We start from the raw sequence: 42,508 nt of genomic DNA on the forward strand, positions 1-42,508 counted from the left end.
AGTATTCCAATGTATATAAGTCTAGAAAACTCGACTACCAAACCAGAGTTTGACCCACTCAACGCTGATGTACCGTTTGAACTAGCGCTAAGTAAATTCAATACAGATGCTGAAAGAGAATTATATCAATCACAGGTATTAGACCAAGTCAGACGAAGAAATATCGGCTTTACGAATGTTAGAAAAAATAAAAATCCAGAAAGAGAAACTTCTAGAATATATGACTTAAGCAATTTTTCATTCTCTTATGCCTACGGTTCTGTTAGACAAAGTAATATCAACACAGAGTCATATGATTTTCAAACTTATGTTGGAAATATAGCATATAACTATCAACCAAAACCCGTTGTACTTGAACCATTCAAAAACTCAACCTTATTTAGCGGGTCATATGGTAAATTAATGAAAGATTTCAACATTAATTTTGTCCCTAGCTCAGTATCAGCAAGGATTGATATGGACAGAAGGTTTATGCGCACGCAATATCGAAATGATGATTTGACAACTGATGGAGTAGATCCATTTTTCCAAAAAAGTTTCTTTATCAATAGATTTTACAATGTCAACTGGGACTTGACAAAAAACCTAAGAGTTGATTTTATGAGTAGAGTATTAGCAATAGTAGACGAACCGGAAGGGGAGATTGATACGGACGCTAAGCTAGACTCTATTCGAAATAATATCAGAAGACTAGGTAGAACAACCAATTACAATCACCGTTTGGATGTGAATTATAAGATTCCATTGAACAAAATCCCTTTATTGGATTGGATTAGTACTGATGTAAGGTATGCTGCTGACTATACTTGGATGACAGGAGCCATAGGCCAGAAAGATACCCTGGGAAATGTAATTCAGAACACAAGAGACAGGACTGTCACAGGTAAACTTGACTTTGTGAAACTCTACAACAAAAGCGCCAAATACAAAGCCCTCACCGCACCAAAAAGACCTTCAATACCTGGTAGAACTGTGGTAAATGCTGAAGACACTATTGGGACTCCATTTACCAATAAGCTTATCAAGTTTGCTACAATGATTAAGGATATCAACTTCAGGTATTCCATTGTTGAGGGTACATTTTTGCCTGGCTATATGGAAAATACAGGACTGCTTGGTTTGGATAGAAGCTTTCTAAATCCAGGCTTTGGCTTTATCCTAGGTAGCCAAGACCCAAGCATGAGATTTGGACTAGCCAATAATGGCCTTATCGCACCAAGCGCCGAGCTGACGCAACAGTTTAGACAAAATCAAGCTATAAATCTTCAAGTATCAGGTATTGCAGAACCATTCAGAGATTTCAGGGTTAATTTTGAAGCAAGAAAAAGAGAATCAGGTGAATACAGTGAGATATTTAGAAATTCGGAGACTAATCCAGGGCAATTTAGACCTATAAGCCCAAATAGAATGGGAGGTTACAGCATAACATATTCAATGATCAAAACAACATTCTCCAGAGATGATCGGAACAACAACTCCCCTCTTTTCAATAATTTTGGCAGATATAGAGAAATCATCCAATCTAGATTGAATTCATCCAACCCTGGTGGAGAATATGCATTAAATGGGCAGGATGTCCTCGGGTTAGCATTCATTGCGGCCTATAGTGGTAAAGACCCAGAAAGTATGAATCTAAATCCTTTTCCAAAAATCCCACTTCCAAATTGGAGGTTGGACTACAAAGGACTTACTCAAATTCCAGCTTTAAGGGAGTACTTCTCAAGTATCAATATTACGCATGGGTATTCTTCCACTTATGAGGTGAGTAATTTCTCGAATTCCCTTCTATATCAAAATGGTCTAGAATTATTCAATTCAATACAAAATATCCCTGGCGCCAGCCTAACAGATGATTTTGGACTTTATATCCCTATTTTTATACTAAACCAGGTGATTTTGACGGAACGTTTCTCCCCGTTGATAGGAGTAAACTTTCTGACAAAGGACAGACTAAATATATCAATTGAATATAATTCTGAAAGAAATCTAGGATTAAATTTCTCTAATGCCCAAGTGACAGAACAAAGAAGTAGAGACTTCGGATTTGATCTAGGTTATACCAAATCAGGTGTGAAAATACCTTTCAAAATACAAGGTAGACAAGAAGTACTGAGTAATGATTTACAATTACGAATCAATACCAGAGTAGTAGACACAAGGCAAGTTCAAAGGAAAATCGAAGAAGGAAGCACGGTAACAAACGGGAACCTCAACCTTCAAATAAGGCCGACTGTAGGATATGTTATCAACCAAAATCTAAATATCACTTTATATTTTGATCGAACGATCAATGATCCTAGAGTCACTACTGCATTTAGAAGGAGTTCTACTGCATTTGGCGGACAATTAAGATTTAATTTAAGCCAATAGGTTTTATCATTTGAGTAAAGCTTGTATTTTTGAACATCCTAAAAAAAATAATATGAATTTCCCTAAAGAACTCAAGTACACGAATGACCATGAATGGGTTAAAATTGATGGTGATGTAGCAACTATCGGCATTACAGAATTTGCTCAAAGAGAACTAGGTGATATTGTCTATGTAGAAGTAGAAACAGTTGGAGAAACAATCGCCACAGGTGAAATTTTCGGAACTGTAGAAGCTGTAAAAACAGTATCAGACCTTTTTATGCCATTAGAAGGTGAAATAGTTGAATTTAACGAGGAGTTGGAAGCATCTCCTGAAGTAGTCAATGAAGACCCATATGGAGCAGGCTGGATGATCAAAGTGAAAATATCAGGAGAGTTACCATCTGATTTACTTTCTTCTGAAGAATATTCTGAATTGGTTGGTGCTTGATAAAATCACAAAATACAGATTACTTCCGGCGTTAATTTGGTCAATAATATTGTTTATTGCCATGCTAAGCCCAGGAAATAATTTTCCTAATACCCCAAATATTCCTTACAAAGATAAGATCGTTCATTTCTTGTTGTTCTTTATATTGAACATAACGTGGATGAGAGTATGGATAATTGATAGTAACAAGAAAAAAAGAGATCGAAAATTATTTACTAGTTATTTAGTTTTTGGAATAGTAATTGCTATATTAGTAGAGTATTTGCAAATGTATGTTCCTAATCGATCATTTGACTATTATGACATTGCCGCAAATATGCTTGGAGGTGCCGCTGGGATAATTTGTTTTTATATTTTATATAAGATAGATTCCAAACTTGTATAAGTAAAAATAAATAACTAGAATTGTTATCTCCAAACTGGAAGAAGTTAATAACCTTAATAAAGTAAACAACCATGGAAGCTAAGAAGACACCAGAAGCTGACTTGACCAAAAGATCAGGAATGTTCTTGAATCTAGGTCTACTTGTTAGTGTTGGTCTAGTTCTATTTGCTTTTGAATACAAGTCTTTTGACGACAGAGATTTAAAAGATTTAGGACAGGTATCCGATGATTTTGAAGAATTATTGGACATTCCCATCACAGAACAACCACCACCGCCACCGCCACCGGTAGAGCAGCCTGTAATTCAGGAAATCCCTGATGAAATTGAAATCGAAGAAAAAATTGAGGTCAATTTTGATGTGGATGTGAAAGAAGAAACAGTAATCAAAGAAGTTGTTATTTCTGACGCTCCTGTTGAAGAAAAAGCAGACGCTATTTTTGATGTTGTGGAAAATGCTCCAAACCCTCCAGGAGGTATGGAAGGTTGGAATCAGTATTTGAGCAAAAACCTCAAATATCCAACCCAAGCTCGAAGAATGGGTATCGAAGGTACAGTATATGTTGTGTTTGTTGTAAATACTGATGGAACAATACAAGATGTCGATGTCTTAAGAGGAATTGGCGGAGGTTGCGATGAAGAAGCTATGAGAGTAGTAAAAGCAGCCCCTAAATGGGAGCCAGGAAAACAAAGAGGTAGACCTGTAAGAGTTAGAATGAGATTACCAATCAGATTCAAACTTGGTTAATTAGATAAAAAATAAAAAAGGACTTCGGTCCTTTTTTTTATGCTTACATTTTTACAACTTTTTACCATTCTCTTACATGCACGTAGGCAATTATTATATTATTGCATAGCCGATTCAAGCTCAGATGTCCATGAAACCAGTGGCAAAGAAAATTAGGTCTATTCCTAGGAGCTATATTGATGTGACTTATATTATCAATAGCCACTTGATATAATTCGATTACTTCTAGTGGCTATGTCAACAAAAGTCACCAACTGTTTTTGACCGCATTACATTTGAACACAAAAAGTACATTTGGTATATGACTATCCGCAAAGACACCTAAAAGTGAATTTTCACATGAAATCATTCAGATAATCATCGGCAGACGAACCGTATGCAACAGCGGAATTAAAAGTATGTCCCAAATTATATGTGCATATTGGCCTAAAGTCAGACATGCATAATCTGGTATATGATTATCCGCAATCATGCCACTAATCAATTAAACGATTGTTTTTTGGCAAACTGATACTCATTGATATTGGATATTTATTGATATTGGTTCGAAGTTACAGGTTAATTCAATTATTTAGATTCTACTGGTATGAAAACGGATATACATAATCTGGTATTTTTGAAATGACTTTTTCAAACAGTATCAAAGTGAATCAAAATGATTAATTTATCATTGATACTAATTAAAACTATACTGATTTTCACTAATTCGACATAGTATAATCACCACCAAAAGACATCAATTGAATAAGTTAAAATAGTCCTGTCAAAAAAGTTGAATTTTTTATTATTAATAAATTAGTTAATACAATTTTTTATAACTAACTTTTATTTATTAAAACTTAAACTCTCATTAAAGATAGACAAATCACGTTAGAAGGCACTGTCAATACCAATAGCGGACTTCTAACTTAACATTCAACTAAAAGAAAAAATCATGGAAATCAAGAAAACACCAAATGCAGACCTATCCACCAAAACAGGGATGTTTTTCAATTTAGGCCTAGTTGTCAGCATTTCTCTAGCTCTATTTGCCTTCAATTACAAAGTCTATGATGCTAATGGTACAATTACCCAAATACAACAAAGCAACATTGATGATGAATTACTAGACATACCTATAACAGTTCAAGAGACGCCTCCTCCTCCGCCCATCGAACAGCCCATACTAAAAGAAGTACCCAATGAAATAGAAATAGAAAAGATTGAGTTCGTAATTGATGTAGATACAAAAGATGAGTTAGTAATTCAGGATATCGAAATTACAGATACTCCAATCATAGAAGATGCTGATGAGATTTTTGAATTTGTGGAATCAGCACCCACACCAGTAGGCGGTATGAGTGCCTGGAATAAGTATCTACAAAAAAACCTCAAATATCCGACCCCAGCTAGACGAATGGGGATAGAGGGTACAGTCACAGTTGTCTTTGTGGTAAACACTGACGGCTCCTTGCAAGACATCGAAATTCTAAGAGGTCTCGATGGAGGATGCAATGAAGAGGCCATTAGGGTTATTAAAAACGCTCCAAGTTGGCAGCCTGGAAAACAAAGAGGAAGGCCAGTCAGAGTTCGAATGAGAATGCCAATAAAATTCAAATTAGGATAAATAAAACAAAAAAGAACCCGAGTAAAGTTAAAAAAATACTTTATTCGGGTTCTTCATTGGAATCAAATCAAAAAGCCCTAAAAAGACAATTTACAATTCAACTTGCAAAAAACAATTATGGCTCTTTGTTGCGAAATTTAAAGATGTGGTGATATACCACTTGGCCAAAAGCCATTTAAATTATGTATTAAATATAATTAATGAATCCGTTGACTATTCCGCTACATACAGGTCTCTCCTGTGGACTGTTGACAGTTTCAAGAAATTTAATTTGTAGAATTGAATTACAGTTATCATTACGGAAAATCATATTATAATATATTCAGTGCTTGCTCCTTGATTTTTTCAAGTTCATCCTTCATTACAATGACATGCTTTTGAATGCTTGCATCATTTGCTTTGGAACCAATTGTATTGATTTCCCTACCTATTTCTTGACTAATAAAACCTAACTTTTTCCCTTGATTGGTATCTTCATCTAAGTTTTTTTGAAAGTAATCTAAGTGAGTACCGAGTCTAACTATTTCTTCAGTGATATCTACTTTCTCGAAGTAATATATCAACTCCTGCTCAAACCTGTTTTTATCAAAATCATTCTCTTCTAGCCAATCTTTAAAGTTATTTCTAATCCTCTGCCTAATTCGATCTTTCCTAATAGGATCTTCTTTTTCAACGTTCCTGAGGCCTTCTTTGATAATGCTCAAATTTTCATTGAATTTTTTCTCCAAAACATTTCCTTCATCTGTCCTGAAAGCATCGCACTTTACCAAAGCTTGCTGAATTACATCTTTGACCACATTCCATTCTTCACCAACAGCAACTTTTTCAGTAGATTGAGTCATCACATTTGGTGATTGGACTGCTAGCTTAAACACATCACTAGTGTTGGCCCCGACTAAGTTTGCCATAGCCAAATATCGATGGTAATAACCAGCAAAAAGAGTCTCATCAAACCCAACTGGAAGTTCTTCTCCTGACTTTCTGCTGAAGTCAATGGAAATATTTACTTTTCCTCTTTCAAGAATAGCACTGACTATATTTCGGATTTCTAGCTCTTTGTCAGAAAACTGTTTTGGACTTCTAATTGAAAGATCCAGAAATTTTGAATTTAACGTTTTCACTTCTACACTGACAACGAAAGTATCATCTTCAAAACTGGCTAAACCGTAGCCTGTCATTGATTTAATCATAAATTAGCAAATAAATAAATTAGAAATTATACCCTAAGGTAACATAAAATTTTAGATCTTGATTTTGATAATTTCTGATCGGCCTTGCTAAATCAAATTTAACGTAATAATTCAACAGGACTGTTCTAAGTCCAGCACCATAACTTTGAAGCCATGGATTATTAAAATTATTTAGAGTTATCAAAAACGGAGAACCCTCTGAATCAATAACTTCTGTATTCTGATCATTGATACGTTCCCAAGGTGGTGAATCATTCCAAGAAGTTCCAACATCATAGAACGCTACCAACTGAAAGTTCTTAATAAAATTCGAAGTGATATTTCCTCTTGACAAATATGAAAACAAAGGTATTCTCAACTCCGAAGAAAATGTCACTACATTCTTGCCCCTAATTTCATCGTAATCATACCCTCTCAAGTCAACAAATTCAGCAAATAAAATATTGGAGTTTTCAACCCCTCCTGAATTCCTAACTGGCGAAGCTTCTGGCCTATTCGTAGGTGGCCTATAAAACTGATTGAAAAGCCAGTTATCCATACCTCCGACTAAATATGATTGAGGGTTTTTTCCAAAAAATGATCCAGCGAATAACCTCGTTGCAAAAGTGATATTCTTATGGATTTTTTGATAATTCCTTAAATCCAAGTAAGCGTTTGTAAATGACCTTTCTCCAGCATTCAAACCTTGGTAGTGAACAGCACCTATTTTACCTTTCAATCCCTGCTGCATATACAAGCCAAGCTGCTGGGTTTTATCTACCACAAATTCTACTTTGGCGCCAGCATAGTTTACATCAAATCTGTTTTGCTCTGGTACAGTCCCCCGCAATATTGAATCAGAATTCAAATTAAAATATTGACTTTTTGCAAAGAATGGTGCTGCCATGACTCTACTATGGACAGAAAAGGGATATGAAAAACCTAACTCAGCTTTTGTCAAAACGTATTTCTGAAATGTAAGGTCACCTTCTGTTACTTGAATCGATCGCCTGTCAAACCTAGCCCTAAGGTCAACTCTTTGTTTGAGGTATTGATAATCGAAGAAAATATCACTGCCTGATCTAAAGTCCAAGGTAGCCATTATACCACCTTCAAATAAATGATTCTCAAGTAAATCAGACATTTTACCATTCAAACTTATACCAAAACCTCTGAGAGGATCAACCACAAACGTAGTCTTCAGGCTGTTTGTGATGAATTGGGGAGTCATTTTTTGTGGCCCAGTGACTGTCTTTCTCAAACTCTGTCTCCTAAAATTATCAAGTAGGCTACTTCTTGCTTGTAGTTGTGACAAACCTGTAACCGGCTGACTTATCACAGGAATAGTATCAAATGTGTAATTTTCGGTGTCAATACCTCCACGTCTTTCAAACCTTAGCTTCTCTGTATTGATACTTCCTGTAGTATTCCCTACAATTGGAGGGATACTATCTAGAATTGGTTCTGATACGGTTGTTTGAGGTGCTCTTGTGACCCCTGTGTTAGTTTGGGGAGTCCTACCTCCTATCATCAGATCTTCCAATCTAATATTCAAAGTTGAATCTCTTTTAACTTCTTCAATCACAATTGGTGCCCTCTGATCCTCTGACTGATCATTCCTACCCACTTCTTGTTGTTCTATTCTTCTGGAGCTCAACCTTTCATTTAGCACTTTTGCCTGCTGAATCTGAACCCTCGGAGTGCTTGGCGTAAATTGATCTGTATTTGTATAAGGTTCCATTACCAATACACTTTGATTACCGTCTCTATAAGAATAGGCAATCCTATTTAGACGAGCAGAGTAGTCAAATGCCTCAAGACTTTTATTGAATGCGGATACCTGGCTAGCTATAGAGCCATTGACACTCATTCTCATTAAGTTCATGATACCGCTTTGATCGCTCAAATGTAGTATAAAGTTACCGTTGAGTACGGATGCTTTAATATTCTTATTATTACTATTAGTCAATTTGCTAGTAACTTCTGTAGAATCTGTTATATCGATTCTAAATAGATTAAAATAATTAGGAAGCTGCCTTACATCAGGGTATCTGGTCAATACAGAATCTGGTAACTCAGTGAAATTAGAGGAAAAAATAATTGTAGAATCATTTAAAAAAACTGGATCAATATTGTCGAAAACATCATTTGTCAATCGCTTACCTACGCCCCTAACGTTTAGCGAGAATATATCTGTTTTTCCATTATTAGATATTGCTGAAACAACCATATTCCTTCCTGAAGAATTATAATCGATACTCAAGATCTGGGTAATATTTCTAAGAAATATTTTATCTTGACTTGATCCATCAATTGCCCTCAAAATCAGAGATGTTGTCCCCCTTTTATAGGAAGCTATTGCCAAATTCAAGGTGTCTTTCCAAGCTATTACAGGACTAGTCAAGTTGGCAGGCTGATCCGAGGATCTACTTCCACCCGAAAAAATGGTTCTCTCTCTATTATTACTTAGTTCGCGAACTTGTATTTTAAACTTTCCTCCGTTGTTTATAACATAAGCTAAATGTTTACCATCTGGGCTGAATTTTATATCATTGATAATTCCTAGCTGCGATGACTTCGTTTGGTTGATGACGTTATTTTGATTGTAATCTTTAAACGTCGTCAGTACTGGCGCATTGGTTTGAATATAAAACTGTTTCCACTGTTCTCTAAATGCATTATAATTTAACCCTATTGTATTAGCAATGCTATTTTCTTCATTTCGATTGATCCTACTTAGGTTGAGAATACTTGAAATATATCTTCTCCCATACTTTTCTGAAATGAAATTCCATATAGATTGACCTACTAATGCAGCTTCTTTTTCCTGTAATCTATGAAATTTGTTTTTCTTTTCATTTTTGAAATAGTGTCTGATATAGTCATCCATTTCCATACTCCATCCATGTGCAATATACATTGCAGCACCTTCTATATACCATTCAGGAAAGCTATTTATCAAATTAGACTGAAAAGCATCCGCTATGGTCGATCCATATAGCATTTCTTCAATGATGACTTTAGAAGTGCCATAAACCAACTCCTTTTTGAAACTCTCCCAGTCACCAGTGAAGGCCACTTCACCTAGCAGTTTGCTGAAAAATGTTTGACCATCAACAGTAAAATCATCTTTATTGAGGTTTAGATTACTTTGCAATAACTCTTCAGGGGAGTTATATATAAAAATCTTTGGTTTGGTATAAGCTACGTAACCTATTACCTGAGTCAATCTATCAAATTCATTTTCCAAATAATCAATCGCCATACGGGCATTGGTTACACCTCCATCATAGTAGTAGACCTCAAAATTATTGGAACTGAATAGATACCACTCTATATTTTTATGTTGAATTCTGTTTTTACCAAACCTTTCTTGATCAAATTGAGCAATAGACTTTATGGCAGGCAAAGTAAGCCCTATAAGGAGTGTTAAGTAGAAAATTCTTTTTTTCATTAGTTAAAGATAACTTACGTTTTAAATATACTTAAAAAAACGACTTATATTAACATCAATATGGGGTTGATTTTGATTTACTAATAAATCAAACATCATTTTACTATAGTATGGTATCAAGGAAACACCTTTAGCTCCAAAACCATTGAAGATGTAAACGCAATCATGGTCAGGATGTTTACCTAACATCGGTCTCCTATCTTTTGTTGCGGGCCTTACGCCAGATTTATGTACGACGAGTTTTTTGTTTTGGATTTTCATCAGATTATCCAATCTATCATACAGTTCATTTTTTGCTCTTTCAGTGGGCCCTTCATCCAAATCATGCCATGAATAAGTGGATCCTACCCTTACCAGACCATTTTCTAAAGCAATCCTGAAAACACCCCTATTTATAATTTCCTTGGGATGAAATTCTTGTTCTAAATCCAATATTTCACCTTTGACCGGAGAGAATGGAAGATATTTGAAAAAGGCACTTTTCATAGCGCCCAAACCATTACAGTACACTATGCCTCTAGCTTCAATATCTCTGTAGGTAATTTTTCCATCACCAAAACCCAATTCATTTTCTTCAAATGATTCTTCTAGCAGAAAATCCTTCTCTAAAAGGAATTTAGAATAAACATCTAGCAGAGTATTTATATCCAAATAGCCCGACTGTGCCAGCATTACTCCACCATGTTCATTTACAACTTCCTCAAAAAGACTTTTAGTATGAATTTTTTCTAAATAAGTTTGGAATTTTGAATCACTACTATTGCCCATCCATTCATTTTGTTCCTCTACAGATAAAAAAGGTCTATATATCGGCTTTTTAAAAAGAAAATTCGTCCCAAACTCTTGCTCCATTGTCTCATACAGCGGCTCTATTTCTGGAAACAACAAATCTGCGTTCCAAGTCTTTACCATCTTGCGTCCCGTAAGAGGATTATACAATCCAGCAGCTACCCTACTACTATTATTTGACTCGGGCTGATCTATTACCAAAACAGAATAGCCCGATTTGATCAACCTATATGACAATACTGTGCCTGCCAATCCTTGTCCAATGAGTAAAAAATCTACTTCCATGCCCAAAAATAAATTCTTTATTCGTTATTTTGATACTTTCAAGAAAATGTTTCCCAATATGCTAAAATTAAAATATTTTACTTTCAATCCTTTTATGGAAAACACCTATGTCTTATTTGACGAGACCAAAGAAGCTATAATCTTTGACCCTGGATGTTACGAAAAAAACGAAAGGGAAAAGCTACATGATTTCATCTTGAAAGAGGGTCTTATTGTAAAATATTTAATCAATACACATTGCCACATAGATCATGTATTGGGAAATGCATTTGTCAAAAGACAGTATAATGTACCATTACTTATCCATCAAAATGAAGTCATGGTTCTCAAATCTGTTTCTGCCTATGCTTCCAATTATGGATTCCCTGGTTATGAAGAGACTGAAGCGGATCAGTTTATTGATGAAAGTGACGAAATCAAATTTGGTAATACAACTTTGAAAATCAAATTTGTCCCTGGTCATGCACCTGGCCATTTGGTTTTTTATCATGAAGGCAGTAAGTTATGTATTGCAGGAGATACTTTGTTTCAGGGAAGTATTGGAAGGACTGACCTTCCTGGTGGAGATCATCAGACTTTGTTGTCTGCGATTAAGTCTGAAATGTTTACATTGCCGAATGACATGGTAATATATCCAGGCCATGGCCCTGAGACAACGGTCGAATATGAAAAAGAAAATAATCCATTTGTCGGAAAAAGAGCGAAATTTTGATGATCAAAAAACACATTCCCAATAGCATCACCAGCCTAAACCTGTTATCTGGAATGATAGGGATCTATTTTGTCCTTTCGGGAAAAATCGAATATGGGGCATATTTTATTATTTTGGCGGCGATTTTTGATTTTCTGGACGGTTTTGTAGCCAGAATTCTAAAAGTACACAGTGAGATTGGAAAGCAACTGGATTCATTAGCTGATTTGGTGACCTTTGGGGTTTTACCATCCTTTATCCTTTTTCAATGGACAAAAGAACTCACAGATTCCGAGTACTTACCCTTTATTGCTTTGATAATGGGAGTTTTTTCTGCCATAAGGCTTGCCAAATTCAATGTTGACACCAGACAAACAGATCGCTTTATTGGAATTCCGACACCTGCCAATGCATTACTTGTAAGCACACTACCTTTTTTTGTTTCAAAATTCCCCCAAATCGCAAGCTACATTGAGCAACCTTTGGTTCTCTTGACAATTGCCGTGGTAATGTCTGTTCTCTTGATTGCAGAAATCCCACTTATAGCATTGAAATTCAAGAACTACCTCCCTAAAGACAATGTCTTTCGATACTTAGTTTTGGCAATTGGGCTGCTGTGTCTTATAACTTTGGGCTTTGCAGGGATTCCAATTATAATTATTTCTTATATTGTACTTTCTGTATTGGAAGGGGTGATCAATAAAAATGAGAGTAGCTTATAAGATATTTCTAAATGCAATTTTGCTTTGTTACTTTTTTGTATCATTCATTTGTGTCTCTTCAAATGCACAGTCTCAATTTTTCAAATTTCCAATCACAGAGTCCGGTGTTTACAAAATTTCCCAAAATCAGTTGAATCAAGTTGGAATTACTGGGTTAGAAAACATATCGATTTTTGGAAATCCTGGCCTTCTGCCCCAACGACTTGATAGTCTTGATTTGACACTTAAAGAAATCCCTACAAAAATAATCGGATCAGAATTATTTGTTTATTTGGAAGGTCCAAATATTATCAATGCTCAAACTAATGACTGGGAATACCAGCATCACTATTACACTGACACTGTATTTTATCTTATATCAAATCAAGTACCTACCATCAGAATCCAAGAATCAGAAAGATCCCAAAACAACTTCAATGGTAGCTTGCATCTGATTGCTGTAAAAAAAGAAGAAAGCCACAACCTCCTAACCTCGGGGAGAAATTGGTACGGAACAGCATTCTACGGAAATCAATCTTACAACCACTCTTTCAACATACCAAATGAAAATGCTGGTTTGGGAATTGTAAAAGTAAAAGTCATGGCACAATCTTTACAGGAGAGTCGACTAAATTTACAAGTGAACGGGCAAGCAATAGAGGATTTTAGTATTCCTGCGATTCCTAATACTACATTTGGAATCAAAGGAAGGGAAGAAACTGTATTATCAAATTTCCCAATTGCATCAAATGCTACAGCAGCAGTAAGGCTGACGCAACAAAGTGCTGACATCAACGGCGATGCGTTCATCGACTATGTTTCTATAGCAATCCCATTTTCCAATAACAATTTACCAAACGGACTTTTTTATAATCTCTCTGCAGTCCCATTAAGCATCTCTCCGATAGCAGGTAAAGAATTGTTTAGCATATCCAACGCCTATGAAATAAAACATGTCCTCAGCCAAACTGAAATCAAACCAAGAGAAAAAATTATTGTCTTTGGGAGAAATGAAACCAGGAATATTCCGACTCCCATTTCAGTAAACCTCCACTTAAGAAATAATCCAATCACAGAATCCCTCATAATCGTCAGCCCTGAATCACTTTTATCTCAAGCAAAAAGACTTGCAAATCATAAAAATTCTATAGGGATTAGAAGTAAAGTGGTAACATTGAATGAAGTTTTTGATGCCTTTGGATATGGCACTTATGATATTACTGCCATTCGAAATTTCCTATCCTACCACTATTTAAATAATGGACAAATAAAGAATGTGCTGTTTTTCGGAAAAGGCACAATTGACTACAAAAGAAAAATTGAAGGAGGAAGACCAAATCTCGTCCCATCCTATAGTTCAAAAAGCAGTCTTAACCCCCTATCAACTTATTCGTCTGATGATTATTATGGTTTTTTGGAAATAGGACAGGGTGAGTGGGATGAGAACAATTCCGGAGATGAAATCCTCAAGGTTGGTATTGGGAGAATTCCAGCTATCAGTATTCAAGAAGCAAGGGAAGCTGTAGATAAAATTATCGCATATGAAACAAGAACTGAAAACCAAGGAGATTGGAAACGAAGAGTAGCATTTTTTGCGGATGATGGAGATAATAATATCCATTTATCCAATGCAGAAAGCCATGCAAAGTTTTTGACTGAAAACCATCCCGAATATATCGTAGAAAAACTATACCTAGATCGGTATGAGCAAGTCAGAAATGATGGGAGACAGTCTTCTCCGCAAGCCAAAGATGCATTGAAAACCACAATCGAAGAGGGAGTTTTGATATTAAACTATGTGGGCCATGGAAACGAAACTACTCTAACTGCTGAGCGAGTCTTCCAATCTTCTGACCTGAGAGATTGGGTTGACACCCCACTCCTTCCATTAGTAGTGACAGCAACTTGTGAATTTGGACGACATGACAGCCCATACATACGCTCTGGAGCAGAAGAAATGCTATTTGCTAAAAACAAAGGAGCCATTAGTCTACTGACAACAGGACGCCCTGTATTCAGCAGCAGTAATTTCACATTGAATAAAGCTTTTATTGAAGCAGTTTTTGAAAAAGAAAATGGAGAAAACTTAGATTTGGGAGAAATTTTCAAGAGAACCAAAAACAACAGCTTAAATGGGGCGCTGAACAGAAATTTTTCACTACTTGGAGACCCTTCTCTAAAATTGGCAATACCTGAACTTCTTTCAAAAGTGAAAAAAGTAATGGATATTGACCTAGAAGTAGAAATCGACACCCTCAGTGCAATGCAAAAAATCTTTGTAAGAGGAAAAATAGTAGATCCTCTTACAGAATCTTCCATCTCGAATTCTAAAGGGACTTACAAATTGGTTTTATTTGACAGAAAAGAAATGAAACAGACCTTAGGAGATGAAAGCAGTCCAGTAAATTTTGAAGTGGAAGGAAATATTCTGTTTCAAGGGATTGGGAATATTTTTGATGGGGCATTTGAGACAGAAATTTTTATTCCTAAAAACATCAGTACCGACTTTGGTGAAGGCATCATTCGAGTATTTGCAACACTCGAAAATAATCAGGAAGCAATGTCGGCAAAGAAAACAATCATTGGAGGAGTCAATCAAATGATCACTGAGGACACAGAAGGCCCATTGATAGAAATGCTATTTGGAAATAAATATGGAGAAGATCTGACAGTATTCTCAGCATACAATATCCGCTTGATGGCTAATCTTAGTGATGAAAGTGGGATCAATATTTCCACCACGAATACAGATCAAAATATTACTTTGAGAATCAACGATAGTCATCCAGTCTTCTTGAATAGCTTTTATAATTCGATAGACAACGGCTATAAAAAAGGCAGGATTTTAGTTCCAATAGAAGGGCTAAACGAAGGGATCAATACAATTTCTTTGGAAGTGTGGGACAATGTCGGGAATAGGTCGTATATGGAGAGAGAGATTCTGGTAGAAGGAAGCTCATCTATAAGGATCCTTAAAAGTACTACTTATCCAAATCCAAGCATAGAGTTCAGTAAATTTAAAGTAGAGCATAATCGAACTGGTGAAAACTTAATGCTGCACTTGCGAGTTTTCTCCATATTAGGACATGAAATATATCGAGCTAGCAAGCGTTATGTGAAGGCTAATTATATTTTGGACGACTTAGAGTGGATTTTTTTCCATTCTAAAACCAAATATCCAACAAAAGGAACTTATATTTACGAATTAGAGCTCGTATCAGAAATAGACAATACTTCGGATAGAAAGAGCGGCAAAATAATCATTAAATGAAAATATCGGTAAGCCATTCATTCAAGACACTTTTTCTTTCCTTGGTATGTCTTTCTGCGTATGAAGTATCTGCGCAAAACTCGACAATCATTTCTGGACAGGATCCTAATAGACGTGTTATCACCACTGCTGTACCTTTTTTGAATTTTGCTCCTGACAGTAGGCATTCAGCAATGGGAGATGTAGGTGTAGCCACGTCTCCGGACGCCAACTCAGCGCATTGGAATGCAGGCAAACTCGCTTTCATCAAAGATGACATGGGTCTTTCACTTTCGTATTCTCCATGGCTAGGTCGAATAGTAAACGATATGTCAGTGAGTTATTTGACGGGATTCAAAAAAATAGATGAAAACTCAGCCTTTGGATTTGATCTACGCTACTTCAATATGGGAGACATACAATTGACAGATCAAAGAGGAAATGAGTTGGGAGAATTTACACCAAGAGATATTGCAATCGGTGGTACTTACTCCCGAAGGTTGTCGCAGAACTTAGGTTTGGGAATCTCTGCTCGATTTATCCACTCCAATCTATCAGGGAATATCTCATCTGCTGGCGGATCTGAAAGCAGACCTGGAGTGTCTGTAGGGACAGACATAGGATTGTACTACACAAAAGATGTACTTCTAGGCAACAAAGAGGGTGTATGGTCTTGGGGGACATCTATTACCAACATAGGACCAAAACTGACTTACAACAGCTCTGAAGATTTGGATTATATCCCTACTAATTTCAGAATCGGAACGGCATACCAAATCAAAATAGATCAATTGAATTCAATAACTTTTGCTTTAGATTTCAACAAACTAATGGTACCTACACCTCCTATTTATAGCAGAGATGAAAATGGGAATTTAATAACAGACTCCAACGACAATTTAGTGATAGCACCTGGTAACGGGAAAGACCCAAATAGACCATTGATATCAGGAATGTTCGGTTCGTTTACAGATGCTCCAGGTGGATTCAGTGAAGAAATGCAAGAGGTGATGATTTCGTTTGGAGTCGAGTATGTATACAATGAAACACTCGCTTTGAGAACTGGTTATTTTCATGAAAACATCAATAAAGGAGGAAGAAGGTATTTTACTATGGGTGTAGGTTTTAACTATAAAGCCCTAGGATTTGACTTCTCTTACCTTGTACCACAAGTACAAAACCATCCATTAGCTGAGACTTTAAGACTTTCTCTCGCATACAATCTTTCAAAATAATGATTTTAGATAGAAGCAAAGCACCGGAATTCCTAATTCCAGAAAACATCACATTACAAAACCCTATCAAGCGGACTCTTCACAATGGAGTCCACTTGTATTTTATACCCACACCTGAAATTGACGCCATCCGACTCGAAATCAACACTGATACCCAAAGATCTTTGAATATAGTCGATAAAAAACTCACTTCATTTTTTACACTGAATATGATAATGGAGGGGACCAAGCAAATGTCCGCTCTTGAATTGGATGATTTCTTTGATCAGTATGCAAGTGAAGTAGAAGTAAGTTCGGGCTTTGAAAACAATAGTATCTCCTTACTTACTACAAAAAAACATTTTGCAAATGTATTCCCTGTATTTAGATCATTGCTGACAGAAGCTGTTTTTCCAGAAAAGGAACTCGCTAAAAGAAAATCCCAAAAAGCACTAAGTATTAGTCTTCAAAGAGAACAAAATGGAGCTCGAGCAAGTCAACTATTCAGAAAACAACTCTTTGGGGAAAGCCATCCCTACGGATTGATTTCAGACGAAAATGATGTGGAAATCATTACTAGAGAAGACTTACAAGATTATTATGAGAATTCACTTTGGTTCAACCCTGAGATTTTTCTTACTGGAAATGTAGAAGAAAAAGAGCTGGATATGATTACCGAGCTTTTGGGATCTATTGAAGTAAGTTTTACAGAAAGAGAATATCCTTTGTTTTCAAATATTACAAAAGAAAGATTGTATGAAGTCAAAGAAAAGTCCCTTCAATCTACTATTCGGATAGGCTGTCATTTAATCCCAAAAAGCCATCCTGATTATCATGCCCTCTCTGTTTTCAACACGATTTTGGGTGGGTATTTTGGATCAAGGCTTATCAAAAACATCAGAGAAGAAAAAGGTCACACTTACGGCATCTACAGCAGCATAGGAAGTTTGAAGAACGCAGATTATTGGGTTGTAATGGCGGATGTCCAAAAACAATACCTCAATGAAGTCATAACTGAAATATATAAGGAAATAGACTTGTTGAAAACTGAACTGGTTGGACCTGATGAATTGGAAACTGTCAGAAACTATATGATTGGAAATTTCTTATCAAATTTCAGTTCTGCATTTGACTTAATTGGAAGGTTTAAAAGTATTCATCAGGCAGGAATGGATCAGAATTTCTACTATGAAAAACTAGATTTCATTAGAAAATTCACAGCCCAGGATATTCTAAATGTAGGTCAAAAGTACCTTAACCGAAATAACATGGTGGAAGTCATCGTTGGGTAATAAAAGAAAAGTTTCCCAACTGCTAGCAAGGGCTTCTCAATTCTTAATTTCAAAATGACATCAATCCTTTTTGAGATTTTTCGATGTATGTAGAGTAGTTAGTGGAGACACAAACCAAGGAAATAAGTTTGGCAAAAATACTTACATTGAGAGAAAATGGTAGAAGTAATGGTTAGTTAAAACAATAAATGCTAGTAGTTTTCTATACTTTAGACATTTAAAAAGGTCCTATCAAAAGAATGTAAATTCCTTTCTACTTTTTCAACCATAAGTAAAGATAAGACAGATCAACCCTAACCTTTGACCATTTTCTAAATAAGTGATACTCGACACCACTTGCGCTCAGTGATTTGGCTAGCTCTAAGAAACCTACAGCTACATCAAAATTTGCTGACCAAAGCGCATGTTTGGCTTCAAACATCACTCTTTTTAGTAACGCTAGATCTTCCGCCCTATTTTCATTCAAAGATTTGATTTTCTGGCAAATCTTCAAGGTGGAAGGGAGCATAATTGACGTTTTTGGAAGGTATTGATTTTTGGAAAAGGATTTTGGGTGAATCCTTTTGTTGATTCCCACATGATCTGAAAAGACTGCCATGTATTCTCTGGATAGTCTGACCATAATATCAAAATCCTCATAAGACAATCCCTCGTCATAGCCTCCTATGGCTTTTAGTTTTGCCGCATCAAAAACCAATGTAGCTGACAAAATAGGATTTTCGGCAACTATCTGTTTGTACAGGTTCCCTTCATTCACAGAATCGAGAAGCGTCCCTTTTTGATTTCTTTGATAAAAGGTTTTTGATTTTTTGCCTACTTCAAAAAGGTTTGCATCACAAAAGCAAAATGCAGCGGTTGAGTTTTTTTGTAGCTTTGTAGTGCTTCTTTTTATATGACTGGGGCGAATCAGATCATCTCCTGAAAGATCTATAACATACTTCCCTTTACTAATTCCCAATCCTTTATTGAAATTTTCGCAATAGGAAATAGCACTGCTATTGAAGATTGTATGAATATTCAATTTGCTATTTTGGGCAACCCATGATTTTACTAGATAAGGAGATTGATCCTTACTTCCATTCTCAAGAATTATCAATTCAAAATTCTCATAATCTTGATTTGCTACACTTTCGAGGCATTCAAGAATATAATCTTCCTGATTGAAAACAGTACAAATGATGGAAACCAAATCAGATTTGTCCATTTCAAAAGATTTTTCCCCAAGTACACTTATTGACCCAAGAGTCAGCATATTTTTCCTTAAAAAACATCAACTTATGATTGGGGGATCCCTCTATATCAGAAGAACCCAAGTCCAGAAACGACACTTTCTGTTCCATCGCCAGCTTTAATAAATACACCATCAACAACTCCCCCGTATATTTAGATTGGTTTTTAGGATCGATCGCAGAATAAAAGTAGTAAAGACTATTTGAGGTTAATTTTACAGCAACTGCATGAGCTACAGCTTTAGATTCCTGCAAAATCGAAATCACAAAATATCTTTCTGGATAACTAGAAACTTGATGAATCAGTCTTTTTTCGTCAATACTTGACGAATGCCCTTTTTGAATTTTCCATAGTGACATTTGCTCTAAAAAATTAAAACTTTGAATATTTCCCACTACGGCATTGAAATTAAGCTTTTTAGTTTTTTCGATCAGCTTTGGGAAAAGTTGCTGAAAAGCATTCTTGATTTTCTTTTTTCCAGAAAGAATTTGATGATTCAACAGTTTTTCCAATTTGAATCCTTGACAAAAAAGCAGATAGCCTATCAAGTCAGATTTTGATCCATAAACATTAGGAGCTTGCGTTATTTTTAAAGAGACTACATTCATTTCAATCATGCATTCAGACAAAAATCCTATCATTTGTCCGATGACCTCTGAGGAAACCGAATCATGAATCCAAAAACCTCCAAATGGACTCTTAGGGATTGACATTGCCTGCCGTTCTTGATTTATAAAAACAAAAATTTCTCCCTTCTCCAGTTCTTTTTTCTTCAGAATCAAATGAAAATAACCCCCATTTTCTTCTGGTCTGAATGCTTGTAAAAAATAATCTGAGGACAATTCAGCAACTGGTTTGAATTCCAAATTGTAGCTTTCATTAATACTCTTTTTAATATTCATCGAATTGACTTTTATCCCTAATATAATCGCTTTCCAAAAACTCCTGGTCAGACAAAACCAATAAGACCGTATCCTTTTCAAATGTAACTTCCGACCAAAACATTGCAGGCAAAATTAAAGCTTTGTTCGGATGGTCGAGAATAAATTCATATTTACTACTTGACTTACCTTCCAGACTCACCTTAACTGAACCCTTCAGTGCTATCAATACTTGAGTTTCTTTTTTGTGGGCATGCACTCCTCGCTTTCCACCCTGTGGTACTTCAGTAATCCAAAAAGACCTTTTGATCGAAAAAGGCAAAGCTTCAGAATATTCGAAGAAGTGAAGACTACCTGTTTCATTGACTATACCTTCCAGTAATATTAATTTGGGATTTGAGAAGTTGTTCATATTAATTCAAAATTAAAATAATATTTAGGAATAGTACCAGTCTAAAATTTCTATTTTGTTAATTTTGAAAGATTACAAGATGAATCAAATACCACAATCTGAAGAAATTTGAGTTTAGACTAATGAACGACACTTACCTTACTATATCAAATGTATCAGAAGGACTCTATAAGGAAAAAGGTAGTAAATTTTTGGCTTTTGCCTATCCTGTGTCGGATGAAAATGAAGTCAAAGAAATTCTAGACAGCCTTAGAAAGCAGTATTATGATGCAAGGCATCATTGCTATGCCTACATCTTGGGCAAAAATCAAGATCAATACAGAGCAAATGATGATGGAGAACCAAACCATTCTGCTGGAGATCCAATATTGGGTCAAATCCGGTCAAAAAACCTTACCAATACACTAATTGTAGTCATTCGTTATTTTGGTGGAACAAAACTGGGTGTTGGCGGTCTTATTACAGCTTACAAAACCGCTGCTTTTGAAGCCTTGGAAAACAATGAAATTATGGAGGCTATAGTCAAGAAAAAGGCAACCTTGAAATTTGACTACATAGCAATGAATGATGTAATGCGTTTGGTAAAAGATTTAGATTTGGAAATCCTCTCACAGGATTTTGACAACACCTGTAAAATGACTGTCAGTGTCAGGGAGGGCGTAATCGATAATTTTGAATCTAAAATCAATGATTTAGAAATGGTTAAGATTCTTACCGATTAAATAGATCATCCAAATAACCCTGCGCTTGGAGCTTTTTGTAGATTTCCAAACAAACCCAAGCATCAGTCGCTGCATAGAGCATTTGCTTTTCAGTGAGCGTCGCTGCTTCCCAATTGGACACTTGCTCTGACTTAGAAATCCTGATTTCCATAACCATTGCAGCCAAATTTCGAACACCAATATTGAGAAATCCTGCTTTTTTCAATTCTTCATTCAAGTCAAAAAAACTGGCAGGAACAAAATCCTGAGCATACTTTCTAAGCCCTCTTAAATCATCTAAAACAGCCGCACCAATTTTCAAAATACTTCGGTCTTCCATAATTTCCCGAAAGCCAGCTGGCAAACCCAATTCATTTAACCTAATCAAAAAAGCTACATCCGGAGTGGAAAGTTGCAAGAGAGAAACATAATTGTAAACTCCTTTTTTGAAGGCCGGCTTAGTCTCTGTATCAAAACCAATCAAAGAGTGTGAGGACAATTCCTCTACAGCCTCTTGAACTTGATCCATGGAGTTGATTAGAATGATCTCTCCTTCAAATTGCCCCAATGGAAGCTCATTTACCTGCTCTTTTGTAATACTTTTTGGAATCATACTGAAAATTCCTTTCTGATTTCAATCATTTCCTCTTCTGAATAATAATTAATTCCCAGTTTAAAATAACCATACATTATCGTCATAAATGGACTTATTATATTGAAAAAACAATACGGAGCATAAGTCAAGGTAGCAACTCCCAATACAGAAGCTTGGGTAGCGCCACAAGTATTCCAAGGGATCAGAACTGACGTGACAGTTGCACTATCTTCCAAAGTTCTACTTAAATTCTCGGGTCTCAAACCTCTTTTTCTATATATATCGGCGTACATTCTACCCGGCACAAGGATAGCCAGGTATTGGTCAGACGTGGTCACATTGAAAAACACACAAGTAGCAGCAGTAGATGCCACCAAAGAGCCAACGGAATGTACTTTTTTGATTACTGCTTCTGCCAATACTGCCAGCATTTTACTTTCTTCCATGATCCCTCCAAATATCATCGCACAAATAATCAACCAAATGGTATTGAGCATTCCTGACATTCCTCCTGTTACAAGCAATTCATTTACGATATCATTGGAAGTGGTGACACTCACCTCTCCATAGAGAGACATCATTACTGCTTTGAAAGCATTGTATGCATATCCTTGGCCTGCTTCGTTGGCTATGGAATAGATGATTTGGGGCTGGAAAATAATCGCAAAAACACCTCCCAACAATGCTCCTGCAAGCAATGCCGGAACTGCAGGGACTTTTTTGACAATCAGCCCAATCACAATCAAAGGGACTATGAAAAGCCATCCACTGATATTGAATTTCTCTAGAATCACACTTGATATCCCTTTGACTTGCTCTACTGAACCCTCTGCTCCACTAGTAAAACCAATTATCCCGAAAATCACCAAAGTAATCAATATCGATGGGACGGTAGTTTTGGTCATATGCCTGATGTGCGTAAACAAATCCGTACCCGCCATCGCTGGAGCGAGGTTTGTAGTATCAGAAAGTGGTGACATTTTATCACCAAAATACGCTCCAGAGAGAATTGCTCCTGCTATAATTCCCTCACTAAATCCTAAAGCCTTTCCTATCCCCAACAAAGCAACTCCAACAGTAGCTACTGTAGTCCAACTAGAACCTGTCGAGATTGAAACTACTGCACTCACAATACAAGCCGCTATCAAAAATATTGTAGGATTTAGTACTTGCAAACCATAATAAATCATCGCTGGCACAATTCCACTAATCATCCAAGTCCCGGCTAATGAACCTATCAGAAGCAAAATCAAAATACTTGACATAGCCGAACTGATACTTTTTACTATACCATCTTGGAGTGTCTCCCACCTAATATTCAATCTAAACACTGCAATCAACGCCGCTATAGCAGATGAAATAACCAAGACCATCTGATTGGACCCACTGAGACCATCTGTCCCAAAAATCCATATGTTGATCACAAGTAGAACTATTAAAAATAATATTGGAAACATTGCTTCCAATAATGATGGGTCTTTACGAATCTTAACCATTTAGCATATTTTGGATTTTTCTAAAGCATGAAATTAATAAAATTTTGGAACTTTCCACTTCTTAATAATTGCTTACTAACTCTTCTGCTGTCTGCCAACCGATTGCAACACCCATTCCACCCAACCTCACTGCAAGACCAACATCATCATTCAGCATAGTAATTATAGGTTTTTTGGTTGTTCCAAAAGCCATTATCCCAGACCATTCCATTTCAATTTCCACTTGCTGCTTCGGCATGATCACTTTTCTAATGAGATCGACTAGGTACGCTTTAATATTTTGATTGATTTCAAATTGATCTGTCTGTTCTGCGTCAAAATCCAAATTTCTTCCTCCGCCCATCATTAACCTATTTCCTTCCAAAGCTCTGAAATATACATACCCCTCATCATAATGAAATGCTCCTTGCCAATCGATCTTATCCTTCAAAGGTTTCGTCACTAAAATCAATCCGCGACCTGGTTTGATATCAAGATCAGGTATTAATTTATCCGTAAATGCATTAGTACAAATAGCGATTTGTTTTGCTTGGAAAGGAATTACTTGTGATTCCAAACCATTTTTTACATAAACCTTCTTATGAGTTACATCTAAGGAATCTACTTTTGCACCAGTCAAAATTTTCACATCCAAAGACTGGCATTTTGACCATAGTCTTTGAAGATATAAACCGGTATCCAATTCGCCTTCAAATTTGTTTTTGATGATGTACTTAACATTTGGTCCGAAACGGAACGGCTGAACATCATCCAAAACCTCAAAAACATCGTCTTCGAAGATGGGGAAAAGCATTCCATTGATTCGGGAAATTTCCGACAAAACATTTTCTTGGCTTTGTATGATCAGTTCCATGCCTCCATTGGATTTGTAACCAATAGCTTCATCTCCAAAAAACTTCCTGATCGCCAAAAGACCTCTGTATCTTTTTTCCACCAATTCAAAAACCTCTTTATCCGACATGGATTTCAAGTCATCCAAAATCTCTGTCAGGCTTCCAAAACATGCGAAACCAGCATTTTTGGTACTTGCTCCGCTGGGAAACACCCCTCTTTCTAGGACAAGAACCGACTTTTTCGGAAATCTGATTTTATATTGGATAGCAGTAGAGAGCCCTACGATTCCTGCTCCAATGATGATCATGTCATGATTCAGAAAATGTTTTTTCTCCCAAAAACTGAGCATTATTTTATGTGATTTAGTGAAAATTCAAGACTATTTATTAAATTAATCAGGATATTCCAAAAACATCCATCTAAAGCTGTTTCTACATGCGTAAAATTGACGAGTTATTGTACGAATATGGGTTGAGTCACCAAAATGAAACCAACAAAACCATCCATTGGATTTGTGTGCCCGCGATTTTTTTCAGCATTGTAGGATTGATCTTCAGCATTCCTTCAGAGACTTTGGAAATATACTTACCATTTCTTCAGAATTTTGCCAACTGGGCTACCATTGTATTGGCAATTGTGTTGGTTTATTACCTGACTATCTCACCGCCATTGACTTTGGGAATGTTCTTTTTTTCTGCGTTATGTTTGGCAGTTGCCAATCTTATTGATTTGATATCACCCGTACCATTGTGGGCAATATCCATTGGGATATTTACCATTTCGTGGATCTTTCAGTTTTATGGACATAAGATCGAAGGCAAAAAACCGTCATTTTTGAAAGACATACAGTTTCTTCTCATTGGCCCAGCCTGGTTGATGCATTTTATTTATAAAAGAATGGGATTTGCCTATTGATGATTTGCTGATTGCTTTGTGAGGACAGAGGCCAAGCGGAAAAGGCTAAGGTGATAGATAAAATATTAAACATAGATTGACATTTGATTTCCAACAATATTGGACCAATGTGCAAAAGACATTTTATAAATTTCTTTATGCAATTGTTCCAAACCTTGAACTTTTGGGTTAGAGATTGTTATTTTATTTTTAACTTCGAGTTGAATTATAATTTAACTCTTTTTTATGAACCAACTTATACTTGCGAGTGCTGAAATGCCCATGCTGTCCGACATTGTAGTTATTTTTGGCTTAGCTACTTTGGTAATTTTACTTTTCATGAGGTTGAAAATCCCAACCATCATTGGATTTCTATTCACAGGGGCCATTGCCGGCCCTTATGGTCTCTCATTGGTAAATGCCTCCACAGCAGTAGAAGTTCTTTCAGAAGTAGGAGTCATTCTATTGCTCTTCGTGATCGGAATGGAATTTTCTCTTAAAAGTCTTCTGTCGATCAAAAAAGCGGTATTTATTGGTGGCTCTCTTCAAGTGGGTTTGACCATTGGAGCGACTACATTATTGACTTATAGTTTTGGTTTTGATTGGAATGTAGCTGTTTTCTTCGGGTTTCTATTTGCATTGAGTAGTACAGCAATTGTATTGAAACTCCTACAAGAGTATGGGCAAGTCAACACAATTCCAGGACGAACTACATTGGCTATATTGATATTTCAAGATGTGGTGATCGTACCACTGATGCTTTTCACTCCAATGTTGGCAGGAGAATCAGACAATGTTCTACTTTCATTGCTTTATTTAGCACTCAAAGGTGCTTTGGTGATATTGCTTACGATTATAAGTGCAAAATATATTATCCCACAACTTCTTTTCAGAGTCACCAAAACAAGGAATGAAGAGCTGTTTCTGCTTAGTATTATCTTGACTTGCTTTGCTGTAGCATATGTCACTTCGCTTCTAGGTTTGTCCTTGGGTCTTGGGGCATTTTTAGCTGGTTTGATTATCAGTGAGTCGGACTACAGTCACCACGCTACTGGAAAAATACTCCCATTTAGAGAGATATTTTTGAGTTTTTTCTTTGTGTCTGTAGGTATGTTGTTTGACATTACTTTCCTATATGAGCATATATTCATCATTCTCGGACTGACTGCTTTGACTTTCCTTATTAAGTTTTTGGTTGTGGCCGTTTCGGTAAGAGCAATTGGACAAGGCTTCAAAGAAGCCTTTATGGTAGCATTTTCCATCTTCCAAGTAGGTGAATTCTCTTTGCTTTTGGCTAAAGAGGGATTGAAGTATAACCTATTAGATCCTGACACATACCAATATTTTTTAGCAATTTCTATCTTGACTATGACCGTCACGCCATTTGTCTTGAAGAAAAGGGAAGATTTGGCTTGTGGGCTTTTGAACTTACCGCTTCCGAGCAGGCTAAGCAAGAGGCTAACTAATGAAAGCATCCCAAATATTACATTGGATACCAAAGAGCTAAAGGATCATCTAGTCATCATAGGCTATGGATTGAATGGCAGGAACCTTTCTAAAGCTGCCAAATCTGCAAATATCCCTTATTCCATTATTGAGACAAACCCTGAAACAGTAAAAGTAGAATCCCTAAATGGTGAGCCTATCATGTATGGTGATGCCGCAAATGATACTGTTTTGGAACATGTAAACATCCACAAAGCAAGAGTCGCTGTCATTGCGATATCAAATCCAGAAGCGACCAAGCGAATCATAGCTTCTATAAGGCACATAACGCAAAATCCTTATATCATCGTAAGGACACGCTATTTAGGAGAAATGGAAGAAAACCTAAAACTTGGAGCCAACGAAGTGATTCCTGAAGAGTTTGAGACTTCTATAGAAATTTTCACTAGAGTTTTGAACAAATACCTAGTTTCAAAACATGATATTGACGATTTCACTGTAGAGATCCGTTCGCACAATTATGAAATGTTCAGAAATCTTTCGACGGAAGCCAACTCTAAGTTCAAAGTAGAATTGCCTGACATTAATTTTGTGAGTTTGAAAGTAGAAAAGGACTCTGGAGACTATATCAACATTCCATTGAAAGATGCTCAAATCAGAGATAAATTTGGGATAAATATTGTCGCCATCAAACGAAAAAGCAAAACCATCGCTGAAATCACTGCAAATGAAAAACTCAAATTAGGAGATACAGTTTACGCTGTTGGAAAGCCAGAAGCATTGGAAAAATTTGCAGAAGAGCTGGAGATAGAATAAAGTAAACTGTCAAAAACCTTTCAGGTGTAATTCAAAGGATTTCTTGTTCAAAAGAAGCAAGAAAATACGACCTGAAAGGTTTTTACTTACTAGAACAAACAACTTACATTACAATTTTAAGTCTTAAATAAGAAATTTTATTCCTCAGGGACAAGGAATTTGATCCTTCGCACTTTTCGCAGAGCATTTCTATTCTGGACACTATTGATATTGTCGATGATTGATACCTTTTCTCTTGCCGTCAACCTCCAATTCAAAGAAGCCCTTTGGATCTCTTGTTCCTCTTGGTTCACTACACCCACAGAATCTACCAACCCCCTTTCTCTCAAATATTGACTTGTAGAATATTCAAATTCAATTCTATCAATTTCAAAGTCCATTGATTCCTTGAATTGATTGTAAAGCACTTCATTATTCAAAGTTTGAATATTATCCCAGTTGATCAATATATTTTTCAGGGGAGTGGAGAGTTTTTGCAGGATTGTAGGAAGGATTTTTTGATCAATTTCCGTGAATTTCTCAGAATCCCTAATTGTAATCAAAGTAACACCTGAAGTGTTTTCTTTGATCCAGTCTTGAAACACATAAATAAATCTCAATGCATCTTGAATCCCAAAGTTATCAGAAATCCCCGCATCCATGGTCTCCATTTGTGGAGATGAGGGCAATTGAATATGGGGAGTGATAAATGGGAAAGTCGCTCCCATTCTCAAAGCACTAATAAATCTTAGGTTTTCGGCATCTTGATCTCTAAAAAACCTGAGGAAATCTATGCCTTGACTTTTTTCATTCACCCCTTCCGATTGTGAAGCTGAGATTCCCATATAAGACATCGAGTGAGGTGAAATAAAAAGCTTTCTCCCATCATTGGTAATCAAAGGGGTGATTGGTAGCATTGGGATTTTACTTTCAAATTCTGGCTTCGAATAGGCAAAAAGAGGTTTGTCAAGAATTTTTTCAGTATTGATATTCAATTGATTTTCAAAAGCAAAGCCTCTATCCTGCAAATATTTTCTATTATTGTATTCGTAATATTGATTTCTAATAAATAAATCATTCACCAAAAGTGTAAAAATAATTGGGTTCAGATTATCAGAAGAAATTTGATCAAGGTACTTTTTATCCAAAAAATCAATCCCTTCACCTTCTGCATTTCTCAAATAAAGCTCTCTGAAAAATGCTGCACCAACTACCCCACCAGAAGCCCCTGTGAGCATTTGAGTATGCTTAAAAACTCTGCCTTCACTTTCAGATTCTAAATTCTGAAGAACATTAAGTGACCACAAAGCTGCTCTTTGCCCACCTCCACTTGTTGTGATAAATATCATTCTAGGCCTTTGTCCTTGTCCAAATTTAGCCTTCCAATTCTCTAGGATTTCTATTGTTGCCTGCCTGTCTTTTTCCAAAGTATCAGGATGAAGTAGCCTTTGTAAGTTCTCCAAATTATAAATAGCTGGTTCTGTATCATAATCCATTCCAAATGCAGTATGAGGTCTATTTAGAAACTGAGATTTTGAGAGAAAATTAAAAACCAAAATAGCTCCAATCATAGCCGGTATCAACCAGTCTCTCAACCAAAAAGCCAATGCTCCAACGAGCATCATAATAATGGACAACAACAAAGTAGCACTAACTGCGGCAGGAATCTGAAGAATTGGGTACTCTCTAAAAAATCCCAAAAATAAAATCAATACAATAAGTCCACTCTGTATAATAAACAAGTTTAAATGGTTTTGGTCAAATACCCGCAACAATTGCTTGCTTTCAAATTTGGACAAATCACTTCTAACCGGCTGGATTCCAAACCGAATATCAATATAATTGTAGACCTTTTCTTTGCTTTTTTTATTCTCCTTGATTTGATTGAGGATATTCGCTCTAGGGATTTTAGATTTTCTTAATTTTTTCTCTACTGAATCAGCAAATAATACGAAAAAATCCTTGTTTGTAAAACCAAAGTATGCGAAAATCATAGCATAAATCAATATTGATCCACTAGCAAAACCAAAGAAAAATTCCAAAACCTCCCAGTAACTATCATGTTCATTATCAAACTGAAATTTCACAAAGCAGAAGATATATGTTAAATAGAAAAATAAGGGGACGATCGCATTATTGATCGTAAATTGAATAAAAGGCCTAGGGATTACTGCAAGAAATTTGAATTTGGCACCATCTAAAATATAAGAAGTCATGTGAAATGCCATTGTAAAAACCCCAAAGGCAATTCCCACTAGAAAAAAGCCCTTCCAAGACACTTCATTAAGATATTCAGGATCGAGGAACAAATAAGGGATTCCTAAAACGGACCCAAAGTTTTGTGTGATTATCAAGATCAATATAACCCAAAGTAATAACAAAGGAATATTCTTTTTCAAATGCATGAAAAACAATTGAACCGGAAAGCTATAATTTATTTTTTCCCACATAGACGTCATACTAAAAGGTAATATACAGTAAATTTTATTTTCGAGAAAAGTTAAAATTGAATTGCACTTTTGTACCTAGTAGTCTCATTTAAAAATTAGCAAAAATCAAAACTGAAATGACACCAATTGATTGTAGCTTTTGGCAATAAGCATTACCTTCGCAATCGCACTTATTAATTAAGAAAAATATGAGAGTTTGGTTCTTGTGTAAAGTAAAGTATGCAAAAGAAAATGAAGAAGGATTGCTAAAAAATGTCTCTGAGCAATACTTGGTAGATGCCGTCTCATTTACCGAAGCGGAAGCTAGGATATATGATATGTTGGGCTCTGTTATCAGGGGCGATTTTCAAGTTACTAATATCAGCAAAAGCAATATTGTTGATGTATTTTTCTATGAAGACATCGATATCTGGCATAAGTGTAAAATCACCTATATCGTAACAGATGCTGATAGTGGCAAAGAAAAAAAGGTGACTCAATTCATGTTAGTAACAGCACATGATGTCAAAGAAGCATTTGAAAGGATATTCGAAAGCCTCAACAATATGCTCGTAACTTTTAGAGTTCCAGAAGTAACTGAAAGTCCTATTGTGGAAATATTCCCATATGAAAAAGACGATGAAGAATTGTTACCTCCACCAGCGGCCAATCTAAAACCATTGAGTGAAGTTAAGGCAGATCAAGAAAGAAGAGAAGAAGCAAGAGCTGCCAATAAGCCTCAAGAAGAGGATTTCGATTCAGAAGAGGAAGAAGCTAAACTAATAGAATACAACGAAGAAGATTCAAAAAATGATCAAGAGGAGCTTTAAGCTCCTTTTTTTATTTAAAAGGTAGTGAATTATACTTATTATTTTATTTTAAAAATTAATATTTTTTGTATTATTTAAAGAACATAGTATATTATTTAACATCATATTTTACAATCTATCATTAGAAACTAAGCATAATTTTCGTTAAATAAAACATTTATATTTTTTAAAATATTAATCATATTTTTAAATATATTACATGTTATATTTTAGTATAATAACACTAAATATTATTTATTTCAACTTTAATACTAATAAAAATTAATCTAAAAGTAAATAAATTATATTTATAATTTTCATATATATATTATTGTATTTTAAATAATATTATCTGCTTTTTAATGCTAATCACAATGATTAAAAGATTAATTTTGGGCAATGGAAACAATAGCCAAATTGGTAGAAAAAGATATATACTCAATGATGGAGTCAAAATATTATTATCTGGTTGAATTAGACAAAAACGGAAAAGTAAATAATACCAATATCAGACTAAAAAACATATTTACATCCGTAGAGACCCCATTGATAGGCCAATCTTTTGGTGAGATATTATTTCCCAATGATTTTTTGAATTTCCAAAACTCACATCGGATTGCTATGGAGGAGAATTCTACTAATTTTCAGATTGATCTTAGAAAAGTAAATGAAGACAATTCAGACTTTCATTGGACGCGTTGGGAGTTTACAATCACACGTAAAGAAAATTCGGATTTTACTATAATGGGAATTGGACACGATATTTTGAAAATCAATGAGAAAATAATAGAATTTCCCGAGTTTATATATGAACATCAAATCAAAAACGAAATCATGGAAGGTCTATTTGAGGACAACCTGATAGGTTTTTGGCTTTGGGATATAGAAAACGAAAATGACCAACTAAGTGTTTCGCTACGTACAATGTTAGGCTATGATAATACCTCAAAGGATAAAAAAGAAGTGAAATGGAAAAAACATATTCACATCCAAGATAAAGAGAAAGTAAATCAGCATTTGGAAGAACACTTCAGTAGTTTTGGAGAAACCCCATTCCACAGTGAACTGAGAATACTTTCCTTATCTGGAAAAGAAATATGGTCTATCGCATATGGTAAAGTTGTAAAGTGGGATGAAGATGGTAAACCTTTGAATATGATAGGATGTTTTTTTGATATTTCTGAAAAAAAGAAATCAGAAATCATCTTAGACAAACAAAACAAATTTCTTAGAGAACTTACTTTCAACCAATCTCATATGATGCGTTCAAAATTGGCAAATATTATGGGCATACTGGAAGTTATTCAGCCAAGACAAAACCAAGAAGAATTAGATCAACTTTTGAGCCTACTGAAAGAAGAGGCTTACAAATTGGATAAGGCCCTACAAGATAGCATTCATTCTTCAAGTGCTTTGAATTCAAGCAAGACTAACTAATTATTAATACTTAAATTGATCACAAAGCTTCTTTCTGCCCAACTGAATTTCAATTCTCCAGTCTGTGCGTCTTTGCTGATTACTTCAAACTTCAATTGTTCAACCTGATCGGCAGATGGAATATTTTCAACTTCAATTCTCAACACATCTTCTGTTTGGTCATAATCGTCTGCCAAATGCTGCTCGTAATTTGAATTCAAGATGACTGTCCAACCATTTTCTTTTGGTATAGTAAACAAGGCATATTTCCCAGCTGGGGCTGACTCTCCTTCAATGATCAAATCTTCATTAAAAGAAATACTTGTAGCTGAATGCGCTCCTGTCACCCATACTTCATCATAAGCCACCAAGCCTCCAAAAACCTGCCGTCCTCTTACACTCGGGGCAGAATAATCGACATGGACATGGTTGGAACCGATATTAGCCATGGCTGCGGTTCGGGGACTTTTTGAATTTGCAGCTTCAGATGTTGCTCCATGGTCATGATGGGCATGCCCGTTTGATTCCTCTACTTTGCCCTCTTCCTTATTTGAAGAACAAGAAAGGATAATCATTGAAGAAAGGATGATTAGATAATTTTTGGTTTTCATATTTGTGATAATATTTTATACGATTATTCGAAATCATGCCACTAATCAATTAAACTAGGATTTATTGGCAAATGGATACTAATAGATATTGGATAATTATTGATATTGGTTCGAAATCATAGGTTAATTCTATTATTTAGATTCTACCGGTATGAAAGCGGATATAAGTATTAGGATATTGGAATTTCTTACCATATATCCCAATATCTATAAATATCAATAAGTATCATTTTTAATGCTGATGCCCAACCTGCACCTCAGGCTTATTGTCAGAAGAAGAAGTCACTCTTTTCCCTGGCTGATATGTTTCCTTGACTTCACCACAGGTCAACATCATATCACCAAAGTATGGATTTCGGATTTCCTTTTCACTGCTTAACCAGTAAGCACCTTGGTCTTTAAAGGCCATGGGACAATACTGCCTGTAGATGGTATTTTCAACCACTCCAAAATACTCTACCGCTTCAATTAAATTGTCAGAAAGAGTTTCAAAATGCTTTCTTTGCTCCTCCACATCGGCTGTTTGGGCAATTTTGTCCAAACTACTTTGGATAGGCCTTAACAAATCCATCCAGATATCATGGGCTTTGCTATCTAGCAACTTCATGTCAACTTTTGATAAAGTTGACTTTGCAGGGGAAATGGTATTCTGAGTGGCTTTTGCATCTGTTTTTACCAAAGCATCCTTGATAGGCAAATAGCTTTCAACAAAGGAAGTCAATTGCTTCCTGAATGCTTCCGGTGTATCCAAGGTCTTCACTTCAGGTCGTGTCATCATGCTGTAATTTCCACTCAATTGGGCTGCAGCATCAATGGCAAAAACTCCATTACTGACAATTTGCTCACCTTCCTCTACGCCAGACAAGACCAAGTAGTCATCTCCAACCCTAGCTCCGATTTCAATCTCCCGCATTTCAAATGCAGGTGCTTCTTTGTTTCCAACTTGTACATACACCACTGATCTAGGTCCTGTCCAAAGAATCGCTGTCTTGGGAATCATCAACCCAGACTGACCTGCCTGAGAAGTGGAAATATTAGCTGATACAAACATCTCTGGCTTCAGTTCAAAGTTCCGATTAACCGCTTCTGCCCTGATTCCCACTGTTCGGGTATCTGGATTCAACACTGGATCGATGTAAGTAACTTTGGCTTTGAATTCCTTTCCTGGATAGGCCGACACCGAGAAACTCAAATCATCCCCTTTGCGGATCGCTCCCAAATCAGATTCATAAGCATCCAACATGACCCAAACATTACTCAAATCCACTATTTCAAAAAGGGCGGATCCCCTACTTACAAAATCACCCACTGCTATATTCCGTGCAGTAACTACACCTGCAACATCAGCAAAAATGTCAAACTGTGTTTGAACCTCTCCTGAACTTTCAATAGCTGCAATTTGCTCTTCAGAGATTTTCCACAACCTCAACTTCTCTTTGGTTGCTTGGTACAAAGCTGGTTGCCGATCCTTGATTTTTGCTGTTTCCAAAAGTTCTTTTTGTGCATTAACCAACTCAGGTGAATAGAGTGTCGCTAACTTCTGACCTCTCTGCACTTCTTGTCCGGTAAAATTGATGTACAACTGATCCACTCGCCCAGCATAATTTGCAGTCAGGCTTTTTACCCGCTGTTCATTCGCTTGGATTTTACCTGTGAGGGTGAGTTTCCCTGAACCTGTTCCAGATTTTACCCTAGTGGTCTGCACATTGGAAAGCGCAACTGCCTCAGGGGTAATTTCCAATACAAAAGGACTGGATTCACCGCCTTTTTTATTGCTTACAGGTGTGAGCGCCATTCCACAAAGTGGACATTGGCCGGGTTCATTTTGCCGGATTTGCGGATGCATGGAGCAGGTGTATTCCACACCGTTTTCGTCAATATGGGTATGTTCGTGATCAGGATGTTCTTCCCCTCCCCCACGAATCAACCAACCCGCAACAGCACCAAAGAATAGGCAGCTGAGGATGATGATTATAATATTCCTTTTATTTTTCATTGTATCTTATTCAAAATATTTGAAGTTCTTATTTTAAGGGTAGATATTGATGGATATTGGATATTTTTTGATATTTTGCTAGCATCTACCATTTTCATTTGAACTTATCCAAAACCAATATCTACCGATATCAAATAGTATCTTTAATATCAACCAATATCCACCAATATCATTTCAAATCCCTATTAACGTTTCAACCCTGGCAAACTGAATTTCCCTTTCAATTTTTGTATTCAGCAAATTCAACCGGAAGTCTAGGAGTTCACGTTGAATATTGAGTACTTCCTCAAAGGAACTTCCTTCGTTGGCATATGATGTGACTGATAGTTCCATGGTCTGCTTGGTGAGTTCTATCTGCTCTTCCAAAAGAGTGACTTTCCTGGTTGCATCTTTGATGGAAACAAGGATGCTTTCAAACTCTGTTTCCAGAGTTCTTTGAAGGTCTTCTTTCTGCTTTTCGTTAGCTTCCCAATAGAGTTTGGATTCTGATTCCATGGCTTTGTATTTTTTACGGTAAATCGGCAATGATACAGTAGCCATAGGCATCACCATATTGTTTCCCATGCCTGCGGGCATATAGTCCATGCCATTCATTCCACCGGGGGCACCCATTTCAGGTCTAGGAGAAAAGACCATATAGTTCAAGCCCAACCCAAACATAGGTTTCCCCTCTAATTTGGCCATCTCACCTTGTTTTTGGTAAACCAAACCTTCTTTTTCCAGCATGAGCAACATAGGGTTGGTTTCTAAAATCTGCTCAAGCATGGTGAATTCCCAACCTATATTTTTTTGGGTAGAAATTTCCGTCTCAAATTCCAAAGGCTCGTTTTTATCTCGTCCCAAAAGTTGGTTGAAGCGAACTAAAAATGGCCGCTTATCCACTTCCAATTGCTGCAAATCACTTTCCAAGGCCTTGATCTGTACTTGCAAGCGCAGTACATCTGTCAATTTGCCTGATCCCCCACCTGATCCCATACTGGACATGGCAGAGCCCCCTGAGGAGGAAGCCCCCGAGGAGGATGAAGAACTGCCTCCTCCCATGCCCATGCCATCACTTCCGCCGTTCTGCTGACCTGAGCGGGTAGGCCTTCTTACAGCGGCCGAAACAGATGAAACTGCATCCGATGTATTTCCTCCTTGGTAACGGATGATCGCCAACTCCTCCAAGGACTTCAATATATCCAAATTGGATTCTGTAATTTCAATGCTATTCTGCAATTGCTGTAACTGGAAGTAAGTCTCCTTTACCTGGTACAGGAGCACATTTCGCTGCTGTCTAAACTCCTCGTATTTGGCTTCTGCCATCAAAGTCGCTTCATCCTTTTGTGTTTTCAGCATCCCAAACCATGGAAACATCTGCATCACCGAAGCCTCCGCCCGCTGATTCCCCATCAACAACTCCATTGGCCTTGTGAAGACTCCAATGTTTAATTGAGGGTTTTCAAGGGTGACTTGATTTGTTTTTTCCAAAGAAGCCTGATATCCTTTAAATGAAGCTTGAAGGGCAGGATTGTTCTCAGCAGCTTCTTCGAGATATTGATCTAGGGATTGGGAATACCCATTAACACTAACCATAAAAATCAGAATTAATAGATATTGGTAGATACTTGATATTGATAGATATTGTTTGGGAATACAAACCATTCTTCCACTATTAGCAATGGCCCTTTTATTCGTTATTTTTAAAAGAGTTTTCATTTCAATTCTTTTTTTGAATTGTAAATAGATTTAATGTAATTGTTCAGTTTAAGAGATAATGTGTCTGAAACTGATTTAACCTCCAAAAACTCCTCCTTTGTAATAATTTCTCTTTCCAGCATAAGACTTAACCAATGATTGATCGATTCAAACATTGAACCTCTACTATTGTATAAAAATCTAACCCTATCTAAATAGTGGTAGCGTCCATAAGACTCCGCAATATTTGCTCCTATAGAATCGGTAGACTCAATAAACTGATCGCCAATAATTTTTCGATTTTGCCAAGTCATTTTTGAATATATTACCCAAGCGAGCTTCGAAAGCTCTCTAGCCAATTTATAGACCTCTAGATCCTCTAATTTTATATAACCCTTTTTATCTTCCATAATATCAAATTTTTCTACCAAACAACTGATTACTAAACCAATATCAAGAAATATCTAACCCACCTCCCGAAGGGCAGGTATCTATTAATATCTTTTTAAGATCCTCAATCCCTTTCCCAAAACCAACCAAACGACTGATATCAAGACCAATATCTACCAATATCAAATATCAACTAATATCAAAATCCTAATTTTTACCAACTTGAAACTCCTTAAATTTCCCATAAAGCACCGGAACAATAAACAGTGAAATCAATGCCACGGTCATCCCCCCAAAAGCTGGAATAGCCATTGGGATCATGATGTCAGAACCTCTTCCTGAACTTGTGAGAACTGGCAATAGAGCCAATAAAGTAGTAGCTGAGGTCATCAGACAGGGCCTTACTCTTTTCAGGCCAGCTTCCAAAACTGCTTTTCGGACTTCCTTGACATTCTCAGGCTGGATTCTTTCAAAACTTTGTTTCAAGTATGTACCCATCACAACCCCATCATCTGTGGCAATACCAAAGAGGGCAATGAAACCTACCCAAACTGCCACAGAAAGGTTGAATGTCCGCATTTGAAAGAGTTCCCGCATGTTGGTTCCCATGAAACTGAAATCAAAGAACCAACCCTGACCATATAACCAAAGCATCAGAAAACCTCCCGAAAAGGCCATGGCTATGGCTGAGAAAATCATCAAGACCATGGCAGTAGACCTGAACTGCAAATACAAGATCAAGAAGATCACCGCTAATGAAAGGGGAATGACAATGGCCAATCGTTTTTCAGCGCGGATTTGATTTTCATAGCTTCCAGAGAAGGTATAGGAGACTCCTGCCGGCACTTCCAATTCTCCAGAATTTATCTTCTTTATAATAAAATCCTTGGCATTATCCACTACGGTTCCTTCGGCAAAACCATCTCTTTTATCAAACAGGACATAGCCCACCAAGAAGGTATTTTCGCCTCGAATCATCATCGGACCTGGACGGTAGTTGATTTCTGCCAATTGACCCAAAGGAATCTGAGCACCTGTGGGTGTGCTGACCAAAATTCGTCTCAAAGCCTCAGGATCGTCCCTGTATTCCCTCGCATACCTCGCCCTGATGGCATACCGCTCCCTTCCTTCTACTGTAGTACTCAGCGTCATTCCTCCAATAGCCACTTCTATAAATTCCTGCACATCGGCAATATTCAGCCCGTACCTACCCAATTGGGTTCTATCCAGATCGATTTCCATATATGGCTTACCTAGGGATCGGTCAGCAAATACTGCCTCAGATTTGACTGAAGGTACTTCTTTGAGCAGTGATTCCAGTTTGAGACTGAAATTCTCAATTGTCTCCAAATCTGGCCCATAGACTTTCATACCCATTGGCGCTCGCATCCCTGTCTGCAACATCACCAATCGGGTTTCGATAGGCTGTAGCTTTGGCGCAGAAGTTACTCCAGGAAGGTTTGAAGTACGGATTTGTATTTCATCCCAGATATCATCTGGCGTTTGGATTTCATCCCTCCATTGACGGAAGTATTGTCCTTTTCTTTCATCGGAAACCAAGTATTTGGAAATATTTCGAGTTATTGCCCTTCTTTGGGCTTCTTCCATGTAATTCTTGTCATCATCCCAAATGGCACCATCGCTACGATCATACCACCAGTATTTATCATTGACCAGTACCTGATAATTGCCGTCTCTATTGACCTTGAACCTGAGTTTGCGGGCATCATCATCTTGCAGGTACTCGGTTTTGTAATTGATGATGTTTTCGTACATGGACATAGGCGCCGGATCCAATGGGCTCTCTGCTCTTCCAGCTTTTCCAACCACCATTTCCACTTCAGGAATCGCCTGAACCAGCATATCCAGTTGCTTCACTATCTGCATATTGGCCTCCACACCTGAATGTGGCATAGAAGTCGGCATCAATAGAAAAGACCCCTCGTTCAATGCAGGCATAAACTCTTTGCCCATCCCCGGAAGTGCATGTGTAAGTCCAGACCAAACAGAAGTAGTCCGTATATTCCAGCCTACTTGGTCAAAACCCTTGGCGACAAAGCCAAAAATGCTATTGAACCCTAACCAGACATTTGCGGCAAAGAGAATGATCAATGCAGGAAGCAAAAGAAATACCCTCGCATGCTCCAGGCACCATTTCAACATGTGGGCATAGAAGCGGATAAATAAAGAGAAAAGTCCCAAAACCAAACCCAAGACTAAGGCAATGAAAAGAAAATTCACAAATACTGATTGCGTCAGTCCTAATGGCCTCCATTCAAAAGCCAGTAAAACGGAAACAGCCACGACAGCAATCAACATGGCTATCTGATTTTTATATTTCCCGTTTTGTGTCTGCTTTGGAAAGAAATGATGGATCAATTGATTGGCTGCAAAGGCCAACAAAACCCATCCTGCCCAAGGGAAATAGAACAACAAAATCAAGCCAGCAAAAGCCATCAGGAAATTGAGGATTGTTCTGTAATTTTTAGATTTGACTTTGGCTCCAAAAACCCAATGGGCAAAGGCTGGCATAAATACCAAAGTGAAAATCAAAGCCGCTATCAAAGCGAAAGTCTTGGTGTAAGCCAAAGGACCGAAAAGTTTGCCTTCTGCCGCTTGGAGCGTGAATACAGGTAAGAAACTCACAATCGTAGTCATCACTGCAGTCAGGATTGCCGAACTCACTTCAGTAGTAGCTTCATATATTATCTGAAGTTTGGTTTTTTTATCCCCTGATTCTTCGAGATGGCGGAGAATATTTTCATTTAGAATAATCCCCAAATCCACCATTGTTCCAATGGCAATGGCAATCCCTGAAAGTGCCACAATATTGGCATCCACGCCCACATACTTCATCATGATAAAGCACATCAAAACAGCCAAAGGCAGAAGTGCAGAAATCAAGAGGGAAGCCCTGAGGTTATACACCATCACCATGATCACAATAATGGTAATCAGGATTTGAAGACTGATGGCTTCATTGAGGGTGCTCAAGGTTTCTTTTATCAGACCCGAACGATCATAAAAAGGCACTATGGTCACTTTAGAAACCGTACCATCTTCCAGAGTTTTGGTAGGAAGACCTGGAGAGATCTCTTCAATTTTGGCTTTGATGGCATCGATGACTTGTAAAGGATTGTCTCCGTATCGGGCCACCACTACCCCACCTACTGCTTCCGCACCTCCTTTGTCCAATATTGCTCTTTCAGCACGGCTTGCAGGCCCGATGTTGACTTTGGCGATGTCTTTGATGCGCAAGGGAACGTTGTTGCTCACTTTTACCACGGCTTTTTCGATATCCTCCAGAGACTTCACATAGCCCAGTCCACGGACGATAAACTCCACCTGATTAATTTCCATGGTATTGGCACCAATGTCCAGATTGGATTGCTTGATGGCGTTCATTACCTGCATCATGGAGACATTGTGGGCTTTCATGGCTACAGGATCGAGGTCAACTTGGTATTCCTTCACATGACCGCCGATGCTGGCCACTTCTGCGACACCTTCTGTACCCGCCAATCCATAGCGCACATAGTAATCTTGGATACTTCTGAGTTCGTGCAAATCCCATCCACCTGCCGGATTACCATTTTCATCTCTGCCTTCAAGCGTATAAAAGTACACCTGTCCCAATCCGGTTGCATCCGGTCCAAGTTTGGGTTGAACACCCTCGGGAAGGAGCCCTGATGGCAAAGAGTTGAGTTTTTCCAGAATCCTTGACCGGCTCCAGTAAAACTCTATTTCCTCTTCGAAGATGATATAGATGGAAGAAAAGCCAAACATAGAAGTGCTTCGGATGGATTTCACCCCAGGCATACCAAGTAGTGAAGTAGTCAAAGGATAGGTAATCTGATCTTCGACATCCTGAGGAGAACGTCCCATCCAATCGGTAAAGACGATCTGCTGGTTTTCCCCGATATCTGGAATGGCATCTACTGGTACAGGGTCGTTGGGCAGGAAGCCAGTGTTCCAGTTGAATGGAGCAGTCACTATCCCCCATGCCACTACAAGGACGAGTAGTATGACTGTGACCAGTTTATTTTCGAGAAAGAATTTTATTGTTTTATTAAGCATAGTTTCTGAAACTAACTTTTCTTTAATCTGAAATACTTCATTCAAGTAGAAACAGATATTTATGGATACTAGATATTATTGGATATTACTGACTAGCAGCAAGCCTTAAACTAAAATTTGAAAGGAGATAAAAGATTGGGGAATAGACCTGTCAGGTTTTGAAAACCTGACAGGTCTTCAACCTTTAAATCCTTCAAAATTTACTCTTCATCAAGAAGAAAATTCTAATTCTCTTTGAGCCTTAGTGACTTTGTGGTAATTCAAACCACACTCATTAGAAAGAAAAAATCATATCAGGAATACCTGACAAAAAATATAAATCGGTGTATTTTGTAATGTTGGAGGTGAGGAATCAGCAAAAGTTGTCACCTCTTTATCATTGTTCCTTACTTTGAACAATTCCGTATTAAAGGCCAAATCTACATAATCAAAACCAAAAGGTTGAAAATTCAAAACTGTAGAGAGTTGCTGTTCAGTATTCGGAAGTTCCAAATTGGAAATGTCATCACAACAACCTTGCATGGGAGTATTGGACTCACAGCAGGTTTTGTATTCAGCAAAAACATTGATCCTTTGGAAGTCATCTCCACAGAAATGCATGGAATAGCTCAGCCCTGCGTTAAAAAACACATAGAATGCAAGGAGTGCTATTTTGATAAATGACTTCACGATTGATTAATACGAAACAAAGATACTAAAGTTGTGAGAAGTAAATGTATAAAATTTATGTTGGATTTTATACAGAATGGTTAAATGAGCAAATTATCACGATTTAACTATTAATGTATTTAAATAAAAAAAAATATGATTATCCGCAATCATGCCATTAATCAATTAAACGATTGTTTTTTGGCAAACTGATACTAATAGATATTGGATATTTATTGATATTGGTTCGAAATCACAGGCTATTTCAATTATTTAGATTCTACTGGTATGAAAACGGATATACACAAAAAATTAAATTATTAGACTTTGAAGCAAACAATTACCATATCAATAGAAAAGTTCAATAGTCTTAATCAATCCAAAAAACTTAGACCCCCTTAATCAAACCTTCGAGGTTTCCCCCTTGTCTTTCTGCTAAATTTTTAAGTCTAAACATCCTTCATCACTGCGGCCAATCCAAAAAAAACAATACCATCACATATTTCTCCCAGTTTAAAAACCTTACGCGGCTCTGCGTGAACCATCCCTTTCCCCAAAAATCTGCGCCCCTCTGCATTCTTGGCGAGATCTTTCAGCCTGGGGTTTAAACGCAAAAAAGCCAGTCGCGAATGCTATCGTGACTGGCTTTGAATAATGTGGCGGCGACCTACTCTCCCGGGTGTAACCCCAGTACCATCGGCGCTGCAGGGCTTAACTTCTCTGTTCGGGATGGGAAGAGGTGGGACCCCTGCGCTAGGCCGCCTAAATCTTTGGACTTTTTGATATAGC

31 protein-coding genes and 1 rRNA gene (1 of these 32 running past the window's edge) are annotated in these 42,508 nt (G+C 37.0%); 15 read left to right on the forward strand and 17 right to left on the reverse strand.

Annotated elements, in window-relative coordinates; translation table 11 throughout:
• The 5 genes from sov to MM213_RS16725 form a co-directional block, all read left to right on the forward strand.
• On the forward strand, positions 1-2,370 hold the end of the coding sequence (gene sov, locus MM213_RS16705; protein ID WP_241414040.1) for a T9SS outer membrane translocon Sov/SprA. The gene continues 4,677 nt to the left of window position 1, outside the view; only the last 2,370 of its 7,047 coding nucleotides appear in the window; its start codon lies beyond the left edge, outside the window; its stop codon occupies positions 2,368-2,370.
• A 52-nt stretch (positions 2,371-2,422) separates the two neighbouring features.
• Positions 2,423-2,800 carry a glycine cleavage system protein GcvH gene (gcvH, locus tag MM213_RS16710; RefSeq protein ID WP_241414041.1) on the forward strand — a complete coding sequence of 126 codons (378 nt, stop codon included), beginning with the start codon at positions 2,423-2,425 and terminating at the stop codon, positions 2,798-2,800.
• A gap of 61 nt (positions 2,801-2,861) precedes the next feature.
• Positions 2,862-3,185 (forward strand): VanZ family protein, encoded by a 324-nt coding sequence (locus MM213_RS16715; RefSeq protein ID WP_255806999.1) that lies wholly within the window; start codon positions 2,862-2,864, stop codon positions 3,183-3,185.
• Between the two features lie 71 nt (positions 3,186-3,256).
• The gene (locus MM213_RS16720) at positions 3,257-3,931 is read left to right on the forward strand and encodes an energy transducer TonB (RefSeq protein WP_241414043.1); all 675 of its coding nucleotides are present in this window, start codon (positions 3,257-3,259) and stop codon (positions 3,929-3,931) included.
• A 934-nt stretch (positions 3,932-4,865) separates the two neighbouring features.
• A complete protein-coding gene (locus MM213_RS16725) occupies positions 4,866-5,537 on the forward strand; it encodes an energy transducer TonB (RefSeq protein ID WP_241414044.1) in 672 nt (223 codons plus the stop codon).
• A gap of 311 nt (positions 5,538-5,848) precedes the next feature.
• Here the strand turns inward: MM213_RS16725 and MM213_RS16730 are convergent, their stop codons facing one another.
• Genes MM213_RS16730 through MM213_RS16740 form a run of 3 tightly spaced genes read right to left on the reverse strand, consistent with a single transcriptional unit; the run spans position 5,849 to position 11,234 of the window.
• A complete protein-coding gene (locus MM213_RS16730) occupies positions 5,849-6,727 on the reverse strand; it encodes a YicC/YloC family endoribonuclease (protein ID WP_241414045.1) in 879 nt (292 codons plus the stop codon).
• A 19-nt stretch (positions 6,728-6,746) separates the two neighbouring features.
• Entirely contained in the window at positions 6,747-10,160 is a 3,414-nt protein-coding gene (locus MM213_RS16735) for a biopolymer transporter Tol (protein WP_241414046.1), read from the reverse strand.
• A gap of 21 nt (positions 10,161-10,181) precedes the next feature.
• The gene (locus MM213_RS16740) at positions 10,182-11,234 is read right to left on the reverse strand and encodes an NAD(P)/FAD-dependent oxidoreductase (RefSeq protein ID WP_241414047.1); all 1,053 of its coding nucleotides are present in this window, start codon (positions 11,232-11,234) and stop codon (positions 10,182-10,184) included.
• 58 nt (positions 11,235-11,292) lie between these two features.
• Here MM213_RS16740 and MM213_RS16745 point away from each other — a divergent pair, with 58 nt between their 5' ends.
• From MM213_RS16745 to MM213_RS16765, 5 genes are read left to right on the forward strand one after another with little or no spacing between them, the layout of a single operon-like run.
• The gene (locus MM213_RS16745; RefSeq protein WP_241414048.1) at positions 11,293-11,946 is read left to right on the forward strand and encodes an MBL fold metallo-hydrolase; all 654 of its coding nucleotides are present in this window, start codon (positions 11,293-11,295) and stop codon (positions 11,944-11,946) included.
• Complete coding sequence (gene pssA / locus MM213_RS16750; RefSeq protein ID WP_241414049.1) at positions 11,946-12,647, forward strand: CDP-diacylglycerol--serine O-phosphatidyltransferase; 702 nt, start codon at positions 11,946-11,948, stop codon at positions 12,645-12,647. The genes MM213_RS16745 and pssA overlap by 1 nt, the downstream gene beginning before the upstream one ends.
• Entirely contained in the window at positions 12,631-15,897 is a 3,267-nt protein-coding gene (porU, locus tag MM213_RS16755) for a type IX secretion system sortase PorU (RefSeq protein WP_241414050.1), read from the forward strand. Before pssA ends, porU begins: the two co-directional genes overlap by 17 nt.
• Positions 15,894-17,111, forward strand: a complete 1,218-nt coding sequence (porV, locus tag MM213_RS16760) for a type IX secretion system outer membrane channel protein PorV (RefSeq protein ID WP_241414051.1) — start codon at positions 15,894-15,896, stop codon at positions 17,109-17,111. Before porU ends, porV begins: the two co-directional genes overlap by 4 nt.
• A complete protein-coding gene (locus tag MM213_RS16765; protein ID WP_241414052.1) occupies positions 17,111-18,382 on the forward strand; it encodes a M16 family metallopeptidase in 1,272 nt (423 codons plus the stop codon). Before porV ends, MM213_RS16765 begins: the two co-directional genes overlap by 1 nt.
• A 253-nt stretch (positions 18,383-18,635) precedes the next feature.
• Here the strand turns inward: MM213_RS16765 and MM213_RS16770 are convergent, their stop codons facing one another.
• Genes MM213_RS16770 through MM213_RS16780 form a run of 3 tightly spaced genes read right to left on the reverse strand, consistent with a single transcriptional unit; the run spans position 18,636 to position 20,905 of the window.
• The gene (locus MM213_RS16770) at positions 18,636-19,586 is read right to left on the reverse strand and encodes a glycosyltransferase family A protein (RefSeq protein WP_241414053.1); all 951 of its coding nucleotides are present in this window, start codon (positions 19,584-19,586) and stop codon (positions 18,636-18,638) included.
• Position 19,587: 1 nt separating this feature from the next.
• Positions 19,588-20,514, reverse strand: coding sequence for a hypothetical protein (locus MM213_RS16775; protein ID WP_241414054.1), 927 nt, complete (start codon positions 20,512-20,514; stop codon positions 19,588-19,590).
• A complete protein-coding gene (locus MM213_RS16780; RefSeq protein ID WP_241414055.1) occupies positions 20,504-20,905 on the reverse strand; it encodes a sugar 3,4-ketoisomerase in 402 nt (133 codons plus the stop codon). The genes MM213_RS16775 and MM213_RS16780 overlap by 11 nt, the downstream gene beginning before the upstream one ends.
• Positions 20,906-21,027: 122 nt before the next feature.
• Between MM213_RS16780 and MM213_RS16785 the strand changes: the two genes are divergently transcribed.
• The gene (locus MM213_RS16785) at positions 21,028-21,627 is read left to right on the forward strand and encodes a YigZ family protein (RefSeq protein WP_241414056.1); all 600 of its coding nucleotides are present in this window, start codon (positions 21,028-21,030) and stop codon (positions 21,625-21,627) included.
• On the opposite strand, the gene MM213_RS16790 is transcribed toward MM213_RS16785, so the two are convergent.
• The 3 genes from MM213_RS16790 to MM213_RS16800 all read right to left on the reverse strand — a co-directional run bounded on the left by MM213_RS16790 (position 21,617) and on the right by MM213_RS16800 (position 24,880).
• Positions 21,617-22,219: a 3'-5' exonuclease gene (locus MM213_RS16790; protein WP_241414057.1), complete on the reverse strand. Its 603-nt coding sequence runs from the start codon at positions 22,217-22,219 to the stop codon at positions 21,617-21,619. The genes MM213_RS16785 and MM213_RS16790 overlap by 11 nt on opposite strands.
• Positions 22,216-23,697: a Na+/H+ antiporter NhaC gene (gene nhaC, locus MM213_RS16795; RefSeq protein WP_241414058.1), complete on the reverse strand. Its 1,482-nt coding sequence runs from the start codon at positions 23,695-23,697 to the stop codon at positions 22,216-22,218. The genes MM213_RS16790 and nhaC overlap by 4 nt, the downstream gene beginning before the upstream one ends.
• Positions 23,698-23,758: 61 nt before the next feature.
• Positions 23,759-24,880 (reverse strand): NAD(P)/FAD-dependent oxidoreductase, encoded by a 1,122-nt coding sequence (locus MM213_RS16800; protein WP_241414059.1) that lies wholly within the window; start codon positions 24,878-24,880, stop codon positions 23,759-23,761.
• An 86-nt stretch (positions 24,881-24,966) separates the two neighbouring features.
• Here MM213_RS16800 and MM213_RS16805 point away from each other — a divergent pair, with 86 nt between their 5' ends.
• Both MM213_RS16805 and MM213_RS16810 read left to right on the forward strand, forming a co-directional pair.
• Complete coding sequence (locus MM213_RS16805; protein ID WP_241414060.1) at positions 24,967-25,446, forward strand: Mpo1 family 2-hydroxy fatty acid dioxygenase; 480 nt, start codon at positions 24,967-24,969, stop codon at positions 25,444-25,446.
• 225 nt (positions 25,447-25,671) lie between these two features.
• Positions 25,672-27,687 (forward strand): monovalent cation:proton antiporter family protein, encoded by a 2,016-nt coding sequence (locus MM213_RS16810; protein ID WP_241414061.1) that lies wholly within the window; start codon positions 25,672-25,674, stop codon positions 27,685-27,687.
• A gap of 137 nt (positions 27,688-27,824) precedes the next feature.
• Here MM213_RS16810 and MM213_RS16815 read toward each other — a convergent pair whose 3' ends face one another.
• The gene (locus MM213_RS16815) at positions 27,825-30,116 is read right to left on the reverse strand and encodes a patatin-like phospholipase family protein (RefSeq protein WP_241414062.1); all 2,292 of its coding nucleotides are present in this window, start codon (positions 30,114-30,116) and stop codon (positions 27,825-27,827) included.
• Between the two features lie 188 nt (positions 30,117-30,304).
• Here MM213_RS16815 and MM213_RS16820 point away from each other — a divergent pair, with 188 nt between their 5' ends.
• Together MM213_RS16820 and MM213_RS16825 are read left to right on the forward strand one after the other, a co-directional pair.
• Complete coding sequence (locus tag MM213_RS16820) at positions 30,305-30,925, forward strand: DUF4494 domain-containing protein (RefSeq protein ID WP_241414063.1); 621 nt, start codon at positions 30,305-30,307, stop codon at positions 30,923-30,925.
• Positions 30,926-31,303: 378 nt separating this feature from the next.
• A complete protein-coding gene (locus MM213_RS16825; protein ID WP_241414064.1) occupies positions 31,304-32,341 on the forward strand; it encodes a PAS domain-containing protein in 1,038 nt (345 codons plus the stop codon).
• Here MM213_RS16825 and MM213_RS16830 read toward each other — a convergent pair.
• From MM213_RS16830 to rrf, 7 genes are all read right to left on the reverse strand, one after another.
• On the reverse strand, positions 32,338-32,931 hold the full coding sequence (locus MM213_RS16830) for a DUF2911 domain-containing protein (protein ID WP_241414065.1): 594 nt from the start codon (positions 32,929-32,931) through the stop codon (positions 32,338-32,340). The genes MM213_RS16825 and MM213_RS16830 overlap by 4 nt on opposite strands.
• 232 nt (positions 32,932-33,163) lie before the next feature.
• A complete protein-coding gene (locus MM213_RS16835) occupies positions 33,164-34,927 on the reverse strand; it encodes an efflux RND transporter periplasmic adaptor subunit (RefSeq protein ID WP_241414066.1) in 1,764 nt (587 codons plus the stop codon).
• Between the two features lie 174 nt (positions 34,928-35,101).
• Positions 35,102-36,502, reverse strand: a complete 1,401-nt coding sequence (locus MM213_RS16840) for a TolC family protein (RefSeq protein ID WP_241414067.1) — start codon at positions 36,500-36,502, stop codon at positions 35,102-35,104.
• A gap of 119 nt (positions 36,503-36,621) precedes the next feature.
• The gene (locus MM213_RS16845; protein ID WP_106133262.1) at positions 36,622-37,014 is read right to left on the reverse strand and encodes a four helix bundle protein; all 393 of its coding nucleotides are present in this window, start codon (positions 37,012-37,014) and stop codon (positions 36,622-36,624) included.
• Positions 37,015-37,201: 187 nt separating this feature from the next.
• Positions 37,202-41,071, reverse strand: a complete 3,870-nt coding sequence (locus MM213_RS16850; RefSeq protein ID WP_241414068.1) for an efflux RND transporter permease subunit — start codon at positions 41,069-41,071, stop codon at positions 37,202-37,204.
• 288 nt (positions 41,072-41,359) lie between these two features.
• Positions 41,360-41,740: an HYC_CC_PP family protein gene (locus MM213_RS16855; protein WP_241414069.1), complete on the reverse strand. Its 381-nt coding sequence runs from the start codon at positions 41,738-41,740 to the stop codon at positions 41,360-41,362.
• 633 nt (positions 41,741-42,373) lie between these two features.
• A 5S ribosomal RNA gene (gene rrf / locus MM213_RS16860) occupies positions 42,374-42,485 on the reverse strand.
• Positions 42,486-42,508 lie beyond the last annotated feature (23 nt).

It is taken from the genome of Belliella alkalica, assembly GCF_022549785.1.
Taxonomy (GTDB): Bacteria; Bacteroidota; Bacteroidia; order Cytophagales; family Cyclobacteriaceae; genus Belliella; species Belliella alkalica.

What these genes read in the sequence shown, in the direction of transcription:
- gcvH (WP_241414041.1), top strand. Translation starts at nt 2,423, where the DNA reads ATGAATTTCCCTAAAGAACTCAAGTACACGAATGACCATGAATGGGTT.
- MM213_RS16715 (WP_255806999.1), top strand. Translation starts at nt 2,862, where the DNA reads ATGCTAAGCCCAGGAAATAATTTTCCTAATACCCCAAATATTCCTTAC.
- MM213_RS16720 (WP_241414043.1), top strand. Translation starts at nt 3,257, where the DNA reads ATGGAAGCTAAGAAGACACCAGAAGCTGACTTGACCAAAAGATCAGGA.
- MM213_RS16725 (WP_241414044.1), top strand. Translation starts at nt 4,866, where the DNA reads ATGGAAATCAAGAAAACACCAAATGCAGACCTATCCACCAAAACAGGG.
- MM213_RS16730 (WP_241414045.1), bottom strand. Translation starts at nt 6,727, where the DNA reads ATGATTAAATCAATGACAGGCTACGGTTTAGCCAGTTTTGAAGATGAT.
- MM213_RS16735 (WP_241414046.1), bottom strand. Translation starts at nt 10,160, where the DNA reads ATGAAAAAAAGAATTTTCTACTTAACACTCCTTATAGGGCTTACTTTG.
- MM213_RS16740 (WP_241414047.1), bottom strand. Translation starts at nt 11,234, where the DNA reads ATGGAAGTAGATTTTTTACTCATTGGACAAGGATTGGCAGGCACAGTA.
- MM213_RS16745 (WP_241414048.1), top strand. Translation starts at nt 11,293, where the DNA reads ATGCTAAAATTAAAATATTTTACTTTCAATCCTTTTATGGAAAACACC.
- pssA (WP_241414049.1), top strand. Translation starts at nt 11,946, where the DNA reads ATGATCAAAAAACACATTCCCAATAGCATCACCAGCCTAAACCTGTTA.
- porU (WP_241414050.1), top strand. Translation starts at nt 12,631, where the DNA reads ATGAGAGTAGCTTATAAGATATTTCTAAATGCAATTTTGCTTTGTTAC.
- porV (WP_241414051.1), top strand. Translation starts at nt 15,894, where the DNA reads ATGAAAATATCGGTAAGCCATTCATTCAAGACACTTTTTCTTTCCTTG.
- MM213_RS16765 (WP_241414052.1), top strand. Translation starts at nt 17,111, where the DNA reads ATGATTTTAGATAGAAGCAAAGCACCGGAATTCCTAATTCCAGAAAAC.
- MM213_RS16770 (WP_241414053.1), bottom strand. Translation starts at nt 19,586, where the DNA reads ATGGACAAATCTGATTTGGTTTCCATCATTTGTACTGTTTTCAATCAG.
- MM213_RS16775 (WP_241414054.1), bottom strand. Translation starts at nt 20,514, where the DNA reads ATGAATATTAAAAAGAGTATTAATGAAAGCTACAATTTGGAATTCAAA.
- MM213_RS16780 (WP_241414055.1), bottom strand. Translation starts at nt 20,905, where the DNA reads ATGAACAACTTCTCAAATCCCAAATTAATATTACTGGAAGGTATAGTC.
- MM213_RS16785 (WP_241414056.1), top strand. Translation starts at nt 21,028, where the DNA reads ATGAACGACACTTACCTTACTATATCAAATGTATCAGAAGGACTCTAT.
- MM213_RS16790 (WP_241414057.1), bottom strand. Translation starts at nt 22,219, where the DNA reads ATGATTCCAAAAAGTATTACAAAAGAGCAGGTAAATGAGCTTCCATTG.
- nhaC (WP_241414058.1), bottom strand. Translation starts at nt 23,697, where the DNA reads ATGGTTAAGATTCGTAAAGACCCATCATTATTGGAAGCAATGTTTCCA.
- MM213_RS16800 (WP_241414059.1), bottom strand. Translation starts at nt 24,880, where the DNA reads ATGCTCAGTTTTTGGGAGAAAAAACATTTTCTGAATCATGACATGATC.
- MM213_RS16805 (WP_241414060.1), top strand. Translation starts at nt 24,967, where the DNA reads ATGCGTAAAATTGACGAGTTATTGTACGAATATGGGTTGAGTCACCAA.
- MM213_RS16810 (WP_241414061.1), top strand. Translation starts at nt 25,672, where the DNA reads ATGAACCAACTTATACTTGCGAGTGCTGAAATGCCCATGCTGTCCGAC.
- MM213_RS16815 (WP_241414062.1), bottom strand. Translation starts at nt 30,116, where the DNA reads ATGTGGGAAAAAATAAATTATAGCTTTCCGGTTCAATTGTTTTTCATG.
- MM213_RS16820 (WP_241414063.1), top strand. Translation starts at nt 30,305, where the DNA reads ATGAGAGTTTGGTTCTTGTGTAAAGTAAAGTATGCAAAAGAAAATGAA.
- MM213_RS16825 (WP_241414064.1), top strand. Translation starts at nt 31,304, where the DNA reads ATGGAAACAATAGCCAAATTGGTAGAAAAAGATATATACTCAATGATG.
- MM213_RS16830 (WP_241414065.1), bottom strand. Translation starts at nt 32,931, where the DNA reads ATGAAAACCAAAAATTATCTAATCATCCTTTCTTCAATGATTATCCTT.
- MM213_RS16835 (WP_241414066.1), bottom strand. Translation starts at nt 34,927, where the DNA reads ATGAAAAATAAAAGGAATATTATAATCATCATCCTCAGCTGCCTATTC.
- MM213_RS16840 (WP_241414067.1), bottom strand. Translation starts at nt 36,502, where the DNA reads ATGGTTAGTGTTAATGGGTATTCCCAATCCCTAGATCAATATCTCGAA.
- MM213_RS16845 (WP_106133262.1), bottom strand. Translation starts at nt 37,014, where the DNA reads ATGGAAGATAAAAAGGGTTATATAAAATTAGAGGATCTAGAGGTCTAT.
- MM213_RS16850 (WP_241414068.1), bottom strand. Translation starts at nt 41,071, where the DNA reads ATGCTTAATAAAACAATAAAATTCTTTCTCGAAAATAAACTGGTCACA.